Origin of the sequence: Candidatus Aeolococcus gillhamiae (assembly GCF_016464765.1) — a bacterium.
Lineage (GTDB): Bacteria > Chloroflexota > Dormibacteria > Aeolococcales > Aeolococcaceae > Aeolococcus > Aeolococcus gillhamiae.
Genome location: NZ_JAEKNS010000032.1, coordinates 1 through 44,390, shown reverse-complemented (window position 1 = coordinate 44,390; position 44,390 = coordinate 1). Strand labels below are relative to the sequence as shown.

Annotated in this window: 41 protein-coding genes and 1 tRNA gene; 31 read left to right on the top strand and 11 right to left on the bottom strand. The window is 70.1% G+C overall.

Going from position 1 to position 44,390, the window contains the following annotated elements; translation table 11 throughout:
* Positions 1 to 158: 158 nt before the first annotated feature.
* The 7 genes from JF886_RS02355 to JF886_RS02325 are packed head-to-tail and all read left to right on the top strand — an operon-like array spanning position 159 to position 7,363.
* Positions 159 to 680, top strand: coding sequence for an RNA polymerase sigma factor (locus JF886_RS02355; RefSeq protein WP_337309220.1), 522 nt, complete (start codon positions 159 to 161; stop codon positions 678 to 680).
* Positions 677 to 2,305, top strand: coding sequence for a hypothetical protein (locus JF886_RS02350; protein ID WP_337309218.1), 1,629 nt, complete (start codon positions 677 to 679; stop codon positions 2,303 to 2,305). Before JF886_RS02355 ends, JF886_RS02350 begins: the two co-directional genes overlap by 4 nt.
* A gap of 38 nt (positions 2,306 to 2,343) precedes the next feature.
* Positions 2,344 to 2,817 (top strand): GNAT family N-acetyltransferase, encoded by a 474-nt coding sequence (locus tag JF886_RS02345; RefSeq protein WP_337309216.1) that lies wholly within the window; start codon positions 2,344 to 2,346, stop codon positions 2,815 to 2,817.
* A gap of 38 nt (positions 2,818 to 2,855) precedes the next feature.
* Positions 2,856 to 3,143 (top strand): Asp-tRNA(Asn)/Glu-tRNA(Gln) amidotransferase subunit GatC, encoded by a 288-nt coding sequence (gene gatC / locus JF886_RS02340; RefSeq protein WP_337309214.1) that lies wholly within the window; start codon positions 2,856 to 2,858, stop codon positions 3,141 to 3,143.
* Positions 3,140 to 4,603 (top strand): Asp-tRNA(Asn)/Glu-tRNA(Gln) amidotransferase subunit GatA, encoded by a 1,464-nt coding sequence (gatA, locus tag JF886_RS02335; RefSeq protein WP_337309212.1) that lies wholly within the window; start codon positions 3,140 to 3,142, stop codon positions 4,601 to 4,603. Before gatC ends, gatA begins: the two co-directional genes overlap by 4 nt.
* On the top strand, positions 4,600 to 6,078 hold the full coding sequence (gatB, locus tag JF886_RS02330; protein ID WP_337309211.1) for an Asp-tRNA(Asn)/Glu-tRNA(Gln) amidotransferase subunit GatB: 1,479 nt from the start codon (positions 4,600 to 4,602) through the stop codon (positions 6,076 to 6,078). The genes gatA and gatB overlap by 4 nt, the downstream gene beginning before the upstream one ends.
* Positions 6,059 to 7,363, top strand: coding sequence for a class I SAM-dependent RNA methyltransferase (locus JF886_RS02325; RefSeq protein WP_337309209.1), 1,305 nt, complete (start codon positions 6,059 to 6,061; stop codon positions 7,361 to 7,363). The genes gatB and JF886_RS02325 overlap by 20 nt, the downstream gene beginning before the upstream one ends.
* Here the strand turns inward: JF886_RS02325 and JF886_RS02320 are convergent.
* On the bottom strand, positions 7,360 to 8,325 hold the full coding sequence (locus tag JF886_RS02320) for a DedA family protein (protein WP_337309207.1): 966 nt from the start codon (positions 8,323 to 8,325) through the stop codon (positions 7,360 to 7,362). The genes JF886_RS02325 and JF886_RS02320 overlap by 4 nt on opposite strands.
* Positions 8,326 to 8,426: 101 nt before the next feature.
* Here JF886_RS02320 and JF886_RS02315 point away from each other — a divergent pair, with 101 nt between their 5' ends.
* Complete coding sequence (locus JF886_RS02315) at positions 8,427 to 12,065, top strand: DNA polymerase III subunit alpha (RefSeq protein ID WP_337309205.1); 3,639 nt, start codon at positions 8,427 to 8,429, stop codon at positions 12,063 to 12,065.
* Here JF886_RS02315 and JF886_RS02310 read toward each other — a convergent pair.
* Genes JF886_RS02310 through JF886_RS02300 form a run of 3 tightly spaced genes read right to left on the bottom strand, consistent with a single transcriptional unit; the run spans position 12,062 to position 14,103 of the window.
* The gene (locus tag JF886_RS02310; RefSeq protein ID WP_337309203.1) at positions 12,062 to 12,625 is read right to left on the bottom strand and encodes a YggT family protein; all 564 of its coding nucleotides are present in this window, start codon (positions 12,623 to 12,625) and stop codon (positions 12,062 to 12,064) included. The genes JF886_RS02315 and JF886_RS02310 overlap by 4 nt on opposite strands.
* Entirely contained in the window at positions 12,622 to 13,488 is an 867-nt protein-coding gene (lgt, locus tag JF886_RS02305; RefSeq protein ID WP_337309201.1) for a prolipoprotein diacylglyceryl transferase, read from the bottom strand. The genes JF886_RS02310 and lgt overlap by 4 nt, the downstream gene beginning before the upstream one ends.
* On the bottom strand, positions 13,489 to 14,103 hold the full coding sequence (locus JF886_RS02300; RefSeq protein WP_337309199.1) for a class I SAM-dependent methyltransferase: 615 nt from the start codon (positions 14,101 to 14,103) through the stop codon (positions 13,489 to 13,491).
* Positions 14,104 to 14,230: 127 nt separating this feature from the next.
* On the opposite strand from JF886_RS02300, the gene JF886_RS02295 reads away from it, so the two are divergent.
* Positions 14,231 to 16,834, top strand: a complete 2,604-nt coding sequence (locus JF886_RS02295) for a hybrid sensor histidine kinase/response regulator (protein WP_337309197.1) — start codon at positions 14,231 to 14,233, stop codon at positions 16,832 to 16,834.
* Here JF886_RS02295 and JF886_RS02290 read toward each other — a convergent pair.
* The 4 genes from JF886_RS02290 to JF886_RS02275 are packed head-to-tail and all read right to left on the bottom strand — an operon-like array spanning position 16,827 to position 19,649.
* A complete protein-coding gene (locus JF886_RS02290; RefSeq protein ID WP_337309195.1) occupies positions 16,827 to 17,060 on the bottom strand; it encodes a ferredoxin in 234 nt (77 codons plus the stop codon). The genes JF886_RS02295 and JF886_RS02290 overlap by 8 nt on opposite strands.
* A complete protein-coding gene (locus tag JF886_RS02285; protein WP_337309192.1) occupies positions 17,057 to 18,313 on the bottom strand; it encodes an NADH-ubiquinone oxidoreductase-F iron-sulfur binding region domain-containing protein in 1,257 nt (418 codons plus the stop codon). The genes JF886_RS02290 and JF886_RS02285 overlap by 4 nt, the downstream gene beginning before the upstream one ends.
* Positions 18,310 to 19,341: a ferric reductase-like transmembrane domain-containing protein gene (locus JF886_RS02280; RefSeq protein ID WP_337309190.1), complete on the bottom strand. Its 1,032-nt coding sequence runs from the start codon at positions 19,339 to 19,341 to the stop codon at positions 18,310 to 18,312. The genes JF886_RS02285 and JF886_RS02280 overlap by 4 nt, the downstream gene beginning before the upstream one ends.
* Positions 19,341 to 19,649: a hypothetical protein gene (locus JF886_RS02275; RefSeq protein ID WP_337309188.1), complete on the bottom strand. Its 309-nt coding sequence runs from the start codon at positions 19,647 to 19,649 to the stop codon at positions 19,341 to 19,343. The genes JF886_RS02280 and JF886_RS02275 overlap by 1 nt, the downstream gene beginning before the upstream one ends.
* Before the next feature lie 46 nt (positions 19,650 to 19,695).
* Here JF886_RS02275 and JF886_RS02270 point away from each other — a divergent pair, with 46 nt between their 5' ends.
* Both JF886_RS02270 and JF886_RS02265 read left to right on the top strand, forming a co-directional pair.
* Complete coding sequence (locus JF886_RS02270; RefSeq protein WP_337309186.1) at positions 19,696 to 23,223, top strand: TM0106 family RecB-like putative nuclease; 3,528 nt, start codon at positions 19,696 to 19,698, stop codon at positions 23,221 to 23,223.
* 36 nt (positions 23,224 to 23,259) lie between these two features.
* A complete protein-coding gene (locus JF886_RS02265) occupies positions 23,260 to 23,628 on the top strand; it encodes a VOC family protein (protein WP_337309184.1) in 369 nt (122 codons plus the stop codon).
* 12 nt (positions 23,629 to 23,640) lie between these two features.
* Here JF886_RS02265 and JF886_RS02260 read toward each other — a convergent pair.
* Positions 23,641 to 23,723, bottom strand: a tRNA-Leu gene (locus JF886_RS02260).
* 120 nt (positions 23,724 to 23,843) lie between these two features.
* On the opposite strand from JF886_RS02260, the gene JF886_RS02255 reads away from it, so the two are divergent.
* Together JF886_RS02255 and JF886_RS02250 are read left to right on the top strand one after the other, a co-directional pair.
* Positions 23,844 to 24,827, top strand: coding sequence for a glycosyltransferase family protein (locus tag JF886_RS02255; protein WP_337309183.1), 984 nt, complete (start codon positions 23,844 to 23,846; stop codon positions 24,825 to 24,827).
* 6 nt (positions 24,828 to 24,833) lie between these two features.
* Entirely contained in the window at positions 24,834 to 25,262 is a 429-nt protein-coding gene (locus JF886_RS02250) for a glycosyltransferase (protein ID WP_337309181.1), read from the top strand.
* A gap of 23 nt (positions 25,263 to 25,285) precedes the next feature.
* Here the strand turns inward: JF886_RS02250 and JF886_RS02245 are convergent, their stop codons facing one another.
* Both JF886_RS02245 and JF886_RS02240 read right to left on the bottom strand, forming a co-directional pair.
* Positions 25,286 to 25,822, bottom strand: coding sequence for a bifunctional nuclease family protein (locus tag JF886_RS02245; protein ID WP_337309178.1), 537 nt, complete (start codon positions 25,820 to 25,822; stop codon positions 25,286 to 25,288).
* A 50-nt stretch (positions 25,823 to 25,872) separates the two neighbouring features.
* Positions 25,873 to 26,334: a 6-pyruvoyl trahydropterin synthase family protein gene (locus JF886_RS02240; protein ID WP_337309176.1), complete on the bottom strand. Its 462-nt coding sequence runs from the start codon at positions 26,332 to 26,334 to the stop codon at positions 25,873 to 25,875.
* Positions 26,335 to 26,355: 21 nt separating this feature from the next.
* On the opposite strand from JF886_RS02240, the gene polA reads away from it, so the two are divergent.
* The 18 genes from polA (at position 26,356) to JF886_RS02150 (ending at position 44,233) form a co-directional block, all read left to right on the top strand.
* Positions 26,356 to 29,133: a DNA polymerase I gene (gene polA / locus JF886_RS02235; protein ID WP_337309173.1), complete on the top strand. Its 2,778-nt coding sequence runs from the start codon at positions 26,356 to 26,358 to the stop codon at positions 29,131 to 29,133.
* On the top strand, positions 29,117 to 29,941 hold the full coding sequence (gene mutM / locus JF886_RS02230; RefSeq protein WP_337309171.1) for a bifunctional DNA-formamidopyrimidine glycosylase/DNA-(apurinic or apyrimidinic site) lyase: 825 nt from the start codon (positions 29,117 to 29,119) through the stop codon (positions 29,939 to 29,941). Before polA ends, mutM begins: the two co-directional genes overlap by 17 nt.
* Positions 29,938 to 30,984: a glycosyltransferase family 4 protein gene (locus JF886_RS02225; RefSeq protein ID WP_337309169.1), complete on the top strand. Its 1,047-nt coding sequence runs from the start codon at positions 29,938 to 29,940 to the stop codon at positions 30,982 to 30,984. Before mutM ends, JF886_RS02225 begins: the two co-directional genes overlap by 4 nt.
* A gap of 44 nt (positions 30,985 to 31,028) precedes the next feature.
* Positions 31,029 to 33,092, top strand: coding sequence for an excinuclease ABC subunit UvrB (gene uvrB / locus JF886_RS02220; protein WP_337309168.1), 2,064 nt, complete (start codon positions 31,029 to 31,031; stop codon positions 33,090 to 33,092).
* A gap of 93 nt (positions 33,093 to 33,185) precedes the next feature.
* On the top strand, positions 33,186 to 33,689 hold the full coding sequence (locus tag JF886_RS02215) for an RNA polymerase sigma factor (RefSeq protein ID WP_337309167.1): 504 nt from the start codon (positions 33,186 to 33,188) through the stop codon (positions 33,687 to 33,689).
* On the top strand, positions 33,682 to 34,323 hold the full coding sequence (locus JF886_RS02210; RefSeq protein ID WP_337309165.1) for a hypothetical protein: 642 nt from the start codon (positions 33,682 to 33,684) through the stop codon (positions 34,321 to 34,323). The genes JF886_RS02215 and JF886_RS02210 overlap by 8 nt, the downstream gene beginning before the upstream one ends.
* A 41-nt stretch (positions 34,324 to 34,364) precedes the next feature.
* Positions 34,365 to 35,279: a DUF4349 domain-containing protein gene (locus JF886_RS02205; protein ID WP_337309163.1), complete on the top strand. Its 915-nt coding sequence runs from the start codon at positions 34,365 to 34,367 to the stop codon at positions 35,277 to 35,279.
* Between the two features lie 95 nt (positions 35,280 to 35,374).
* Complete coding sequence (gene radA, locus JF886_RS02200; protein ID WP_337309161.1) at positions 35,375 to 36,742, top strand: DNA repair protein RadA; 1,368 nt, start codon at positions 35,375 to 35,377, stop codon at positions 36,740 to 36,742.
* Positions 36,743 to 36,827: 85 nt separating this feature from the next.
* Positions 36,828 to 37,985 carry a PIN/TRAM domain-containing protein gene (locus tag JF886_RS02195; RefSeq protein WP_337309159.1) on the top strand — a complete coding sequence of 386 codons (1,158 nt, stop codon included), beginning with the start codon at positions 36,828 to 36,830 and terminating at the stop codon, positions 37,983 to 37,985.
* Complete coding sequence (gene ispD / locus JF886_RS02190; RefSeq protein ID WP_337309222.1) at positions 37,982 to 38,653, top strand: 2-C-methyl-D-erythritol 4-phosphate cytidylyltransferase; 672 nt, start codon at positions 37,982 to 37,984, stop codon at positions 38,651 to 38,653. Before JF886_RS02195 ends, ispD begins: the two co-directional genes overlap by 4 nt.
* Entirely contained in the window at positions 38,650 to 39,132 is a 483-nt protein-coding gene (ispF, locus tag JF886_RS02185) for a 2-C-methyl-D-erythritol 2,4-cyclodiphosphate synthase (protein ID WP_337309157.1), read from the top strand. Before ispD ends, ispF begins: the two co-directional genes overlap by 4 nt.
* 48 nt (positions 39,133 to 39,180) lie before the next feature.
* On the top strand, positions 39,181 to 39,639 hold the full coding sequence (locus JF886_RS02180; protein WP_337309155.1) for a helix-turn-helix domain-containing protein: 459 nt from the start codon (positions 39,181 to 39,183) through the stop codon (positions 39,637 to 39,639).
* Positions 39,636 to 40,283, top strand: a complete 648-nt coding sequence (locus tag JF886_RS02175) for an ATP-dependent Clp protease proteolytic subunit (RefSeq protein WP_337309153.1) — start codon at positions 39,636 to 39,638, stop codon at positions 40,281 to 40,283. Before JF886_RS02180 ends, JF886_RS02175 begins: the two co-directional genes overlap by 4 nt.
* Positions 40,284 to 40,294: 11 nt before the next feature.
* Positions 40,295 to 41,716: a cysteine--tRNA ligase gene (cysS, locus tag JF886_RS02170; RefSeq protein WP_337309150.1), complete on the top strand. Its 1,422-nt coding sequence runs from the start codon at positions 40,295 to 40,297 to the stop codon at positions 41,714 to 41,716.
* Between the two features lie 88 nt (positions 41,717 to 41,804).
* Complete coding sequence (locus JF886_RS02165; protein ID WP_337309148.1) at positions 41,805 to 42,107, top strand: hypothetical protein; 303 nt, start codon at positions 41,805 to 41,807, stop codon at positions 42,105 to 42,107.
* Between the two features lie 413 nt (positions 42,108 to 42,520).
* Complete coding sequence (locus JF886_RS02160; protein WP_337309146.1) at positions 42,521 to 42,802, top strand: TMEM199/VMA12 family protein; 282 nt, start codon at positions 42,521 to 42,523, stop codon at positions 42,800 to 42,802.
* A gap of 117 nt (positions 42,803 to 42,919) precedes the next feature.
* On the top strand, positions 42,920 to 43,660 hold the full coding sequence (gene rlmB / locus JF886_RS02155) for a 23S rRNA (guanosine(2251)-2'-O)-methyltransferase RlmB (protein ID WP_337309143.1): 741 nt from the start codon (positions 42,920 to 42,922) through the stop codon (positions 43,658 to 43,660).
* 3 nt (positions 43,661 to 43,663) lie between these two features.
* Positions 43,664 to 44,233, top strand: a complete 570-nt coding sequence (locus JF886_RS02150; protein WP_337309140.1) for an NYN domain-containing protein — start codon at positions 43,664 to 43,666, stop codon at positions 44,231 to 44,233.
* Positions 44,234 to 44,390: the final 157 nt, after the last annotated feature.

The window sequence follows — 44,390 nt, the reverse complement described above, 5'->3', positions numbered from 1 at the left end:
CCTCGAGCTCGAGGCGCTCGGGGTTCTTGGGTTGGGGCGTCTCGCTCACCGGTGGCTCCTTGTAGTGGATCGCGCGGCGAGTGTAGCGACGCCGCCCGCCCCGGCCGGGATGTGACGAATCGCGCGCAGGGACGTTTGTGCAGTCGATGATCGCCGCCATGACCGGCGCACGGCTGGACGACGCGGTGAGGCCCTTCGACGAGGTGTATCGCGACCATGCCGACGCCGTCTACCGCTTCTGCCTGTCCCAGCTCCGTGACCCCGACGTGGCCGAGGACGTCACCGGCGACGTGTTCGCCGCAGCCTTTGCGGCGTACGGCCGCGTCCGCCCTGACGCCGTCGGCGTGCGCACCTGGCTGTTCCGGATCGCTCGCAACGCCGTGATCGACCAGTACCGGCGTGACGGCCGGCGACGCTCGCTGCTCGCGCGCCTCGGTCGGGATCGTGAGTTTCCCGACAGCGTCGAGGAGAACGTCCAGCAGCGCTTCGACCTCGCCTCCATCTGCACGGCGATGGAGACGCTGCGCGAACGCGACCGCCAGCTGGTCGGGCTCCGCGTCGCCGGAGGCTTGACCTTTGCCGAGGTCGGCCAGGTGCTGGGGATGCGCGAGAGCGCCGCCAAGATGGCCACCCACCGCGCACTCGAGCGGGTTCGCTCGCGGCTTCGGGAGATGGCATGACCGAGGACGATCGCGACCTCTCAGCGGCCTTCGATGAGCTCAAGGCGCCCCCGTCGACAGCCAGCTACGCGACCCGGACATCGGGGCTCGACGGCCGTGCCCGCACGTCGCACTGGCCGCAGGCCCTCGCCGGGGCCCTGGTGGTGGCGGTGGCCCTTGCCGGGGCCGGGACCTTCCTGGCGTTGCGCACCGCTCGCCACGGCGACGCGCCGTCCAGCTCCGCAGGCGGACCGCCGGCGCGGTCGAACGCGGCGATGGCCTACGACTCGGCCGCCGGGGTCACTGTGATGTTCGGTGGCACCGACGCCTCAGGCAAGGCACTGACCGACGCCTGGACCTGGGACGGCTCCTCCTGGAAGGCGGCTGCGCGCGGCCCGGGGCCGTTGGTAGACGTCCGGATGGTCGACGACCCCGCCGACGCCGGCGTGCTCCTGCTCGGCGTCCCTGCCGCTCCGGTCAGCAGCAGTGGCGGGAGTGTCGGCAGCAGTGGCTGCGTGGGCAGCGGCACGGCTACGCCCGGCTCGGTGTCGGGGGGCACCCCGAACGCCGCCACGGTGACAGCGGCGCCGGCGATCGCCCCGGCGCCGTCGAACGCCACGCCGCCTACCGGGGTTCCCGTCTCGGGGCCGGCGCTCTCCTGCCCTCCGGTTCCCCTGCCGGTGGTGCCCGCTGCGCAGACGTGGTTGTTCAGTGACGGCGCATGGTCCGGCGCCTCAGGGAACGCGGACACCACACCTCCCGCCGGCGCGCAGCTTGCGTTCGACACCGCGACGCACCAGGTAGTGGCGGTGTCGGCAGGCTTCTCCCGGTGCGGCCCTCGGATGCTGTCGCCGGTCGCGAACGGTGGCGCCATCGCCTGCCCGCTGGCGGCGTCGAGCAGCAAGCCCGCGATCGCTCCCGATCCGCTCTGCCTGCCCACGTGTGCGGGCAGCAATGTCATCGTCACGTGGACGTGGTCTCGCGGCTTCTGGATGAAGCGACCGGCCAGCGTGCAAGCCGGGCCGTTCACGTTTCTCTTCAGTGACCCGGGGAGCCAGCACGCCACCCTGATGACGCAGTCAGACAACGGCCTCTACAGCCCGTCGTGTCCCGCGACTGCGTCCTGTCCGCGGGCGCCGTCCCAGTTCGTCATCACCTCGACGTGGACCGGATCCGATTGGCAGCAGAAGTCGCAGCTCGACAATGTGGCGGCGCCGCCGACCTTTGCCGGTGGCACCGTCGCGGCTGTCGAAGGTCAGATTGTCGTGCTCACCAACTCTGGAGAGACCTGGCATTGGCGCCAGGGCCATTGGGTCAATGAGACGGCCACCACACCGTTCGTGGCCCATCCCAACCAGCGGACCGGCGCGGCGATGTCCGAAGGCCCCGGCGCAACGGTGGTGTTGTTCGGCGGCGAGGTTCTGTACGGATTCCATGGCGCCTCTTCACCGGCGACGGTGGGCGCCGATACGTGGGTCTGGGACGCCAAGTTGTGGCGGCACGCGGGCGGGGGGCCGCTGCCGGCGCCGCCATCGGCGGTTCCGTGCCCGGCGCAGAAGAACGGCGTCATCCCCCCCTGCGTCCAACCGGAGCCCGCCGTGGTGTCACCTGGCTCCGCACCGGCGGCGCCCCCGGCCATTCCGTAGCAGACGGCGCCCACGTACGGCGCGGTCACAATCCGCGCGTGGCAGACGAGATCCGCATCGAGGAGATGTCAGGGCAGGACTCTGAGATCGCCGAGATGCTCATCGACCTGACGCTGGCCGAGCAGGACCATTACGACCACCCCCGCGAGACACGCGACGAGGTGGAGCGCCGCCTGCGCGTCGCACCGACGTTCACCGGCGAGAACCACCTGATGGTGGCGCGCGACGGCCGCGGCCACGCAATCGGCGTGTGCTGGGTGGTGCTGTTCGATCCTGGGACGGGGCTCGAGGCCGAGCTTGCCGAGCTCTACGTCCGCCCCGAGGTCCGTGGCGGCGGTGTGGCCCGCAGCCTCGTCGCCGAGGCGGTCGCGTTCCTGCGCCGGCGCAACGTGAGCTTCGCGTCCGTGTGGACACGCGGCGACAACGACGCTGCGCTCGCCGCCTACCGCGCCGCCGGCTTCGCGCCCACCGAGCAGGCGGTGCTCACCTGGCTGCCCCTGCCCGATCGCTGAGCGCGCGAGGTCGCCCGTGGGTCGCGAATAATGTGGCGATGACCCTGAGTCCGGACGAGGTCGCCCACGTCGCCATGCTCGCCAGGCTCGGCCTCGATGACGATGAGAAGCGCCGCATCGCCGGCGAGCTCGACCTGATCCTCGAGCACATCTCCGCGCTGCAGCGCGCCGACATCTCCAACATCCCCGAGACGGCCCAGGTGGGTGACCTCGTCAACGTCTGGCGCGAGGATGAGCCCGAGCCCTCGCTCACCGAGGCGCAGGCGCTCGCCAACGCTCCCGACACTGACGGCGAGTACTTCCGGGTGGGGGCCATCCAGGAATGACCACCGCCGGCATGACCGCAGCCGCGATGGCCACAGCTCTGCGCGCCGGGGAGCTGACCCCGGCCCAGCTCCTCGCCGACGCGCGCGCGCAGCTCGCCGGGCAGGGCCGCTCGCTCAACGCTTTCCTGGCGCTCACCGACGAGCTCGCCGACCAACAGGCCGGACGAGCCGCGCGAATGCTCCACGACGACCCGGTGGCGGCGGGGCCGCTGTGCGGCATCCCCGTCGCCTTCAAGGACGTGCTCTGCGTCGAGGGATACCTGACCACCGCGGGCTCGCGCATCCTCGAGACCTTCCGCCCGCCGTACACCGCCACCGCGGTGCAGCGCCTCCTCGACGCCGGGGCCGTGCCCGTGGGCAAGACCAACTGCGACGAGTTCGCGATGGGCTCGTCCACCGAGAACTCCGCGTACGGTCCGACCGGCAACCCCTGGGACGTCGAGAGAGTCCCCGGCGGCAGCAGCGGTGGCAGCGCGGCGGCGGTAGGCGCGGGAATCGTGCCGATCAGCTACGGAAGCGACACCGGTGGGTCGATCCGCCAGCCGGCGTCTCTCTGCGGGGTGGTCGGGTTCAAACCGACGTACGGGCGCGTGTCGCGCTACGGGCTCATCGCCTTCGCGTCGTCCCTGGACCAGGTGGGCCCGTTCGCGCACACCGTCGAGGACGCCGCCAGCGCGTACCTGGCCGTCGCGGGTCATGACGTCCGTGACAGCACCTCGGTGCCCGACGAGGTCGACGACCCCCTTGCGGCCATGCGCGACGGCGTCCGCGGCCTTCGCCTCGGGGTGCCTCGCGAGTACATGGGCGAGGGGTTGGAGGACGGCGTACGCCAGCGCGTCACTGAGGCGATCGCGGTGCTCGAGGGCCTGGGCGCGTCCATCCAGGAGGTGTCGCTGCCGAGCACCGATCTCGGCCTCTCGACGTACTACATCATCGCGCCCGCCGAGTGTTCCTCGAACCTGGCGCGGTACGACGGGGTGCGCTTCGGTCGCCGTGTCGAGCGACCATCGCTCACCGATACGTTTCTGCGCACCCGCGACGAGGGCTTCGGCGACGAGGTGAAACGCCGGGTGATGCTGGGCACCTACGCGCTCAGCAGCGGCTACTACGATGCCTATTACCGGCGCGCGCAGAAGGTGCGCACGCTGATCGCGCGCGAGTTCGACGCGGTCTTCGAGTCGGTGGACGCGCTGGTGTGTCCGACGTCGCCGAAGGTGGCCTTCACCACCGGCGCCATCCAGGACCCGCTGGAGATGTACCTCAACGACGCGCTGACCATCCCGGTCAACCTCGCCGGACTCCCGGGGATGTCGCTGCCCTGCGGATTCGCCGAGGGGCTCCCCGTCGGCCTGCAGGTGATCGCCCCGCGGTTGCGCGATGCGCGCGTCTTCCAGGTCGCCGCCGCCTACGAGGCGGCCACGGACTGGCACCTGCTGCGCGCGCCATTGGTGGCCGCGTGACCGTGCAGGCGCGCAGCGGCGCCGTCGACACCGGGTACGAGGCGGTGATCGGCCTCGAGGTGCATGCTCAGCTGCTGACGCGCAGCAAGATGTTCTGCGTCTGCAGCGCCGACTACACCGCCGCCGCGCCGAATAGCCACACCTGCCCCGTCTGCCTGGGGCTGCCGGGTGCGTTGCCGGTGATGAACCGTCAGGCAGTGGAGATGACGGTGCGCACCGCGCTGGCACTCAACTGCGAGATCCCGCCGTTCACCAAGTTCGATCGGAAGAACTACTTCTATCCTGACCTGCCCAAGGGGTACCAGATCTCCCAGTACGACCTGCCGCTCTCGCAAAACGGGCACCTCGAGTTCATGGTGGACGGGCAGCGCACGCGCTGCGGCATCACCCGCGTGCATCTCGAGGAGGACACCGGCACCATGCACCACGCCGGCGACGTGCTCCAGGAGGCGCTCAGCTCGCTGGTCGACCTCAACCGCTGCGGCGTGCCACTCATGGAGATTGTCGGTGAGCCAGATCTGCGCAGCGCCGACGCGGCGCGCGAGTACCTCGTGCGCCTCCGTCAGATCCTCACGTACATCGGCGTCAACGATGGCAACCTCGAGCAGGGATCGCTGCGCTGCGACGCCAACGTGTCGATACGCCGCGTCGGTGAGACGCAGCTGGGCACCAAGGTCGAGGTCAAGAACATGAACTCCTTCCGCGCGGTGCACCGCGCCATCGCCTTCGAGATCGAGAGGCAGCGAAAGGTCCTCGAGGAGGGCGGCAAGCTGGTGCAGGAGACCCGCGGCTGGGTCGAGACCCGTGGCGCCACGGTGTCGCAGCGCAGCAAGGAGATGGCCCACGACTACCGCTACTTCCCGGAGCCCGACCTGCCGCCTCTGCAGTTGGACCGCGACCTGGTCGAGCGCATTCGCGTGGCGATCCCCGAGCTGCCCGAGGCCCGCGCGGTCCGGTTCAGCGAGCAGTACGGGCTGTCGGCATACGACGCGGCGGTGATCACCACCACGCGAGCCGACGCCGACACGTACGAGGACCTGGTGCGTGCCGGCGCCTCCGCCAAGGTGGCAGCCAACTGGCTGACCGGCGACGTCGCCGCGCTCGCCAACCTGCACCGCGTGCCGCTCGCCGGCAGCGGGCTCGGCATTGCCGGTCTGACCGAGTTGCTCAAGCTGGTCGAGGCGGCCACGATCAACGGCTCGACCGCCAAGGACCTGCTCGCCGAGCTCTACCTCGACGGTGGCGACCCGGCCGCGCTGGTGGCCGAGCGCGGTCTGGCGCAGGTGGGCGACGCCGCCGAGCTCGGCGCGCTGATCACCGAGGTGATCGACGCGAACCCCAAAGCGTGCGACGACTTCCGCAGCGGGCGCGAGGCCGCGTTGCAATCGCTGGTCGGAGCCGTCATGAAGGCGACGCGCGGGCGAGCCGACGCGCGCCTGGTCACCACCCTGCTGCGTGAGCGACTCGCCGGCTGACGTCGCGCCGGTTGCGGTTGCGCGCGCGCACCGGCGCGGCGAGCGCTTCACGGTCCTGACCGGCGCGATGGTGCACGGCGCGCTCTGCCTGGCTCGGCTCGACGACGCCACCAGCCTGCTCGTCGACGGTGCGCTCCCCGGCGAGCGCGTTGTCGTGGAGCTAATGCACCGCAAGGGCCGGCTGTGGTTCGCCCACACCGTCGCCGTCGACGCGCCCTCACCACACCGCGTCGAGGCGCCGTGCCCGTACTACGGTGAGTGCGGCGGCTGCCAGTTGCAGCACGTCGAGTACGCACAGCAATTGGAGCTGAAGGCGGAGATCGTCCGCGACTCTATGCGCCGGCAGAAGGTGACCGTGCCACAGCGGTTCGCCGTGCACGGCGCGGCCGAACCGTGGCGCTACCGCTGGCGCGGCGAGTTCCACGTCATCCCCGGCACCGCGGGCATGAGCGATGCGCGCCTCGGCTTCAACCGGGTGCGCAGCTGGACACCTGTTGCGGTCGACGACTGTCTGATCCATCACCCCCGCATCACCTCGTCGCTGCCGGCGCTCACCGGCCTGGTGCGCGACGCCGGGGAATCCGGGCTGACCGCCCTGCACCTTACCGCGGGGGAGGGGGGCGAAGAGCTGCTGCTGCGCCCACGGCCCCCGCGCGCCATCCCCAGCGCGTCGGTCGACGCGCACGCGCGCAGCGCGGGCGAGCGCTGGAGCGCGACGTCGACGACGCTGAGCTGGCGCGGGCACGACTATCGCGTCTCGCCGGACACCTTCATCCAGGTCAACTGGGGATCCATCGAGCTGCTCTACGGCGCGGCGCTGCGCGGCCTGGGCGACGTCGCAGGGCGCACCGTCGTCGACGCCTACGCTGGGGTTGGCGTCCTCGCCTGCGAGCTGGCCGCTAGGGGCGCGTCCGTGGTGTGCATCGAGAACAACCGCGACTCGGCGCGGCTGGGAGTCCTCAACGCCGAGCTCAACGACTGCGCTGCGCGGGTGCGCTACGTCGCGCAGGCCGTCGAGGATGCGCTGCCGGGCGCCGGTGTGGGCGTGGATGCCGTCCTGCTCGACCCGCCGCGCGCCGGTTGTGACCAGCGCGTCACGGCGTGGCTGGCGCTGGCCGGAGCCGCGAGGATCGTTTACGTCTCCTGCGACCCGGCCACACTGGCACGCGACCTGCGTGTGCTCTGTGTCTCGGGGCCGTACCGCATCGAGCAGCACGAGCTGGTGGACATGTTCCCGCAGACCCACCACATCGAAAGCGTGGTCACGCTCGTCCGCGAGGGCTAGACCGCGTCGCTGACGCCGACATCGTCGTCGGTGTCGTCGTCGTCGTCTGGCGGAGCCTCTCGGGGTGTGTGCGGACCGCGGTGCACGTAGCTGACGTCGAAAAGACGCTCGCCTGCCGTCTCGCCGGTCGAGCTGCGCCGGCTCACCACGATGTACGCGAGCGCGATGGCGAGCACGATGGCGACCACGTCGTAGCGACCTTCCGGGAAGATCTGGTACTTGAGGTCGAGGATCGCGCGCGTGAGCTGATCAAAGCCCGCGACGATGACCGCGATGATCCCGGCGTCAACGGCGAACGCGAGCCAGTAGCGGTCGCGCCGGGCGATGCCGAAGAACGGGCCCGACGTGGAGCCGCGACGCGGTTCGGGCGCGCGCCGCGCCGCCCGGTATGCGACCACACCGAGCGCGACCAGCAGGCCGCCGCTCAGCGCGAAGTTGAAGAGCTGAGCCTCGACCGCGGTCAGAGCGTGCTCGGCGGGCGCCCCCGCCACAAACCCGATGGCGGTCATCAGCGCGGTCCAGCCGATGAGGGCCGGGACATTCGCTTCCATGAAGGTCCGCGCCGGCACTCCGGCGGCGCCGGCGCAGAGTGTTGCGTACGGGCGCACGCCGGGGATGAGCCGGGCGAGCGCGATGTGGCGGACGTCGGCGCGGGCAAGCCGTCGCGTCGCCCGGTCGTACGCCCTGGCCGCGCGCAGCCTGACGGCCACCCTGCGAAGGCGTTGCGGCCCGACCCGCCGCGCCCAGCTGTACCCGGTGAACGATCCCCCGACGAGCGCCAGGAGCGCGACGGGGTAGAAGAAGAAGGGGTTGAGGGTTCCTGAAGCGATGAGCAGGCCGGCGACGATCAGCAGCACCTCGCTGGGGATGAACGGCAGCGGCACCCCCGCCTCGTCGATGAAGAGGAGGACGCAGATGAGGACGGTGGCGACGGCGCTGTTCAGGCCGGTGAGGAAGTTCACGGGATTCCGAGGATACGGGTCGAGGCCTGGGCCACCTCTGCTCGCGAGAGGGCCTGTCCTACTGCTACCGTACGTCTGTTCGGCAGCAACGCGAGGAGAGCATGGTCAACGAGCCGGTCGGCGGGGTTGTCGAGGCGGATGACGTCGAGCCGTTCGTCCACCTGCACACCCACACCGAGTACTCGTTGCTCGACGGCGCCTCGCGCATCACCGACCTCGTCGCCGCGGCCAAGGGACACGGCCAGACCGCGCTGGCCATCACCGACCACGGCGCGCTGTACGGCGCCGTCAAGTTCTACACCGCCGCCAGGTCGGCGGGGATCAAGCCGATCATCGGCTGCGAGATGTATATGGCGCCGCGCTCGCGCCATGACCGCGAGGGCCGCACCGACCGCGACCCCAACCACCTCATCCTGCTGGCCCGCAACGAGACCGGCTATCGCAACCTCATCCAGCTGGTCAGCAAGTCGCACCTCGAGGGCTATTACTACAAGCCGCGCATCGACAAGGAGCTGCTCGCCGAGCACGCCGATGGCCTGATCTGCCTGTCAGCCTGCATCGGCGGTGAACTGCCCCAGGCAATCCTCGGCGGCGACATGGATGCCGCTGAGAGCGTCGCCCGCCAGCACATGGAGATGTTCGGCCCCGACGGGTATTTCCTCGAGATGATGGACCACGCCATCGCCGAGGAGGGGGCGATCCGCGCCGGCCTGCTGGAGATCGCGCGGCGGACCGGCCTGCCCCTGGTGGCGACCAACGACGCCCACTACATCGGCGTCGAGGACGCCGAGGCGCACGACATCCTCCTCTGCATCCAGACGCAGGCGCGGCGCGAGGACGAGAAGCGTTTCCGGTTTGCGGGTCCGCATTTCTCGGTGACCTCCGGCGCGCACATGCGTGACCGCTTCGCGGCGTACGGGGAGGCGGTGCGCAACACGGTGGCCGTCGCCGGCCTCTGCAACCTCGAGCTCAAACTGGGCGGCAACCTCCTCCCGGCCTACTCGCCCATCCCGCAGGGCCACACCGCGGAGAGCTACCTGCGCGAGCTGTGCCAGGTCGGCCTGCGCGAGCGTTACGGCGACGGCATCACCGCCGAGGCCCGTGAGCGCCTGGCGATGGAGCTCGATGTCATCGAGACAACCGGTTTCGCGCCGTACTTCCTCATCGTTTGGGACCTCATCCGGGCGGCGCGGTGCGACGGTGTGGTGGTCGGTCCCGGGCGGGGCAGCTCGGCAGGCTCGCTGGTGGCCTACGTGCTGCGCATCACCAACATCTGCCCGCTGCGCTACGGGCTCATCTTCGAGCGCTTCCTCAACCGCGAGCGGGTCGAGATGCCGGACATCGACATCGACTTCGACGACCGCCGCCGCGATCGCGTCCTGCAGTACGTGCAGCAGAAGTACGGCGAGGACCACGTGGCCCAGATCATCACCTTCGGCACCATGGCGGCCCGCGCGGTCATCCGCGACGTGGGCCGGGCGCTTAACGTGCCGCTGCCGGATGTCGACCGCCTCGCCAAGCTGGTGCCGCTCAGCGTGAAGATCACGCTGGAGAAGGCGCTCGCGGACAGCAGGGAGCTGCGCGGCCTGTACGAGAGTGAGGGCTGGGCGCGCCAGGTCATCGACATCGCCAAGCGGCTCGAGGGCATCTGCCGCAACGCCTCGACACACGCGGCGGGTGTGGTCATCGGCGCCGAGCCGCTCACCAACATCGTGCCGCTGCAGCGGTCCACCACCGGCGACCGGAGCAGCGCGGTGACCATGTTCGACATGGCCAGCATCTCCCAGGTGGGGCTGCTCAAGATCGATTTCCTCGGCCTCGCCAACCTCACCGTCATCGACGAGGCCGTGGGGATGATCGAGCACTCCAACTCCACCGGCACGCGCATCGACATGGACGAGATCCCGCTCGATGACCCGGCGACGTATGCGCTGCTTTGCAAGGCGGACACGCACGGCATCTTTCAGCTCGAGTCCACGTTCGCCAAGCGGATCCTCATCGACATGCAGCCGCGTTCACTCGAGGACGTCGGTGTTGCGAATGCGCTCAACCGGCCGGGACCGATCGAAGGTGGTGTTGTCGACCTCTACAGCAAGCGCAAGCGTGGAGAGCTCTCAGTTGAGTATCCCGCCGGGCTCGAGTCACTGCTCGAGCCGGTGCTCGCTGAGACCCACGGCACCATGGTGTACCAGGACCAGGTGATGAAGATCGCCCAAGCGGTCGCCGGGTTCACGCTCGGCGAGGCGGACCTCCTGCGCGGCGCCATGGGCAAGAAGGACAAGGCCAAGATGGCCAAGCAGCGCGAGAAGTTCCTCGCCGGCGCCGCTCTCAAGGGAATCTCCGAGGACGGCGCCATCGAGCTGTTCGAGCTCATGGCTCACTTTGCGGGCTACGGGTTCAACAAAGCCCATGCCATGGCATACGGGCTGATCTCATACCAGACTGCGTACCTCAAGGCGAACCATCCGGTCGAGTACATGGCGGCGCTGCTCAACAGCCGCGGTGGCGACTTCGACAAGCTCAAGCAGACGATCCTCGACGCCCACGCCCACGGTCTGGTGGTGCACAAGCCGGACATCAACCGCAGCGGCGAGGGGTTCACCGTCGGCGATCGCGGGATCGGCGAGATCCTCTTCGGTCTCCAGCACATCAAGAACGTCGGCGAGAGCGTGACCCACGCCATCGTCGCAGCGCGCGACGAGGGTGGCCCATTCACGAGCCTGCTCGACCTGTGCATGCGCGTCGACAGCCGTGACCTGAACCGGCGCGTTCTCGAGTCACTGATCCAGTGCGGCGCGCTTGACTCTCTCGGTGACCGCCACGCTCTCCTGCGTCAGCTCGACTCCTCCATGGACCACGCCGCCGCGGTACGGCGCGAGCGTGATCTCGGCCAGACCGCGCTGTTCGGTGACGTCGTCGACATCATCGGGACGATCGTTCCCCACGCCGTCATGGCTGCAGGTGAGGGCGGTGCGGGCAACGGTGACGGGGCCGGGAAAGGTGACGACTCCTGGCTGTCGTGGGAGCGTGACCTGCTCGGGATGTACCTCAGTGACCATCCTCTGCGCCGGATCGCTGCGACGCTCCAGACCCGCGTCGACACCTCGATCAACGAGCTGGGCGCGCACCTCGATGGGCTCATCGTTCAGGTGGGCGGGTGCATCCGCGACGTGCGTGCCTTCGTGCCGCGAAAGAGCACCACCGGCCAGCGCATGGCCTTCCTGCAGATCGAGGACCTCACCGGCAGCTGCGAGGTGGTCGTCTTCAACCGGGTGTTCGAGGAGGTGGCTGAACTGCTCCGCCCCGACGCGGTCGTGGTGATCCGCGGCAAGGTGGAATCCGGGAGACCATCACCGAACGCCGCGGTCGACGATGAGGAGCGCGAAAGCGAACCGTCGAAGATCCGCGCCGATGCCATCTTCGCGATGGACGATGCGCGCTTGGTGGCGTGGCGGCGCAACAGCACTGTGCATATCCGTCTCGCCCCCGACCAGCACCACCTCGTCGGTCCCCTGCACCAGGCGATCGCCGAGCATCGCGGTGACGCACCGGTGGTCATCCATGTTGAGAGCGACGAATCGATCGACGACATCGCGCTTCACGAGGGGTTCACCGTGGAGCCCGGCCCCGGCCTCGAGCGTACCGTCGAGGCGCTGCTCGGTCCGGGCTCCTACCGGCTCGAGACGCGGCGCGAGCGGGCCCCCGAGCGCGAGACGCGGGGAGCCGCTCGGCGCACCTAGTACACGGCCACGGCGTCGAAGAGCGCGCGGCCCACGAAGTACAGCACCAAAAACAGCAGGAACGCGATTGCCGCACCGCCGTCGATGGCGGCGCCTCGCGGCAACACGCCCGCGAAGGGGCGCACCAGCGGATCGGTGAAACGCCGCACCATCAGCACGATCGGATGCCAGGGATCGGCGTGGAAGAGGGAGAACAGCAGCCGCACCAGGAGCACGATGCAGAAGAAGATGATGATCCCCAGCACGACCTGACGGACCACGCTGAGCAGCGCGTAGCCGGGCGACACCGACCCGGTGACGAGCAGTGAGTGGACCACCTGGGAGAGCACGTACAGCGTGGCCAGCGCGAGCAAGGGCGAGAAGTCGATGCCGCTGAAGCTCGGTAGGACGCGTTGGAATGGTCGCAGGATGGGGTCGGCGATGCGGCGCAACCAGCGGGCCAGCGGGTTCCAGGGACTGATCGGCAGCCAGGACAGCATCACCCGCGCGAAGACGATCAACTCGAGCAGAGTGAAGGCGACGTCGACAACTGACGCCAGCGGTCCGGTGTTCAGCGTCATGTCGGTGCCCGCACCGTGTCGAGACGGCGCCGCCACGCGAGATAGACAAGCGGAGTCACCACCACCAGCATCACGATAGCCGTCCACTGCGCCTGGTGGAGTCCCAGGCCGATGACCGGCTCGCTGGCGCGGAACTGGAAGAGGATGAGCTGGCTGATCGCGTACAGGGGGATGTAAGCCACGGCCAGCGCCCCATTGCGAACCCCCCGCCGTCGCATTGCGAAGAGGATCACCCCGATGACAATGGTGCCGAGGGCCTCATATATCGCGGCGGGCTGGTAGTACCAGGGCGCTCCTGGCTGGTAGTCCACCAGGTGGAAGCCGGATTGCAGCACGGCGTGCGGGTTGGCGTAGCCGGTCGCCCAGGGCAGGTTGCTGCGGGCGCCGAGGATGTCCCCGTTGATGACGTTGCCGATGCGTCCGAGGGGCTGCCCGATGACCGCGAAGATCACCGCCGCGTCCCACATCAACCACACCGAGATGCGATTACGCCAGGCGAAGATCCCGGCGCACGCCAGCCCGGCGATGATGGCGCCGAAGAAGGCCATCCCGCCCTCCCAAACGGCGATGATGCGGATCGGGTTGCGCAGGTAGGCGTTGACGAGGTCGGGCTGCTGCAGGACGTAGTAGAGACGGCCTCCGAGCAGCCCGAAGATGATCGTCCAGACCAGCGCGCGCTCGGCGGCGCCACGGCTGACGCCACGGGGCACGACGTGGGGGAGGACGCCGTAGCGGAAGGCGACGAGGAACGCCACCGCGTACATGACCCCGTACCAGTGCACCGCCAGGCTGCCGATGTGGATGACGGGATCGATGTCGATGCGAATGGTTGCGAAGGCGCTGTGGAGCGCAGCAACGACCATTCAGCGATCATCCCCGACGGCCTGCCGGGCCTGCACGCGGAGGATGCGAAAGCCGTCGTGCGAGGCCATCCGCTCGACGGAGAACCCCTCAGCACCAAGCCAGCGCGCCAGCGAATCGGAACCGAGGTGGCGATGGACGACAAGGTGGGCGGCAGCGCCGTCGTCGAGCCGGTCGAGCCATTCCGTCAGCAGCGGATGGAGCATGCGCAGCCCGACGCGGACCGGCGGGTTGCTGTAGATGGCGGCGAAGCGCATGCCGGCGGGGACGTCGTCCGGTGCCGCCGTGATCACGTTGGCTGCACCGGCGGTGGCGGCGTTTCGAGCGGTCAGCTCGAGGGCTCGCTGGTTGACGTCGACGCCCCACACCCGGGCTCGCGGCGACCGCAGGCCGAGCGTCACGGCGATCGGCCCGTAGCCGGTGCCAAGGTCGAGCAGGTCGCCCTCGGCGGGCGGGGCGGGGGCGCGGCGAAGCAGGAACAGCGTGCCGCTGTCGACCCGGCCGTGTCCGAACACCCCCGCGTCGCTCGCCAGCGACAGGCTGAGGTCGGGAAGTCGCAGTGGCACCTGGCGCGGCCGAGACGGTGCCGCAGGCTCGCGGTCGAAGTAGTGGGGCACGGCGCGGATTGTGGCTCGAAACGCGCAGATCAGCGTGGCCGCCTCGGGACAAACGGCGCGACTCGCATGGTGAAGAAACGGCAACGAGTGGCGGCCATTCGCGCCACCCGCCGTCATACTCGCGCCTGTGACCCAGGCACTCGCGGCGCTTCAATGGGCGGTGGCCGCGGCGCTCTTCGTGCTCGGCCTGGTGACCGTCGTCGACTGGGTGCGTCACCATGGTCGCACCCGGCGCTACCTTGCGGCCGCGGTCGGCTTCCTCGGCGTCATCTCGTTGCTCGGCCGGGTCGGGCAGGTGTCGGGCTTTGCCGGAGCGGTGCTCTCCGCGGTGAGCATCTTCCTCTTGATGGCGTCTGCGCTGGGCTTCGCGCTCTTCCGCGACAGCCTCGTCCCGATGCAGCGATGGGCGCTGTGGACGTGCGTGGGGGGCGTGGCGCTGGTCACGGCCGCAGCCATTGCCGTCAACCTCGACGGAAACACCACCAAGCCTGGCGCCCTGTCATGGGCGATCGACATCGTGCTTCTGCTCACCTGGTGCGCGGTGGTGGGAGCGGCGATTCTGCGCCTCTGGATGGTGTCGGGCAGCTTGCCGAGGGTGCAGCGGGCCCGCATCCGGGCGCTCAGCGCGGGCTTCGCCGGGATCATCCTGGCAGTTCTCGGCGTTGTCGCCACGGTGGGCGTCGACAGCCCGGCGCAGCAGATCGCGGTCGAGAGCGTGGTGTTCCTGAGCATTCCGCTGCTGGCGGTGGCGCTATCGCCTCCCCGGTGGCTGCGCCGCGTGTGGCGCGAGTCCGAGGAGATCCAGCTGCGCCACGCGCTCAACAACCTGCTGCTCTTCTCCCCCGATGAGGAGACTCTGGCGGCGCGCGCTCTCGAATGGGCGGCACGCCTGCTCGGTGGCGGCGCGGCGATGCTCGCCCTCGACGGCCGTGTGCTGGCGCTGAGCGGGATCAGCGAGGCCGACGGCGAACGCCTCCACCGCGAGCTTGAGGGGATGCGCAAGTCTGCCGGTCTCTCGTTCACGAGCACTCTCGGGGCCGCGGCGGTGGTGCCGCTCAACGCGCAGGCGGGCGACGGATATCTCGCGGTCCTCGCGGGCCCGTTCACACCACTGTTCGGCGACGAGGAGCTCGCGCGGCTCGCGCAGTACGCAGTGTCGATCACCGTGGCGCTGGACCGGGTACACCTGGTGGCGGGAATGCGCCGCAACGCTGAGCTTCTCGACCTGGCGTACGATGCGGTGTTCAGCTGGGACTTCGACACGCGTGAGATCCAGTACTGGAATCGCGCCGCATCCGAGCTGTACGGGTACAGCCGGGACGAGGCGGTGGGCAAGGACCCGCTGCCGCTGCTGCAGTCGGAGTATTCAGTGCCGCTCGAGGTGATCGTCGCCACGCTGCGTGAGCACAATCATTGGGAGGGCGAGCTGCGCCAGATCACCAAGGATGGCCGCGATCTGAACATCAGCGCGCGCTGGGCCGTGCAGCGCGACACCAGCGGCAAGCCCGTCGCGGTGCTCGAGATCAACCGCGACATCAGCAACGAGAAACGCGCCGCCGACGAGCTCCGTCACGCCCGCGACGTGGCTGAGCAGGCCAGCAACGCGAAGAGCGAGTACCTCTCGCGGATGAGCCATGAGCTGCGCACCCCGTTGGCGGCGATGCTCGGTTTCAGCGACCTCCTGGAGATGCGCGAGCCGCGCGAGGACCAGCTCTCCGCCATCGATGCCATCCAGCGGGCGGGTTCGCACCTTCTCAGCCTGGTCAACGACGTGCTCGACATCGCGCGCATCGAAGCCGGGCGCGAGACCCTGTCGCTGCAGCCCCAGGATGTCCGCGCAGTTCTCGAGGAGTGTGTGGGCCTGGTCACGCAGACCGCCAACGAGCGGCGCATGACCCTCAGCATGCGCATCGATGGCCCCGATCGGATCCACGTGCGCGCGGATCGCCATCGCCTCGTGCAGGTGCTGCTCAACCTCCTCAGCAACGCCATCAAGTACGGCACCGAGGGTGGCCATGTGATCGCCGGCGCCGCAGTCAGGGGCGGCGCTGTTGAGATCGACGTCATCGACGACGGCCCGGGCCTGGACGAGACCGAACAGCAGCGGTTGTTCCAGCCGTTCGAGCGGCTCGGAGCGGAGCGCACCCACATCCAGGGGACCGGGCTCGGCCTCGCGCTGGCGCGTCAGCTCACCGTCGCCATGGGCGGCACGCTGGTGCTGCGCAGCACGAAGGGCGAGGGCGCCACCTTCACGGTCCGCCTGCAAAAGGCCACGGGCACGGACGCGGCCACGGTCATCGCGGCGGCGGGTCCGCCCGTCCTCAAAGACTCGGTGTCCGGGCGCACCGTCCTGTACGTCGAGGACAACCTGGCCACGATCTCTCTGGTCGAGTCCATCTTCGCGTTGCGTCCCAGCGTCCGACTGCTCACCGCCATGCAGGGAGGCCTGGCCGTCGACCTGGCTCGCGAGCACTGTCCCGACCTGGTCATCCTCGACCTTCACCTCCCCGACCTCAACGGTGACGAGGTGCTCCGTGTCCTGCGCAGTGACATCCGCACCGGCAACATCCCCGTTGTGATCTACAGCGCTGACGCCACCGAGCCGCAGGTTCGGCGACTGCTCAACGCCGGCGCGCTGGCCTTCCTCACCAAGCCGGCGCGGGTCACCGACTTCCTGGAGATGATTGACGGGGTCCTGGGCCGCCCCGCCGAGGTGCGCACCGTCAGCTGACGGGCGACGGTCGCTGGCGCCCCCTCTCGTCGTCTGGCACCAGCTGCAGCGCTGCGGTGGGGCACGCCCCCACCGCACGCCGGGCCAGCTCGACGAGCGCTGGGGTCATCGGCCGTCCATCGATGATCGGGTAGCCCCAGTCATCGAGCGTGATCAGCTCGGGCAGCAGCTCGGCGCACATGCCGAAGCCGTCGCAGCGGATCGGGTTGACCCGCAGCTTGCTCACCGGCCCTTCCTCGTCCAGTCCGGGGCCGGCATGAGCAGCGCTGGATTGCGATCGCACCGGCCCCGACGCAGGTGGGTCGACACGTCACCGCTGAACACGCGCAGGGCGCTGGAGAGCAGCACCAGGGCACCGTCGGGGTGGTGGCAGGCGCCGCGGCCGGCGATCTGGGCGATCCAGCGCTGCAGGCGCTCGGCGTCGCGCGGCTTGGCTCCGCCGGCAGCCAGCTGCGCGGTGGTGGTGGCGAGGGCGGCGAGGCCATGCTCGCACGGTCCGCACTGGCGTGCGCTCTCGCGGGCCAGGAAGCCGACCAGCGCTGCGGCCTGGGCAAGGCCGCAGTGGCCGTGCGGGAAGACCGCGACGACCCCGCTGCCGAGCGGCAGGTCGATGCCCGGGCGCAGGTCCCAGGCGTCGTCCGCAGTGACCCAGCGCCCGAAGTAGCCCCCGACGAGAATGGCGGCGACCGACGAGGTGGCGCCGCCGGCCGCGCTCACCGCCTGCGCGATCGTCGACCCGCCGGCCAGCTCGTACACCCCGGCGGAGTGGACGGCGCCGGCCATGGTGACCAGCACCGTCCCGGTGGCGTCCTCCACGCCGGCGCTGCGGTATGCCTGCGCTCCCTGGCGCGCGATCAGGGCCGCGTGGGCCAGCGTCTCGACGTTCTGGACCACCGTGGGACGTCCGTCGACGCCTCTCTCGAACGGGCGCGGCGGCACCACGCCGGGCCGGGCCGCGCCGCCGTTGAGGCAGGCGATGGCGGCCGTCTCCTCGCCGGCGACATAGCGGTGGGGTGCACGCACCACGGTCACCGCCACCGCGATCTCCCCGGTCGCGCGGCGCTCCTCGATGGCGCGGCTGATGGCGGCCGCAGCATCGTCATAGGCGCGGCTGATGTACAGGACGGCCCGCTCGGCGCTGACCGCCTCCGCGGCGAGCAGGATGCCGTCGAGCACGAGTTGGGGCCGGGCGACCATCAGGGTGCGGTCCTTACGGCTCATCGGCTCGGTCTCCGCGCCGTTGCCCACCACCACTGCCCTGCCGCCGGACCGCCCCCGGGTGGCCGCCCACTTGCGCGCGGTCGGGTACGCGCCCCCGCCCCGGCCACGGAGGCCGGCCTCCTGGACGACGTCGATGAGCTGGCCACGGATAAACCGGGGCAGCTGACCGAGCCGATTGCGGTGCGCAACGAAGGATTCCGCACCGGTGTCGATCGCAGGCCCGTCGAGCAGCCGCGCGGCCGCCGCCGGGGCGATCAAAGTCCCACCGCCTTGGTGACCATCTGTCCCACGATGCTTCCGTCCGCCTGCTGGGTGAGGGTGATGTCGACGGCCGTCTGACCGCAGCGGGCCTGCACGTCCTGGGCCACCGCGGCGGTGACGTCGCACACCGTGGCCCCAGCGTCGGTGATAACCAGCTGACCCGAGGACGCCTGCCGGGCCACGGAGATGACCACGCGAAGGTTGGCGTCGCGACCGTCGGTCAGCGAGACGCGCAAAAGCTGCCCGCTTTGCGTTGCCGTGCCGGTCAGCTGGTCGCTGAGCCCGTTCGCCAGCGCCGGGGCGGCCGTGGGCGCCGGGGTGGTGGTCGCCCGGGTGACGCCGCCCGCGACGGCGAGGAGCCGGTCGGGGGTGCCGGCCGCCTTGGCCCAGCCGCTGTGCAGCGGTCCGACGGCCGCGAAGCCGAGCAGCGCGAACGTTGCCGCCGCAGTCGCCAGAAGGCCGAGCGCACGGACCGGCAGGGGGAGGCGGGGACGGTCGCTGGTGAGCCGCCAGACGATCGCGACAATCACAGCCGCGACGCAGCCGACGCTGACCACCACCGCCCACGGCGAGCGCACGTCACTCCCGGTCCCCAGGGTGTGCAGGAGCGCCAGCGGCCAGCACGCGTAGGCCGCCCAGTGCACCACCCGCCATGCGGTGAAGCTGATGCGCTGGCGCAGCAGACTGGTGATCACAAGGGCGGCGAGGAGCTCCATCGAGAGGACGCCCAGGCCGAGCCACACCGGGCGGTACGAGCCGGTGAACGGAACCACGGTGTTGAGCACGGCGATCCCGGCGAACGGGTCGACGATCGAGGTGACGATGTGAACGCCCAGGAAGACGAGCACCAGGAGCGCGAGGTTGCGATGGACCGCCTGGCTGAGGAAGCGAGGCCAGTCGCGGCTGTCCCAGCGCATCGCGGTCACGATGCCCAGCACGAGGATGGCGGTGAGCATCAGCAGGCTGACGTAGCCGGTGCTCCTCGCGGCGTACCAGAGCGCGGTGGGCCCGGAGGCCAGGATCACTAGGAGCCGCCCGAGACGACCGGCGCGCTCCCGTTGCCGGCGTTGGGGTCGACAGGGGTGCCGGCCGTGGGCGGCTGGGTGGGCTGCTGCAGTCCGCCGGACGGATCCTGGGTGGGCAGAGCCTGGCTGTCCGAGGGCGCTGTCTGCGTGGCCGGGGCGGCGGCGCCCACCGTGCGCCCCGCGAACGTCCCCGCGGTGACGGCGATGCCGGCCACGGTGAGCACGCCGGCGCCGGCCGCCGAGGCGACGGTGATCGAACGTACCCGGCGCTGGGCCCGGTCGCGGGCGGCCGGGGAGGATTGCTTCACGCAGACAGGGTACGCGTGCCGCCTTACGGCTTCCTGATACCACCCTGTGAGTCCGCTGAGCGACACCCAGCTGTCGCTGCGTGTGGTCACCATTGCAGTCGTGCAGACCATCGAGAACGTGCTTGTGCTCAGCCCCACCGACCTGGTGGCATTCACAGGCTGCCAGCACCGCTCCCACCTGGACCGTCTCGCCGCCCGCCGGGTGCTCGAGCGCCCCCACCGCGACGATCCCTTCAACGACGTCCTCCGCAAGCACGGCCAGCTCCACGAGACGAGGTACCTGGAGGCAATCCGCGCCGAGGCGGCCGGAGTGGTGGAGATCGGTCGGCCGGACGGCACCCTGGCGGGCCTCCACGAGGCCGAGGCGCAGACGCTGGCTGCCATGCATGGCCGCGCCGAGGTCATCTACCAGGCCAGCTTCTTCGACGGCCGCTGGCGAGGCCACGCCGACTTCCTGCGCCGCGTCGACACGCCAAGCCTGCTCGGCTCCTGGAGCTACGAGGTTCACGACACCAAGCTGGCGCGCACCGCCAAGGCGGGCACGCTGCTCCAGCTCGGGGAGTACTCGCGCCAGCTGGCCCGGCTGCAGGGGCGCGCGCCCAGGTCGCTCCACGTCGTGCTCGGTAACGGCACCGTCGAGGCGTTCCTCTTCGCCGACATCTCCGCCTACCTGGAGACGGTGCGGCTGCGCTTTGAGGCGGCGGTCGACAGCGGCCTGGTCGACACCGCGCCCGAGCCCGTCGCGCTCTGCTCCTACTGCGACTGGAAGGATCGTTGCACCGCCCAATGGCGCCAGGAGGACCACCTCTCGCTCGTGGCCGGGGCCCGCCGCGACCAGCGCATCCGCCTGGTCGCCGCCGGCATCACCACGCGCGCGGCGCTCGCCGAGCTGGCCCCGGGCATTGAGGTGGACCGGCTGCGCGGTCCGGCCGTCGCCGCGTTGCACGAGCAGGCGCGCCTGCAGCTGGCGTCGGCCCGCGCCGGCGCGCTCTCGTGGGAGCTCATCGACCCCGACCCCGACGCCCCACACCGCGGGCTCGCCACCCTGCCCGCGCCGTCGGCTGAGGACATCTTCTTCGACATGGAGGGCGACCAGTTCGTCGGCGCCTTCGGCCGGGAGTACCTCTTCGGGTGGGTCGAAGGCGACGCCCCCGGCGCCCAGTTCCGCGAGCTGTGGGCACACGACGCCGCGGCCGAGAAGGCCGCCTTCGAGGATTTCATCGACATGGTCATGGCGGCCCGCCGCCGCGACTCGGCGATGCACGTCTACCACTACGCACCGTACGAGCCCGTGCGCATCAAACGACTCATGGGCCGCTACGCGACGCGCGAGGAGGAGGTGGACACCCTGCTGCGCGGCGAGGTCTTCGTCGACCTCTACCGCATCGTCAAGCAGGGCGTGCGCGTCGGCGTTGAGTCCTACTCGATCAAGAAGCTCGAGCCTCTGTACACAGGTGCGCGCGCCGCTCCGATCACCGATGCGGGCACCAGCGTCGTGCAGTACGAGATGTGGCTCGACGAGCGCGACGACAGCCTCCTCGACTCGATCCGCCAGTACAACGAGGAGGACTGCCGCTCACTGGTGGGCCTGCGCGCCTGGCTCGAGGCTCGGCGCAGCGAGCTGGAACGCCGGGCTGGGCCGCTGCCGCGGCTGCCGCTCAGCGAGGGCACCGCTTCCGAGGCGGTGTCGGCCGGCACGGCCGCCGCGGAACGCCTCGCTGGCGAGCTTACCGAGGGGATCCCCGTGGATCCTAGCCGTCGCACGCTCGAGCAGCAGGGGCTGGCCCTGCTCGCCGCGTTGCTCGACTGGCACCGGCGGGAAGCCAAGCCGGCGTGGTGGGAGTACTTTGCGCGTCGCAAGGCGTCCGATGAAGATCTCATCGAGGACAGCGGGCCCCTCGGCGGCCTCGTGTTCGAGGGTGAGGTGGGCACGGCGGGCCGCTCTCGCCTGTATCGGTTCAGCTTCCCCGTGCAGGAGACCAAGCTCAAGGCCGGCGACAGCGTCGAGGATCCGCGAACGGTGCTCAGCGAGTCCGGCGCCGTCGTGACGCGACGGGCCGGCTCGATCCACGAGATCGACACCACCCGAGGCTTCCTGGTGCTCAAACGCTCGGAGCTGTTGCCACCGATGCCGACCGCGCTCATCACCGTCTCACAGCCGGAGACGTCGGTGCTGCGCGATTCCCTGTTGCGGATGGGCGAGTGGGTGCGCGACCACGGCATCGATGCTCCGGGTCCGTACCGCGCCGGCCGCGACCTGCTGCTTTGCCTCCGTCCGCGGATCGCGGGTATCGCCTCCGGCGAACCGCTGCGCCACCGGGGCGAGGACGTCGTCGCGGCGGCGTGCCGCTGCGTGCGCGACGCCGACAGCACCTGCCTGCCCGTGCAGGGCCCGCCCGGCTCGGGGAAGACGCACACCGGCGCGGCCGCAATCCTCGACCTGGTCACCGCGGTCCCCAGGCGGCCGGTCGCGGTGACCGCGCTCTCCCATCGCGCCATCACCCACCTGGTGAGTCGGGTGTGCGAGGAGGCGCGGCGGCGCGGTGTGACCATCCGGGTGATGCAGCGCAGCGACGACCGCGCTTGTGACGACACGCAGGTGGAATGCGTCGGCTCGCACGCGCCGATCGTCGACGCGCTCCACGCGGGAACCGTGGATGTTGTGGCCGGGACGGCGTGGTTGCTGGCGCGCGACGAGATGAGTGGCCGGTTCGACACGCTGGTCGTCGACGAGGCCGGGCAGCTGTCGCTGGCCAATGTCCTCGCGGTGGCGCCGTGCGCGCGCAACGTGGTGCTCCTCGGTGACCCGCAGCAGCTCGAGCAGCCGTCGCAGGGCACGCATCCGCCCGGCGCTGAGGCTTCGGCGCTCGGCCACCTGCTCGCTGGCGAGGAAACCATCGCGCCTGATCGCGGGCTCTTCCTCGACATCAGCTGGCGGCTCCACCCCGACGTTTGCAGCTACATCTCCGACAACTTCTACGACTCGCGGCTGCGGTCCAGCCCCGAGACCGCGCGCCAGCGAGTCCTAGGAGGGGACGAGCCCGCTGGGACCGGCCTGCGCTGGTTGCCGGTCGAGCATTCCGGCAATCGTTCGGCATCCGAGCAGGAAGCGGCCGCGGTGGCCGCGCTGGTGGCCGGCCTGCTCGGACAGCGCTGGATCGACCGCGACAACGTCGAACGCCCGCTGAGCGCCGACGACATCCTCGTGGTCGCGCCCTACAACGCCCAGGTCGCCGCACTGCGACGCGCCGTCCTGGATGAGGTGACGGTCGGCACCGTGGACCGCGTGCAGGGCCAAGAGGCCGCGGTGGTCATCTACTCGATGGCCACCTCCCTCGCCGAGGAGGTACCCCGGGGCATGGAGTTCCTGTACTCGCGCAACCGCACGAACGTGGCCGTGTCACGGGCGCGCTGCCTGGCCATCCTGGTCTGCTCGCCTGACTTGCTCCGTGTCGCCTGCACGACCGCGGCGCAGATTCCGCTGGCCAACGCCCTCTGCGCGTTCATCGAGAGGGCCACCGTGCTCCATGCCGACCCCGCTTCGACGCGGGTGGCACAACTGGCGCTTCTCTAACATCGCAGTAGGTCCCACCACAGAAGGAATTGCACCATGCCCCGACCGAGCCATTTCGAGATGCCCGTCGACGATCCCGCCCGTGCCGAGTCCTTCTACCGCGACGTCTTCGGCTGGACCGTTCAGTCGTTCGACGGCGCCCCGTCGTACTACGGCATGGTGACCACCGGGCCCGACAGCGAGCCTGGGATCAACGGTGGGTTCTTCAAGCGCAGCGCCGACTCGGTGACCTCGGTGACGGTGAGCGTCGAGTCCATCGAGGAGACACTCGAGAAGATCACCGCCGCCGGGGGCAGCGTGGTCCTCGGCAAGTCGCCCATCCCCAGCATGGGCTGGTTCGCGACCTGCAAGGACACCGAGGGCAACACCTTCGGCCTGTTCACCGAAGACACCGCCGCCGGCTGACACGTGTCAACGTGCCGGGGGTGGGAGTCGAACCCACACGGGGTTGCCCCCGGCGGTTTTTGAGACCGCTGCGTCTACCGTTCCGCCACCCCGGCGATGACCCTGGCAACTCTGCCACGCTGCCCGGCGGCGCGGCGCTGATCCCCCGCTGACAGACAACGTGGGCGTCCCGCTATCCTGTTAACTGCCGGTAGCACGCTCATGGATGGGGCCGAATGCCTGACATCAGCGAGGTCGAGGTCGGGGCGGTCGACCCCGAGCGCTTCGAAACGGTGCTCAGCAAGGAGCAGGTGGCCGACCTGGACAGCGCGATCGCGGACGCGCGGCAGCTGTTCGAGGGTCGCACCATCTGGAACGTCAACTCGACCGCCCACGGGGGCGGCGTCGCGGAGATGCTCACCGCGCTGCTGCCATACGCGCGCGGCGTAGGGGTGGACACTCGCTGGCTGGTCATTGCCGGCGACGAGAATTTCTTCGTCGTCACCAAGCGCATCCACAACCGCCTGCACGGCGCACCGGGCGATGGCCAGGGACTCAGCGATGATGACCGCCGTCATTACGAGGAGGTGCTCAAGGACCAAGCGGAGCAGCTCATCCAGCGCTTCAAGCAGGGTGACGTGATCATCCTGCACGACCCTCAGACCGCCGGGCTGATCCCGCCGCTGGTCGACGCCGGCTTCTGCGTGGTCTGGCGCTGCCACGTCGGCATGGACACACCGAACGATGACGCGCGCGACACCTGGAACTTCCTGCTGCCCTACGTGCACCGCGCCGCCCGCTGCATCTTCTCGCGGGAGGCGTTCGCCTGGGAGGGGCTGGAGAAGGACCGCATCATCGTGGTAGCGCCGTCGATCGATCCCTTCTCCACCAAGAACTTCGAGATGGACCCCGCGTCGGTGCACGCCATCCTCACGGCCACCGGCATCGTCGACGACAGCGACGGCAGCGCCGCGACCTACCAGCGCGTCGACGGAAGTCCGGGTCGCATCGAGCACACGGCGACCATCGTGGAGGCGTCTCGGCTCGGATCTGAGACGCCGCTGGTCCTGCAGGTGTCGCGCTGGGATCGGCTCAAGGATCCGATCGGCGTGCTCGAGGGATTCGTCGGCGGGGTCATCGCCACCTGTGACGCTCACCTCCTGCTCGCCGGCCCCAGCGTGGCAGAGGTCGCCGACGACCCTGAGGGCGCCGAGACGTAAGAGGAGGTGAAGAGCGCCTGGGAGGCGTTGCCCGAGGACGCCCGCGCCCGCGTGCACCTTGTCCTCCTGCCCATGGACGACGACGAGGAGAATGCCGCCATGGTCAACGCGCTGCAGCGCCGCGCTGACGCGGTGGTGCAGAAGAGCCTCGCGGAGGGCTTCGGTCTCACGGTGGCGGAGGCGATGTGGAAGGCGCGGCCGGTGGTGGCCAGCCGCATCGGCGGCATCCAGGATCAGATCGAGGACGGCGTGAGCGGGATCCTGCTCGACGATCCCACCGACAAAGAGGCGTTCGCGGTGGCCGTTTGCGGGCTGTTCAGCGATCCCGAGCGCGCCCGGCGGATCGGAGATGCTGCCAAGGAGCGCGTCACGAACGACTTCCTCGGCTCGCGCCACCTCGCCCAGTACGTGGAGATCTGCGCCGAACTGATCTAGGGCGCGCGGGCCTCGACCGGAGCCTAGCTCTGTGAGAGAGGATTCTCGCCGCCCAGGTCGGGAAGGTTGAGCTCGTTCACCCAATCGCGGATCTTGGCGAGGCGCTCGGTGGTCTCCTCGTCGGTCTCGCCCGGCTCACCCTCCTGGTCGGCCTCGGGAAGCACGCCGGCGCGGTCGAGCACCTCGGTGGCGACGAAGATGCCGGCGCCCACCCGCACCGCCACGGCGATCGCATCCGACGGGCGTGAGTCGATCTCGACGTGGCGTCCGTCGACGTGCGCCAGGATGCGCGCGTAGAACACCTCGTTGGCCAGCGACGTGACCACGATGCGCTCGACGTTGATGTCGACCGCTCCGAGGATGTTGGCGAGGAGGTCGTGCGTGATCGGTCGCTCCGGGGTCATCCCGGTGATCTTCAGCGCGATGGCGTTGGCCTCGTTGATGCCGATCCAGATGGGTAGGTAGCGCTCCGCCGTCTTCTCTTTGAGGATGACCACGTGCTGGCCTGTCGGCATGTGGACGCGGATGCTGTCGACGGACATCTCGATGAGATCGGCCATGTCTCGATGATAGCGCCGCCTTGCCGTGACATCCCCACGGTGCGAGCGGTTCACTCCGAGACGCTGGCGCCCTGGCCGGGGATCTCCTCGACGCGGACCTCGAGCCGGTAGCCCGTGCTGCCGAGCCGGCCGCGGAGGGCGCCGAGCAGGTGGCCGGCGAGGCACTCACATGTGGTGTTGACCAGCGCCAGGAGCACGGCGTCGCCACGCGGGATGAGGAAGCGCCGCGATCCCTCGATGAGGCTGATCCCGTCGGCGCTTTCCTCGACACGGACGTGCGGGGAGCGCGTCGGCACCAACATGCGCTCGTCCAGCTCGGCGCAGAGGTCTCGCAGCGCGCCCTTCAGGGCTGAGAAGTCGACGACCGTACCCTCCTCGTCGACCGTGCCGCGAGCGCGCAGGCTGACGCGGTAGTTGTGGCCGTGGAGGCGTTCGCTGCGCCCCTGGTGGATCGAGAAGTGGGCGGCGCTGAAGCCGATGTCGGCGCGCGCAAGCTCGAGGCTGGCCTCCATGGCTGCGTACCATAGCCTGCTGTGGGACGCGACACTCTCCTGCTCATCGACGGCCATTCGCTCGTCTATCGCGCGTTCTTCGCGATGCCCGCGCTGACCAACAGCCGCGGCGAGGTGACCAACGCCGCCTACGGCTTCACCTCGATGTTGCTCAAGGCGCTGGGCGACCATCAGCCGACCCATGCGGTGGCCGCGTTCGACCCGCCGGGACGCACCTTCCGCCACGAGCAGGACTCCACCTACAAGGCCGGACGCAAGCCGACGCCGGACGACCTCATCCCCCAGTTCCCCTGGTGCCGTGATGTCGTCGAGGCGCTGGGCATCCCCATCATCGAGGTGCCCACCTTCGAGGCGGATGACGTCATCGGCACGCTCAGCGTGCAGGGCGAGAAGGCAGGTCTTGACGTGATCATCGTCACCGGAGACCTCGACGCCCTCCAACTGGTCACCGACCACGTCCGTGTTTTTGCCAATCGTCGCGGTATCTCGGACACCATCGTGTATGACGTCGACCGGGTGTTCGAGCGCTACGGCTTCAAACCGCCGCTCGTGGTCGACTTCAAGTCACTGCGCGGCGACATCACCGACAACATTCCCGGCGTGCCGGGCATCGGTGACAAGACGGCGATGAGCCTGGTCCAGGAGCACGGTCCGCTCGAGTCCATCCTCGAGGCGGTGTCGGGCATGAAGGAGGGGAAGGTCAAGCGGCTGCTCACCGAGCACGCCGACCAGGCCCGCCTCAGCAAGCAGCTGGCGACCATCCAGCTCGATATGGACATCACGCTCGACATCGAGGGGTCGCGACTGGGCCCGCACGACGACGTCGCCGTCCGCGCGGTGTTCGATCGTCTCGAGTTCCGCTCGCTGCTCGGGCGCATTCCCACCTACGGCGCGCCGGCATGGACGGCGCAGGGCGCCACTCCGGCCCCGGCCGCCAACGGTCAGGCGGCGTTGGTCTTCGACGCCGTCCCGCAGGCGGTTGACGTCGTGGTGGTCGACAGCGCGGCGCACGCCGAGGAGATGGCCGCGCGGCTGCGCGCCGGCGGTGGGATCGCCGTGCGCACCGTCCTCGACGGCAGCGCGCGCCGCGGCGGGGTCGCCGGTGTCGCGCTCACCTCGATGGACTCGCCTGACCCCTCGTACTACATCGCGGTCGGCCACGAGGACGGCAACGCTCCCGACGGCGTTCTCGACGTCGTGGCGCGGCTGCTCGGCGATGACTCGATCCTCAAGCACGGCTACGACCTCAAGCAGGACCTGCTGGCGTGGACGTCACGCGGCGTCGAGGTCGGCGCCCTTGGCTTCGACTGCATGCTCGCCGCCTACCTCTGCATCACCACGCGCACCCGGGTGCCGTCGCTGACCGTTCTCGGCCACGACCTCTGCGGGCTCACCGAACAGCCGGAGGACATCCTGCTCGGCAGCGGTCGGGCACGCCGCCGGGTGTCGGCCGTGCCGGTGGACGAGGCAGCGCAGTACTACGGCAACCTGGTGGCCCTGGTCCCCCCCGTCCGCACCGCGCTCCGCCCACAGCTCGACGAGGGCACGCTCAACGCGCTCTTCGAGACGGTCGAGATGCCGCTCATCCCAATCCTCGCGGCGATGGAGCGCGTGGGCATCCGGGTCGACTGCGACGAGCTCGCCGAGCTGTCCGGCGAGCTGCAGAGGCGCATCAGCGAACTCGAGGCCATCGTCGCCGAGACGGCGGGGTACACCTTCAACCCGGGCTCCACGCAGCAGCTGGCTACCTTCCTCTACGACAACCTCGGCCTGGCCGCGGGCCGGCGCACCAAGACCGGTCGCAGCACCGACGCCGACAGCCTCGAGTCGCTGCGCGGCGAGCACCCAGTGGTCGACGTCATCCTCGAGTGGCGCCAGCTCACCAAGCTGAAGAGCACGTACGTCGACGCGCTGCCGCTCCTCTGTGCAGCCGATGGGCGCGTCCACACATCGTTCAACCAGGCGGTGGCGTCCACCGGTCGGCTCAGCTCGGCCGACCCCAACCTGCAGAACGTGCCGGTGCGGACGGCGTGGGGCGGGCGCATCCGCCACGCGTTCGTGGCCGACCCCGGCCAACAGCTGGTCAGCGCCGACTACTCGCAGATCGAGCTGCGCGTGCTCGCCCACGTGAGCGGCGAGCAGGAGCTGATCGCCGCCTTCGAGCGTGGCGAAGACATCCATCGGCGCACCGCCGCCGAGGTCTACGACGTGCCCCCGGAGGCGGTGACCCCAGATCAGCGGCGCATCGCCAAGGTGGTCAACTTCGGCGTCGTGTACGGCCTGTCCGACTTCGGGCTTGCCCGCGACACCGGCATGGACCAGGAGGCGGCGCGCGTCTTCATCGACAAGTACTTCGACAGCTTCCCGGCCGTCACTCGTTACCTTGAACGCACCCGCATGCACGCGCGCGAGTGGGGCTGGGTGGAGACCTTCATGGGTCGGCGCCGTCACCTGTCCGACATCCGCGCCGCCAACCGTCAGCTGCGCAGCGCCGCCGAGAGGATGGCGGTCAACATGCCTATCCAGGGCGCGGCCGCGGACATCATGAAGCTGGCGATGATCCGTTGTGACGCCGCGGTGCGAGACGCCGGGGTACGCTCGCGACTCCTGCTCCAGGTCCACGATGAGCTGGTGCTCGAATGTCCCGCCGACGAGGTCGACCACGCAGTGGCGCTGGTCCGCGATGCGATGGGGGGAGCCGCCGAGCTGGTGGTGCCGCTCGTCGTCGACGTCAAGATCGGCCAGAACTGGCAGGAGATGACACCTCTGCGCGAGACCGCGAGTGCCGGAGCTACCTGAGGTCGAGACGGTGGCGCGCGACCTGCGCGCCGCGCTGGTGGGACGGCAGGTGATGGCGGTGCAGCTCGGCCATCCTAAAGTGCTGCGCTTCCCCGTGCCCGACGTGTTCAGAGCGGTGTTCCCCGGCCAGCATGTCGACGCGGTGACGCGCCGGGGCAAGTTCATACTCTGCGAGCTGCGCAGCGGTGAGGACCTGGTGTTCCATCTCGGTATGACCGGCCACCTGCGGGTCTGCGACCCCGACGTCCCGGCGCCCAAACACACCCATCTGCGTGCCACGCTCGACGACGGCCGCGAGCTGCGTTACGACGACGCGCGCCGCTTCGGTCGCATCCTCCTCGGCCCGCGCGCCGTGCTCGAGGACTCGCGCGTGCTCCCGGTCCTCGGTGTGGAGCCTCTGTCGGACGAGTTCACCGCCACTCGCCTCGACGCCGTCTTGCGCTCGACGACGCGCACCGTCAAGGCGGCCCTGCTCGACCAGCGCGGTGTTGCCGGGCTGGGCAACATCTACATCGACGAGGCGTGCCACCTCGCCGGGGTGCGGCCGCAGCACCGCTGCCACACCCTGACCCGCGTCCAGCGGGCCGCGCTGCACGACGCGATCCCCGCGGTGTTGCTCTCGGCGATTCGTAACCGCGGCAGCAGCATCGACGACTACCGCGATCTCTGGAACGCCAAGGGCACCAACCAGGAGCGCCTGCAGGTGTACGGGCGCGGCGGCCGCCCTTGCCTGCGCTGCGGCGCGATCCTCCGCCACGCAACCGTCGCGGGGCGGACCACCGTGTGGTGTCCCACCTGTCAGAAATGACCCGGGTCACCTTTGTCAGCTACGACGATGAGCCACCACTCGGTGGCCAGGGCGTCGAGCTGCGCGGCATGCGCGCGGCGGTGACGGCCCGGGGACACGACGTCAGCACGGTCGGCGGCCGCGGCGAGCACGCGCAGCGGTACCCGCGGGTCACCGGACGCGCGCCACTCGACTTCTCGGTCCACGTCAACCGTCATCCGTGGCTCATCAGTGCATCCCACCCCGACGTGGTGCATGCGCTCGGTGGACCGGGTGGCGTGCTCCTGCTGCGCAAGCTCGACGTACCGCTCGTCTACACAGCCAATCACACCTACCGCATGGCCCACGGCCGCGCCTCACTGCGTCGATTGCTGTCACCTCTGGAAGGGCGCGCCTACCGCGCCGCGTCGACTGTCCTCGCCATCTCGCCGTCGACGGCGGCCGCGGTGCGCGAGCTGGGGGTGGCACGCGAGCGCGTCGAGGTGCTGGCGCCTGGCGTCGACGTACCGGCCCGGCCACCGTCGCCCCGCGCCGGTTTCCGGCTGCTCTTCGCGGGCCGCTGGGAACCGGAGAAGGGGGTGCTCGAGGCCATCGCGGTGATGCGCGAGGTGATCGCGCGGCGGCCGGGTGTCACCGCGACAGTGGTCGGCGGCGGGCGCCTCGCCGACAGGGTGCGCGCGGCCGCGGCCGGTGTCGCCGCGCTGACCGTTGCCGGCCGCGTCGACGACGAGCGGCTGGCCCGCGAGTACGCGGAGGCGTCGCTGGTCCTCCTGCCGTCCCGCTACGAGGGCCTCGGGCTGGTCGCCCTCGAGGCGCAGGGACGCGGTGCGGTGGTGGTGGGCTACGACGTCGACGGGCTCCGCGACGCCACCGCCGAGCGCAGCCTGCTGGTCGACCCCGGCGATGTGGCCGGCATGGTGCGACTCTGCCTCCACCTCAACGACGAGCCGACGCGCCGCGATGAGCTTGGGCGCACCGCCCACCGCTGGGTTCGCGAGCGTCACTCGTGGGAGCGGATCGGGGCGCGCCTGGAGGAGGTGTACACGGCGGTGAGGACGGCCTGAGACCGGGGGCGGACCGCCGCGAGGCTCCCGGTAGACTGAGATCCGTGCCAGAGCTGGAGATCGTCTCGTCCTTCGCGCCCGCCGGTGACCAGCCGGCGGCCATCGACGCCCTCGAGCGCGGCGTCGGCGACGGCCTGCGCGAGCAGACCCTGCTCGGCGTCACCGGCTCGGGAAAGACGTTCACGATCGCCCACCTCGCCGAGCGCCTCCAGCGTCCCATTCTGGTGCTCTCACCGAACAAGACGCTGGCAGCGCAGCTGTGGGCGGAGTTCCGTGAGTTCTTCCCCAACAACGCGGTCGAGTACTTCGTCTCCTTCTACGACTTCTACCAGCCCGAGGCGTACATCCCGCGCACCGACACGTACATCGAGAAGGACTCGTCGCGCAACGACGAGATCGACCGGCTGCGCAACAGCGCCACGCGTGCGCTGCTGACCCGCCGCGACGTCATCGTGGTGGCGTCGATCTCCTGCATCTACGGTATCGGCTCGCCGGAGAACTACCTGGGTGAGTCGCTCAAGGTGGGCAAGGGTGAGACGTGGCGGCGCGACATCCTGCTCCGCAAGCTCGCCGACCTGCAGTACTCGCGCAACGATGTCGACTTCGGCCGCTCCAAGTTCCGGGTGCGGGGCGACGTGCTCGACGTGCAACCGGCCTATGAGGAGGTGGCCACCCGCATCGAGTTCTTCGGCGACGAGATCGAGTCGATCAAGGAGTTCGACCCGCTGACCGGCGAGATCCTCGCTCACCGCGAGGAGTTCACCGTCTTCCCCGCGTCGCACTACGTCACCCCGCAGGAGCAGATGAAGAGCGCGCTCGAACGCATCCGCGAGGAGCTCGCCGAGCGCGTCGCCGAGCTGGAGTCGCGCGGACGCCTACTTGAGGCGCAGCGTCTGCTGCAGCGCACCAACTTCGACATGGAGATGATGCAGGAGACCGGCACGTGCGCCGGCATCGAGAACTACTCGCGCCACCTCAGTGGCCGCGCGGAGGGGGAGCGGCCCTTCTGCCTGCTCGACTTCCTGCCCGAGGACGCGCTGGTGGTCGTCGACGAGTCGCACGTCGCGGTGCCCCAGATCGGCGGTATGCACGGTGGTGACCGCTCGCGCAAGATCCCGCTGGTGGAGTACGGCTTCCGGCTCCCGTCGGCACTCGACAACCGCCCGCTCACCTTTGCCGAATGGGACTCGATGGTGGACCAGGTGATCTACGTCAGCGCCACCCCGGGCCAGTACGAGGAGACGCACTCGCTGAAGGTCGTCGAACAGATCATCCGACCGACCGGCCTCGTCGATCCCACCGTCGAGGTGAAGCCGTCCGAGGGTCAGATCGACGACCTGCTCGTGCAGATCGCTCGACGCGTCGAGCGCAAGGAACGGTGCCTGATCACAACGCTGACCAAGAAGATGGCCGAGGACCTCACTGACTACCTGCGCGAGGCGGGGGTGCGGGTGCGCTACCTGCACAGCGACATCGACACGCTCGAACGGGTCGAGATCATCCGCGACCTGCGCCTCGGCGTCTTCGACGTCTTGGTCGGCATCAACCTCCTGCGCGAGGGGCTCGACCTCCCCGAGGTGGCGTTCATCGGTATCCTCGACGCCGACAAGGAGGGTTACCTGCGTGGCTATCGCTCGCTGATCCAGACCATCGGCCGGGCCGCCCGCAACGTCAACGGCCACGTGGTCATGTACGCCGATCGCCGCTCCGACGCAATGGAGCAGGCGCTCGCCGAGACCGACCGGCGCCGCGTCGTGCAGACTGCGCACAACGAGGCGCACGGGATCACGCCGCTGTCGATCGTCAAGGCCGTCTACCAGATGGAGACCCATCGCGACGACCTCAGCGTGCACGCCGCCGAGTTCCAGGAGTCGGCCGGTCTCCCACCCGACGAGCTGCTCCGCCTCGCCAAGGAGGTGGAGCGAGAGATGAAGCGCGCCGCGCGCGACCTCGAGTTCGAGCGCGCCGCGGAGCTCCGCGACCGGCTCACCGACCTGCGCCGCCGCATCGACGACCCGGAGGCAGAGGCCGCCGCTGCGGTGGCGAGCGAGCGGCAGCGTCCGCAACGCCCGCAGCGTCGCCAGAGGGGATACGCCCGCAGGCGCTGAGCCGGGGGCGCAAGCAGTTCCCCCTTCGCCCTTGTCAGTAGATGTGGCTCGGCGCGTGTCTATTTTCGTGTGGACACTGCGCAGGAGATCCTCATGATGCCGACGGCTGCGCGCACGACGAGCGCGGAGGCGAGCTTCGACGCGCTGCTCAACGCGCAGCGGCGCCGCCTGTACGGGATTGCCTACTCGATCCTGCGCGACCACGCTGAGGCCGAGGACGCCCTCCAGGACGCGATGCTCAAGGCCTGGAAGAGCTGGGACAGGCTGCGCGATGAGGGCGCCCGGCCGACCTGGCTGGTGCGCATCTGCGTGAACCACTGCATCAACAGGCGCAAGTGGCTACGCCTGCGCCCCGGGGCCGCCGCCAACAGGGACGATGCAGCGCCGCCCGACCCGCGTTTCGACGGACGGCTGGTCGACCTGGATCGCAGCTACGGCAAGCTCTCCACCAGGCAGCGGGCGGCCATCTTCCTCCACTACCACCACGGCTATTCGGTCGACGAATGCGCGGACCTGATGAGCTGCAGCGCCGGCTCGGTGCGCACCCACCTGGCGCGCGCCCTGGCGTCGATGCGCAAGGAGATGGCCAATGTCTGATCCGAAGCCGGACGCGGGCGAGCTCGGTGACCAGCTCCAGAGCTACTTCGCGGTGACCACGGCCACCCCGCTCCCGCGAGGCGTCGCCGACATGAGCGCGCGGACGCTGCCGGTGCGGCGGCGCTCGATGGCGAGGTGGTTCGCCGGCGCCACGGGTGCGCTGGCGACTGCCGCGCTGGTCGTCCTCGTGGGAACGCACGCGTTGCCGCATGGCGGTGGAGCGGCGCTGTCGTCGGGCGCCGCGGGAGCGGCCACGTTTGGACCGGCCAACGCAGCGCCTCGGCAGTCGCTGGGCTTTGTCTACCCGGGGGTGGACACCGCCCTGCTCGCACAGCATGGGGTGCGGCTGCTTCCTCCCGCCGGACTGGGAACCGCGGTGCTGAGTGCCACCCAGGCGCAACAGGCGGCGAGCGCCGCGGCTGGTCCCAGCGCGGGGACGCCGGGTCCTGCGGTGCTTGCCGACGCAGAACTGTCCGCTCCGGCGGCTCCGACCAGCTGCCTGTGCTGGGCGGTCGACGTGCCGGTCGGAGCGCAGTCGGGACCCGCAGCGTCGGCTGGCCACACCCGGCTGGTCCTCATCGACGCGGTGACGGGCCGCGCTGTCGCGGTCCTCTCCGGGAACGGCATCCCATGAACCGTCTCCGCGGCGGCCACACGACTCATCGAGGAACTCTCATGACCACGCGCCGGATCGTCGTCATCCTGTTCGCGACCGCGTTGCTGGCCGGCTGCGCCAGCGCCGGCACCACCACGGGTGGGTACTCGTCCCAGGGCGCCCCGGGGGCTTTCGCCCCGGCCGCCGGGCACGCGGTCGCCCCTGACCAGCTCAGTGCCTCGGGCGGCTCTGCGGGTCCGGCTTCCGGACAGACCGCCGGGATCGTCGTGGGCACACCGCCGAGCTCCCACATCGAGCGCTCGGTCAACGCCACCTACACCGTCGCGCCGGGAACCTTCCTCACCTCCTTCGAAGGCGTGATCGCTCGCGGCGTCGCCATGGGCGGCTACGTGGTCAGCTCGAGCACCCAGCCCGACAGCGCCGGCCGCATCGTCAGCGGCGCGGTCACCCTCAAGGTTCCAACCGCCAAGATCGCGGACGTCCTTAACGGCATGCCCTCCGGCTTCGTGGCGTCATCGATCAACTTCTCCGCTGTCGACCACACCGCCCAGTTCGTCGACGTAGACGCCCGCCTCGCCTCGGCGCACGCACACCTGGCGGCGCTCGACGCGCTGCTCGCCAAGGCCATCTCGCTCGGCGACATCACCAGCCTCGAGCAGCAGATCGCCTCCGTTCAGACCGAGGTGGACACCGACCAGGGGCAGCTCAACGTGCTCACCGCCTCCGTCGACCTGTCCACCGCGACGGTGCAGATGTCCGAGCGCGGCACCACGGTGGCCCCGGTCCCACCCACCAACCCGGTGAGCAGCGGCGTCGGCAGCGGCTGGGACAACGCCGTCCACCTCACCGGCGCCGCCCTGGAGGGTGTGGTCACGGCGCTCCCGCTGCTGGTGGTGGTGGGGGTCCTGCTGCTGGGCTGGCGGCGCCTCACGCGCATCGGGGCCCTGCAGCGCCGTCCCGACACCGCTGAGTAGGCCGCGGACGCTCGCGGGACGAACCGCCCTCAGGGCTGGACAGCGAGCCGCCTGCCGTCGACAATGAGCGAACAGATGTTCGTCTCGAGCTCGTCATGACCGCCGTCCGCGTTCCGCGCCAGCTGTTTGTCTGCTCGGACTGCGGGGCGACCACCCCAAAGTGGCAGGGCCGCTGCGACGGCTGTGGCTCATGGAACACCGTCGGCGAGGCGGCCGCTGTGCCCGGCCTTACCTTGCGCTCGCGGGCTCCGCTGCGCGCGGGCGTGGCCCAGCGGCTCGATCGGGTGGGGGACGGTACCGGACAGCGCCGTCGCTCCGGCATCGACGAGCTCGACCGCGTGCTCGGCGGCGGGGTCGTGGCTGGCTCGCTGATCCTCCTCGGCGGAGACCCAGGCATTGGCAAGTCGACGCTGGCCCTGCAGCTGGCCGCGCGGATGGGCAGCGCCGACGACCCGGTGCTGTACTGCGCCGGCGAGGAGTCGGCGGCCCAGGTGGCGATGCGTGCCGAACGGCTGGGCTGCCGGTTGCCCTCGGTCGCCGTCCTGGCCGAGACCGACCTCGACGGGCTCGCGGCCGCGATCGCCAGCGCTCGCCCGCCCCTGGCGGTGGTGGACTCGATTCAGACGGTCAGTGCCCCGGATGCGGCGGGCACCCCGGGCAGCCCGGGTCACGTGCGCGAGGCGGTGGCCCGGCTGCTCACCGTTGCCAAGGAGACAGGCGTGCCAATCGTGCTCGTCGGCCACGTCACCAAGGACGGAGCCATCGCCGGGCCACGCACGCTCGAGCACATGGTCGACGTCGTCCTCTACCTGGAAGGTGAGCGCCACGGTGAGCACCGCCTGCTGCGCGGGGTGAAGAACCGGTTCGGCAGCACCGGGGAGCTCGGCCTCTTCACCATGGAGGGGGAGGGGCTGCGCCAGCTGGACGCGCCCGGGCGGGCATTCCTCGACGAGAACAGCCTGACGGTGCCGGGGAACGTCCTCACGGTCACCTGCGAGGGCACCCGGCCGCTCGTGGTAGAGATCCAGGCCCTGGTGGCGCCCACCTCGTTCGGGCTGCCGCGGCGCACCAGCTCGGGGTTCGACCTCGGCCGCCTCCACCTCCTCATCGCGGTGATTGAGAAGCGCGCCGGGGTCTTGCTCGGCCAGGCCGACGTCTTCCTCAACGTGGTCGGCGGCGTCCGGCTGTCTGACCCGGCGGTCGATCTCGGGGTGGCCCTGGCGCTGGCCGGTGCCGCCCGCAACCGCGTCCTTCCGCGCGACACCGTCGTGCTCGGGGAGGTCGGGCTCGGTGGCGAGGTACGCCGCGCCTCGCGCCTGGACGCCCGGCTCGCCGAGGCAGACGCGCTCGGCCAGGTGGCTGCGGTGATTCCCGAGGGTGGTCGTTCGGCGGCCCCGCGAGGGCTCCGCCTCCAGCGGGTCTCGACGGTCTCCGCCGCGATCGGTCTCCTGCGCCCGGAATGAGCGGCGGTGACGCTCGCCGCGCCCCCGTTGCGATGGGGTGACATAGCCGGCGCCGCTGCCGGGCCTGTGCTTAGATCGAGCGACAATGCCTGGACAAGCGCCCGATCACAGTCGCGCCCGGGCCATCGCGCGTGTGGTGGGCGCCATCACCGGCGTGGTGGTCGGCATCTTCTATGCGGGCTTCGTGATCAGCAACTCGCCTGGCGTGTTCGGCAACGACCAGGTGGCCACGTCGATCACCCTGGCCGGCACCGCCATCGTCGGCGCCGCCGCCCTGGCCCTGGCCGCGCCGCTGCTCACTGTCGAGCCGTATCTTTGGCTGGAGCACATGCTCAATCAGGCCCCGGTCTCCCAGATCCTCGGCGCGCTGGTCGGGGTGCTCGGTGGCCTCGTCATCGCGGCGCTGGTCGCCGTCCTGCTCAGCCCGCTCCCGCTGCACGTCGGCACTGTCGTGTCGCTGGTGCTCGCCGTGGCGCTCGTCAACGTCGGTGCGCGCACTGCGACCCGCCGCCGCCAGGCGTTCGCCGCGGTGCTGCGCAGCGGGAGGGATGACGCGCGACCGGGTGCGCAGGCGCCCGGGGGCGCCGCCATCGACGGTCCACCGGTGGTGGTGGACACGTCGGCATTGATCGACGGCCGCATCACCGAGGTGGCCAAGGCCGGCTTCGTCCCGGGCCGCCTCCTCATCGCCGGCTTTGTCCTCGAGGAGCTGCAGAGAGTGGCCGACTCGGGCGATCCGCTGCGCCGCGCGCGGGGCCGGCGCGGCCTCTCTGTGCTCGAGGAGCTGCAGCGCCGCGACGACGTCGTCTGCGAGATCACCGACCTCGACTTCCCCGAGGCCGCCGAGGTCGACGCCCGCCTCATCAAGCTGGCGGTGGCGCGCTCGGCGGTGCTCATGACCAGCGACCACAACCTCAACCGGATCGCCCGCATCGCCGGGGTGCGCGTGCTCAACCTCAACGACCTCGCCAACGCGCTCAAGCCGATCCTCAGCGCCGGGGAGGAGATCTCCATCGCGGTGGTGCGCGAGGGCAAGGAGCTCCACCAGGGCGTCGGCTACCTCGACGACGGCACCATGGTTGTCGTGGAGAACGCCAAGGCCCGCCTGGGCGACACCGTGCGCGCCACGGTCACCTCGGTCCTGCAGACGTCCGCCGGGCGGATGATCTTCGCCACCACGGACGGCCCCGACGCGTCGCAGCGGACCGGGCGTGCGGTGCGGTCGCGGGCGGCACCGCGCTGAGCGCGGTCCTCATCATTCCCGCGTCGGGGCGGGGCCGGAGGATGGGGCAGGACAAGCTCTTCGCCGACGTGGGCGGTCGGCCGCTCATGGCTCACACCCTTGCCGCGGCGGCCGCGTCGAAGACCTTCGATCGCGTGGTCATCGCCGCGCCGCAGGACCGTCACGAGCTCATCGCCGCGTTGGCCGGGGACGCCGGATTTGCAGAGGTGGTGCTCACCACGGGCGGCACCCGCCGTCAGGACAGCGTTCGCCTGGCGCTCGAGCACGTCGGCGACGCTGACGTCGTCGCGGTGCACGACGCGGCGCGGCCGCTCTGCGCTCCCCAGCTCTTCATCGACTGCGTCTCCGTCGCACGCCGGCACGGCGCGGCCACGGTGGCGATGCCGGTGGTCGACAGCATCAAGCGCGGTGCCGGCGGCGTGATCGTGCAATCGCTCGACCGCCACGACTTGTACGCGATCCAGACCCCGCAGGCGTTCCGCCGTGAGCTGCTCGTCGAAGGGCACCGCCACGCCACCGCCAACGCGCTTGTCGTCGACGACGACGCGGTGCTCGTGGAGGCGCTCGGTACCGCAGTCCACATCGTTCCCGGCAGCCCTGACAATTTCAAGGTGACCCATCCGCGCGACCTGCTGCTGCTGCGCGCCCTGCTGGCCGGCGGCGCGTGACGCTGCGCATCGGGCACGGCGTCGACGCCCACCGGCTCACCGCCGGGCGGCCTCTGCTGCTCGGCTGCGTCCAACTTGACCACGATCGCGGCCTCGCCGGCCATTCGGACGGCGACGTGGTGGTGCACGCGCTCTGCGACGCGCTGCTGGGTGCGGCGGGCCAGGGCGACATGGGCCGCCACTTTCCGTCGAGCGAGGAGCGCTGGCGCGACACCCCCGGTGCGGAGTTTCTGGCCGCCGTGGCCCGGATCCTCTCCGCGCAGGGCGTGAGCATCCTCTCGGCGCACGTGGTGGTGATCGCCGAGGAGCCGCGACTGGCGGCGCACCTCGCCGCGATGAGCGAGGCGTGCGCGGCCGCGCTCGCCGTCGACCGCGACCTGCTGCAGGTCACCGCCACGAGCAGCGACGGGCTTGGTTTCACCGGCCGCGCGGAGGGCATCGCCGCCTCCGCCGTCGTCCTCGTCGAACGCGCCTCCTGAAAGGCGTCCCGCTGCCAGGCAGCCCGTGCTACCATCGCCTACAGCGAAATGGATTACGCTGAGAGCGAACACACCCCGAACCACGCCCGCGCCGGCTCGCTCCGCCGCGTGCAGGGATCGGTGCTGCGACGCCATCGTGAGCTCGCCGGTCGTTCCCTCGCCGACGTCGCCGCCGCCGCCCACTGCTCACCGGCCCACCTCTCCGAGGTGGAGCGCGGCAGGAAGGACGTCAGCGCAGAGCGCCTTGTCGGGATCGCCGCGGCGCTCGACCTCCCGCTCCACCTTCTCTACGGGGACTTCGCCGAGCAGCTGACGCCGCAGAGCCTCACCGACGCCCGGGCCAGCGAGGCCGATCCGCGTGCCCAACTGCAGCTCGCCGCCGCTGCGCTCAACGCCGACGCGCTGCGGACCGTCGCGCAGTTCAGCACATACCTGGCGAGCACGGCCGCCCTGCCGGCGCGGCGGCGCATCGGTTTCGCGGTGCCAATGCGAGAGGGCAGCAGATGAGCGTCATCCCCACGGTGGTGGAGTCGACCTCGCGCGGCGAGCGCTCGTACGACATCTACTCGCGCCTCCTCCGCGACCGCATCATATTCCTCGGTGACCAGATCACCGACGAGGTCGCCAACCTGGTGACCGCGCAGCTGCTCTTCCTTGAGAGCGAGGACCCCGGCAAGCCCATCAACCTCTACATCAACTCACCGGGTGGCAGCGTCACCGCGGCGATGTCGATGTACGACGCCGTGCAGTACGTCAGCGGACCGGTGTCGACGATCTGTCTCGGCATGGCGGCCAGCGGCGGCTCCCTGCTGCTCGCCGCCGGCAGCGCGGGACGGCGCCTCGCCCTGCCCAACTCGCTGATCATGATTCACCAGCCCTGGTCCGGCGGCCTGCAGGGCAACGCCGCCGACCTCGAGGTGTACGCGCGCGAGATCCTCCGCCAGCGCGACGTCATGGTCGAGATCTACGCGCGTCACTGCGGTCGCAGCAAGGAGGAGGTGGCTAAGGCCATCGAACGCGACAACTTCATGACCGCCGAACAGGCGTTGCAGTGGGGCCTCATCGACCAAATCATCAGCCGTCGCGAGCAGGCGGGCGCCGTCCCGTCTGAGCAGCGGCCCGCGGAGGTCGCGACCAGCCGCCGTCGATAGACTGTCGCGACATGGCCCTGCGCCTGCACGACACGATGACGCGCCGGCTGCGCGAGGTGATCCCGCTCGAGGACGGGCACGTCCGTGTGTACACCTGCGGACCCACCGTGTACGCGCGCGCCCACGTCGGCAACTTCCGCACGTTCCTCTTCGAGGACGTGCTGCGGCGCTGGCTGGAGCGGCGTTTCGCGCGCGTGACCCACGTCATGAACCTCACCGACGTCGAGGACAAGATCATCCGCAACGCCGTCGCCTCAGGCCACGACCTCGACAGCGAGACCGCTCCCTGGATCGCCGCCTTCTTTGAGGATCTCGACACGCTCAACATCCGCCGCGCCCACCACTACCCGCGCGCCACCGAGTACATCGACGAGATGGTGGCGCTCATCGAACGCCTCGACGCAGCGGACGTCACCTACCGCAGCGAGGACAGCGTGTACTTCCACATCAGCTCTTTCCCCCAGTACGGCCGCCTCTCCGGGGTCCGTGCCGACGGCCTGGTTGCGGGTGGCGGCGGACGTGTCGACGCTGACGAGTACGACAAGGACGACGCGCGCGACTTCGCGCTCTGGAAGGCGGCGGGCGATGAGGAGATCGGCTGGGACACGCGCATCGGCCGTGGCCGGCCCGGGTGGCACATCGAATGCTCGGCGATGAGCATGGCCCTGCTCGGTGAGTCCTTCGACATCCACTGCGGGGGGGTCGACAACATCTTCCCGCACCACGAGAACGAGATTGCCCAGAGCGTGGCGGCCACCCGGCGGCCCTTCGTCCAGATCTGGTGTCACGGAGCGCACCTCAACATCGAGGGCGAGAAGATGGCCAAATCGCTGGGCAACTTCGCCACCGTGCGCGAGCTCGTCGACGGCGGGGCGCGTCCGTCGGCGCTGCGCTACCAGCTGATCGCGGCCGCGCACTACCGCAAGCCCCTCAACTACGACGACACCCTGCACGCGGCCACCGAGTCCGTCGATCGCTTTGCCGACTTCAGCGCGCGCGTGCGCGCGCACACCCCGCGCGCTGGGGCTGACGGGGAACCCGGGGCGGTCGACACGCGGGTGAGCATGGCCCGCGACGCCTTCGCGGCCGCGATGGACGACGACCTCAACCTGCCCGAGGCGATGGGCGCCATCTTCACCATGATCCGGTCGCTCAACCGCGAGCTCGACGGTGGAGCGTTGGGCGGCGCCACCCACGCGCAGATCCTCACTCTCATCGAGGAGGTCGACGACGTGCTGGGTGTGCTCCCGCTGGTCGAGCGCGAGCGCGCTGGAGCGGAGCTGACGCCAGATGAGCAGGCCCTGCTCGATGCCCGTGAGGCGGCCCGCGCCGCCCGCCAATGGGCCGAATCCGACCGCCTGCGCGCCAGCCTCGCCGAGGCGGGAATTGCGGTCGACGACACCGCCGCCGGTCAGCGCTGGCACCGGTTCTGACAGACTGACCGTGATCATCGGTCTGCAAGGTCGGACGCCGATGATCAGGTGACGAAGTCCCTCGGATGGTGTGCGGAGGCTGTGGGTGATGGATCGAGTGGGCGACTTCGGTCCCGGGAGATTTCCCGGTGGCATGGACACGGGCGTCTCCGTGCTGGCCATCACACTGCGCTTCGCCTTCGGCGTCCTGCTGATCCTGGCTGCGGTCTGGGTCATCCGCGAGATCCTCGCGGCCGTGCGAAGCCGCCGTGCCCTGGCGCCACCGATGCCCAGCCCGGCGGTCACCGAGTTGGAGCTGCTCTACGTGCGCGGTGAGATCAGCCGCGCCGACTACCTGACTCGCCGTGCCGACCTCACCGGGGTCCCTCACACAGCGCCACCGCCCGTCTGAGCCGGCCGCTGGCGCGCCGGACGATGCGCGCCTGACAGTCGGCGTGGGGCGAAAAGCCGCTGTCGCAGGCATCCCCATCACCTGACTTCAGGGCCGTATACTGCGGCCGCCGGGACCACCCCGGCGCCGTCAGACTAGGAGGGTCCCACTTGCCTGCAGTTGCTGGACGAAATTTCTCCAACGGTGACGCCGCGATCGGCGTTGGGTTGATCGTCGCGCTGATCGCCGTGTTCCTGCCCTGGTACAGCGCGAGCTTCAACTGTACCGGCGCCACATCGTTTGGTTGCGGCGCGTTTAACACTTCGGTTGGTGCTCTGAGCGGTTGGGCTGGATGGCTCTTTTTCATCGCAGTGCTCGTTGGACTCGCGTTGTTCGTGCTGCGTACCTTCGTGCCGACGGTCCAATTGCCCACGATGCCTCAGCCTGATGCGGTTCTCTTCCTGATCCTCGGGATTTTCCTGGCTGTAATGGCCGTGCTATATCTGGTGACCTACGGCGGCGCGAGCGGCTCAGGCCCCGGGTACAGCGTTGGGCCGAGCTTCGGCCTGTTCATCGGGCTGATCGCCGGGATCATCGTTGCGGTTGGTGGCTTCCTGAAGCGGAGCGAGCCCCAGGCGGTCACCAGCGCATACGGCGCTCCCGGCACCGGGCCGACGTACGGCGGAGGCACCCCGCCACCCCCACCGACCGCCTAGACACAACGCAGACCGGGAGCTCCACCTGCCCTCGCGGAGGGAGGGCGGAGCTCCGCTGCTTTTAACCCCCGACCGCCCGCTTCGGTTGGCCGGTCATAGCTCGGCGATACTCGGCGTGTGGACATCCTCTACGGTCGCAACCCCGTGCTCGAGGCGCTGCGAGCGGGACGGCCGGCGCGCAAGCTGGTGATCGCCGCCGGCGTCGGCGCGGAGGGCAGGCTGGACGAGATCGTCCGGCTGGCCGCCGAACGAGGCATCGCGGTGGAGGAGAGCTCGCGCAAGCGGCTCGACGACATCGCCCACACCGAGCACCACCAGGGGATCGCCGGCTACTTCCACGGACGGCTGCCACTGCGCCTCGACGAGCTGATCGGGCAATCGCGCGCGCCGCAGCTCGTCGTGGTCCTCGACGGCATCCAGGACCCGCAGAACCTGGGGGCGATCACCCGGACCGCCGACGCCGTGGGCGCCGACGGTGTGGTGCTGCCGCGGCACCGCGCCTCCGGCGTCACCGCCGCGGCGGCCAAGGCGTCCGCCGGCGCCACCGAGCACGTTCCAGTCGCAGTTGTCACCAACCTGGTCCAGGCGCTCGAGCAGCTCAAGGCGGCGGGCTTGTGGGTGGTGGGCCTCGCGGCCGACGGCGACACCCGCTACGACGGCTTCGACTTCACCGCGCCCGTGGCGGTGGTCATCGGGGCCGAGGGGGAGGGGATGCGCGCGCTGACCCGGCGCCATTGCGACGTCGTGGTGTCGCTGCCGCTGGCGGGCCGGGTGTCCTCACTCAACGCCGGCGCGGCTGCGGCCGTGCTCCTGTACGAGGTCGCCCGCCAGCGAGGGTTCGCGCCGCGCGAGCGATGACCCGTGGCTGAGCTCATCGTCGACGGCTACAACATCGTTCATGCGTGGCCTGAGCTGGCGCCCCTGATCAAGTCGGGTCAGGCCGAGGAGGCGCGCCGTAGGCTCATCGATATGCTCGCCGGGTATTCAGCGGCAACTGGCGAACATGTCACCGTGGTGTTCGACGCCCACGGGCGCGCCCGCAACCACGGCGCCGGCGAGCAGATCGACGGTGTCACGGTCGTCTTCGGCAGCAAGGGGCAGACGGCCGATCATGTCATCGAGCGCCGCGTGTCGATCGCGTCGCACCGAGGCGACGCACGCAGCGTGACTGTGGCCACCGGCGACCGGCTGCAGCGTGACCTGGTCATGGCCATGGGCGCGTCGGTCATCGGACCTGAGGCGCTCCGCCAGCTCGTCCGCGGCGCGCAGGCGGACATGGACCGGCACAACTCGCGCCGCGGCAGTGAGTCCTCATTCGCCAACCGGCTCGAGGGTCGCATCGACCCCGAGGTGCGGCGCCGCCTCGAGCGGCTGCGCCGACCCGACTCCGGCCCGGCTGACACGGGCGATGACCATGGCGGGAACGGTTGACTGGACCGTGAGCAGCTAGACTCACGACGCGCTGGCCGGCGTAGCTCAGTGGTAGAGCAGCTGTTTTGTAAGCACTGAAACGGGCCTGCCGAATACGAGTTGATCGTAGCGCTCGAACGGCGTTCAGTGCAAACGCTGTTGTTTCACTGTGACGCGC

What these genes read in the sequence shown, in the direction of transcription:
- JF886_RS02355 (WP_337309220.1), top strand. Translation starts at nt 159, where the DNA reads ATGACCGGCGCACGGCTGGACGACGCGGTGAGGCCCTTCGACGAGGTG.
- JF886_RS02350 (WP_337309218.1), top strand. Translation starts at nt 677, where the DNA reads ATGACCGAGGACGATCGCGACCTCTCAGCGGCCTTCGATGAGCTCAAG.
- gatC (WP_337309214.1), top strand. Translation starts at nt 2,856, where the DNA reads ATGACCCTGAGTCCGGACGAGGTCGCCCACGTCGCCATGCTCGCCAGG.
- gatA (WP_337309212.1), top strand. Translation starts at nt 3,140, where the DNA reads ATGACCACCGCCGGCATGACCGCAGCCGCGATGGCCACAGCTCTGCGC.
- JF886_RS02315 (WP_337309205.1), top strand. Translation starts at nt 8,427, where the DNA reads ATGGTCAACGAGCCGGTCGGCGGGGTTGTCGAGGCGGATGACGTCGAG.
- JF886_RS02310 (WP_337309203.1), bottom strand. Translation starts at nt 12,625, where the DNA reads ATGACGCTGAACACCGGACCGCTGGCGTCAGTTGTCGACGTCGCCTTC.
- lgt (WP_337309201.1), bottom strand. Translation starts at nt 13,488, where the DNA reads ATGGTCGTTGCTGCGCTCCACAGCGCCTTCGCAACCATTCGCATCGAC.
- JF886_RS02265 (WP_337309184.1), top strand. Translation starts at nt 23,260, where the DNA reads ATGCCCCGACCGAGCCATTTCGAGATGCCCGTCGACGATCCCGCCCGT.
- JF886_RS02255 (WP_337309183.1), top strand. Translation starts at nt 23,844, where the DNA reads ATGCCTGACATCAGCGAGGTCGAGGTCGGGGCGGTCGACCCCGAGCGC.
- JF886_RS02245 (WP_337309178.1), bottom strand. Translation starts at nt 25,822, where the DNA reads ATGGCCGATCTCATCGAGATGTCCGTCGACAGCATCCGCGTCCACATG.
- JF886_RS02240 (WP_337309176.1), bottom strand. Translation starts at nt 26,334, where the DNA reads ATGGAGGCCAGCCTCGAGCTTGCGCGCGCCGACATCGGCTTCAGCGCC.
- JF886_RS02225 (WP_337309169.1), top strand. Translation starts at nt 29,938, where the DNA reads ATGACCCGGGTCACCTTTGTCAGCTACGACGATGAGCCACCACTCGGT.
- JF886_RS02215 (WP_337309167.1), top strand. Translation starts at nt 33,186, where the DNA reads ATGATGCCGACGGCTGCGCGCACGACGAGCGCGGAGGCGAGCTTCGAC.
- JF886_RS02210 (WP_337309165.1), top strand. Translation starts at nt 33,682, where the DNA reads ATGTCTGATCCGAAGCCGGACGCGGGCGAGCTCGGTGACCAGCTCCAG.
- JF886_RS02205 (WP_337309163.1), top strand. Translation starts at nt 34,365, where the DNA reads ATGACCACGCGCCGGATCGTCGTCATCCTGTTCGCGACCGCGTTGCTG.
- radA (WP_337309161.1), top strand. Translation starts at nt 35,375, where the DNA reads ATGACCGCCGTCCGCGTTCCGCGCCAGCTGTTTGTCTGCTCGGACTGC.
- JF886_RS02195 (WP_337309159.1), top strand. Translation starts at nt 36,828, where the DNA reads ATGCCTGGACAAGCGCCCGATCACAGTCGCGCCCGGGCCATCGCGCGT.
- JF886_RS02180 (WP_337309155.1), top strand. Translation starts at nt 39,181, where the DNA reads ATGGATTACGCTGAGAGCGAACACACCCCGAACCACGCCCGCGCCGGC.
- JF886_RS02175 (WP_337309153.1), top strand. Translation starts at nt 39,636, where the DNA reads ATGAGCGTCATCCCCACGGTGGTGGAGTCGACCTCGCGCGGCGAGCGC.
- cysS (WP_337309150.1), top strand. Translation starts at nt 40,295, where the DNA reads ATGGCCCTGCGCCTGCACGACACGATGACGCGCCGGCTGCGCGAGGTG.
- JF886_RS02165 (WP_337309148.1), top strand. Translation starts at nt 41,805, where the DNA reads ATGGATCGAGTGGGCGACTTCGGTCCCGGGAGATTTCCCGGTGGCATG.
- JF886_RS02160 (WP_337309146.1), top strand. Translation starts at nt 42,521, where the DNA reads ATGCCTCAGCCTGATGCGGTTCTCTTCCTGATCCTCGGGATTTTCCTG.